This window comes from Pedobacter ginsenosidimutans, assembly GCF_001442625.1.
Lineage (GTDB): Bacteria > Bacteroidota > Bacteroidia > Sphingobacteriales > Sphingobacteriaceae > Pedobacter > Pedobacter ginsenosidimutans.
The window spans coordinates 57,672-115,342 of sequence record NZ_LMZQ01000012.1 but is presented as its reverse complement, the minus strand read 5'-3'; the positions used below and the strand labels follow the sequence as shown (position 1 = coordinate 115,342).

Genomic DNA, 57,671 nt, shown 5'->3' with positions numbered 1-57,671 from the left:
GTTAAACCGCTTGTATTGAAGTGGTTATGGTATTTATCTATAAATTTTAGCGCCAAATTTATGGGTAACCCATCTAGGCAGCCCTGGGCTGAACAGGGCTACAATCGAACCCTAGCCCCTCTTTTATTGTTTATCAATGACCAAAATTCATCCAAAACAACTGATAATGATTCAATTGAAAAAACAAAGCATACAGACTTCGAAAAAGGATTACAAAAACATCTGATAAAAAAGAAAAAAAGTGGAGGGCCAAAATTGTAGTTTCATATCTGAATAAATAGTGTACGGGATATTATCGGACACCTATTATTTATAAAATGACAGGCTAATTCAAAAGTGCTCGAAGCAGGGACCTTCGTACTTCATTCAAATTACCCAAAAATAGAATGTGACACCTAGCATTGAAGTATCCTGAGGCAATGCCTAAATAATTTTGGTCTTTTAGCCGACTTAAGTATATTGCACATAACTAATAATTATTTCCTTACAATGTCCTATTTTGAAGCGTTTTTCGATTACATTCAAAAAATATCAGGCAAACAGCTATCGGAAGATGATAAGCATTTGTTGACGGCACACTTCAAACCCAGAAAACTTCGAAAACGACAATACTTTTTACAGGAAGGAGACGTGTGCAAATATATCGGGTACATTGTAAAAGGATCTGCCAAGACTTTTACGGTTGATGAAAAAGGACATGAATATATACTGAAATTGTCTGTTGAAAATTGGTGGCTGACAGATTTCGAAAGCTTTTATCGATTAACGCCTAGCCGGTTTAACATTGAAGCGCTGGAGGAACTAGAGGTCCTGCAAACAACCAATGCGGAAATTGAAGAATTTCTGAAGCATATCCCTGCCTTTTCAGCGATGTCAAACGTGATCAGTCAAAACAACACCATTGCTGCCCAAAAAAGAATGCAGGCTATTAACTATTCAGCTGAAGAGCGCTATGAAGAATTGGTCAGCAATTATCCTCATTTTCTACAGCGGTTTCCACAAAATATGATTGCTTCTTATCTAGGTCTATCTTCTGAAACTTTGAGCCGAATAAAGAAAAACATTTTAAAATGATCCCTTGGCTATTTCAGGTTTCACTATCACTACAAATGGGCCTGTTAAACGAATCGCTGGGATTTTCTTTCCCCTAACATAAAAACATACTGTTGACCAAAGTCCGGATTTGCAAAGGCAATATTACTTATACCGGCTACCCGAATTTGGTTTATGCCAGCTTTTTTATTTTCTCCCCAGATGAAAAAAGTGTTTTACCGTGGGATTTATGCTCATTTGGTCTTCTAGCATCTTGCATTTTAGATTTTACAATAGGTGGCTATTTTTAAATAGTTACTGTATTTTTTTGATTTAACTCATCACTTTGAACTGACATTTATCGTGTGTATTTAATGATTCATGTCAGCATGCAGTTCGTAACGATGCAGGATCTTTGCATGTATTTCAGAACGAAAAAACTGAAGGACCTAAATGTAATTAAAAATAGAAATCATGAGTAAATTAGAAAACAAGGTAGCGGTAGTTACCGGAGCTTCAAAAGGAATAGGTGCAGCTATTGCCAAACATTTTGCGGCAGCAGGCGCAAAAGTTGTTGTAAATTATGCTTCCAGCAAAGAAGGGGCTGACAAAGTGGTTAAAATCATAACCGATAATGGTGGTACAGCCATTGCGATCCAGGCCGATGTATCGAAAGAAGCCGATGTGACCAGGTTGTTTAAAGAAGCGGAGAGTGCTTTCGGAACACTAGACATTTTGGTAAATAACGCAGTGTCTCAAGGATATGCTCCGATCGAACTCATTTCTGCAGAAGATTTCCACCAAAGTTTCAATGTCAACGTTTTAGGGCCAATCTTGACAATACAGGCAGCACTTAAACTTTTCGGCGAAAAGGGCGGGAACATCATCAATATCAGTTCTGGAGCAAGTAAATACCCACTTCCGAATGCCTCCTTATACTCATCAACCAAGGCTGCATTAGATGCCTTCACCATTGCTTTATCGAAAGAACTGGGTGCAAAAAACGTTCGCATCAATTCTATTTTGCCGGGCGCAACGGAAACAGAGGGTGCAGCCAGTGCGGGTGTTACTGCAGGTAGTGAGTATGAGAAGATGTTTATCGAAAAAACACCACTTGGACGCAGAGGACAGCCTGCAGATATTGCGAAAGCTGCAGTGTTTCTAGCATCTGATGATGCAGCCTGGATCACAGGAGAGCAACTTTCTGTATCGGGTGGTATGTATGGTTTTTAAATCATAATATCCAAAAAAAACAAAGTTCAATGAAACGGACTATTTCCAGAGTCCGTTTTATTAAACCATTTAATAAATTTCAATTAAGGTATTAAAGTATGAAATTAATAGAGTAAAAAGTTGAGCAAAATTTCTCTGAAAGATAGTAGACGGGGTTCGAAACCAGACAGAAAGCACAATAATTGATTTTTAGCAGAATACGGAACATCTATTTTTCTGACCGCAAAAAAGCCTACAATTTAAAAATTACAACCATCTAAAAATCAAATTTTTAACTGGTTATTTTTATGCTTCTGCGGACTGAGTGTTTACAATCTTTAAGTGAAGCTGGAGATAAATTACCTGTCATAAAACTAGTAATATTCCTTTTTACTACAATCTCGCGACTTTTGGATACATCTCATAGTTTCCATTGGCTGAACTTTGCATCAACAATAATGAGAAAAACATGGATTTAAAGAACAGCACCATCCTGATTACTGGAGGAACCAGCGGTATAGGGCTTGAACTTGTTAAACAACTTACCCAGCAGGGGTCAACCATTATCGTTACAGGTCGTAAACAGGAAGCCTTAAATGATACCAAATGGCGCTTCCCCAAAATACACATCTTTCAGAGCGATGTAAGTGATCCGCACGATATTGAGCGCCTCTATGAAGAGGTGACACAACAATTCCCAGATCTGAATATGATCGTCAACAATGCAGGTGAAATGCGCTTACTTGACGTTCAGGACGCCAGCAAGGACCTGGAAAACATGACCCGTGAAATTGATATTAATCTTACGGGAACGATCCGTATGGTTCATCAGTTTTTGCCGCACCTGATCAAAAAGCGTTCGGCGGCCATTGTAAACGTTTCCTCTGCCATTGCTTTTATACCTTACTCCACAGCTCCGGTTTATAGTGCTTCAAAAGCAGGCGTTCATGCTTATACCCAGGCCCTGCGCCTGCAATTGAATAAAACCAGTGTGAAGGTGTTCGAACTGGTACCTCCGGGTGTGAATACCAATCTTCAGCATGATTGGGTGCTGCCACCGAATCCGAGCCAAATGATGGATGTGGATAAACTGGTCAGTGTAGCCATCAAGGGCCTTCTGAATGACACGCCTGAGATCAGGCCATTCCTGGTAAGTGTAATCAAATTTTTAAGCAGACTGATACCTAACCAATTGATGAAGTTAGGGCACAAAGAATTCGAGAAATTTAAAAAATTAAATAATCAACAATAAACAATCAGATATGAAAAAATCAATTTTAGCAGTATTTACGCTGCTGTTATCACTAGCGTCTTTCGCTCAGAAATTACCTGCAGATCAGATCATAGGAATCTGGAAATGTGACGATTACAATATCGAAGTATTCAAAGCAGGCAACAAGTATTCCGCCAAACTCTTGTGGTCGAAAGAGATGTTCGAAGCAGATGGAAAAACGGCTAAGAAGGATGCTAAAAATCCTAATGAAAAACTCCGGAGCAGGTCTTTGCAGGGCCTTACCCATATCACCGATCTTATCTACAAGGACGGCGAATACGTGGACGGTAAGTTGTATAGCGTACAGGATGGAAATACCTATAGCCTGAAAGGGAAACTGACAGGTCCCAATGACCTTGAAACCCGGGGCTACAAAGGTATACCATTGGTGGGAAAATCATTTAAATGGAAAAGAGTTCAGTAGTTAATCATAAAATCAATTCTCATGAAAGATAATAAAGATCAACTGTCGAGGTTTTGGTTCGTAGTATCCAATGCCCTTCCCCCTGTAGGGCTCTTCCTTTATTTCAGGCACAGGAAGGCATATCCAAATAAGGCCAAAAGGGCTTTAAAAAGCGCAATAGTCGGCGTGCCGATCGCTATACTCGGAGCTTGCATCATGAACACTTTTGTCCTTAACTAAACATGATAAAAAACATTGTTTCCGCAGCACTGCTGCTCATTTCGGTAACGCTCAGCTTCAAACATGCCTGGGATTCCGTATATTACCACAACAATCCGGGATCTGTAAAGATGATGGAAAGTTTAGGGATTAGCGAAACGTTTACTCCATATCTGGCAGCTGTAGCCATAGCGGTCGGCGTACTTTTGCTCATCCCTAACACCTTTTTCCTGGGCAATATGCTAAATGCGTTCCTGGTCGTTATGATCATGGGGCTGGCACTGCGGGCAGGAAATTACCGCATTGCGTTGATTGAGATCCCGTTTTTAGTGATGCCACTAGTGATGATATGGCTGAAGTACCCGTTTAAAATTAAATAAATGCAACATGGCTAGCAGTAAACTTTACCGGATCAGTTCCATAACGGAAATACACCGTTTGATGGGCCTTCCTAAACCCCATCACCCGCTGATCAGCATCGTTGACCTGAAAGGCCTGAGAAATGACACTGGTATAGATGCGGTCGTTTTCGACCTGTATGTGATTTCCATGAAAAGAGGCTGTGATGGTTTACATTACGGGCAACAGAAATACGACTTTGATGAAGGGCTGATGGCTTTTATGTCTCCCGGGCAGATCCTGCGTGGCGAAGACAATGGTGTACCTCCCGACCTGGATGGCTGGATGCTTTTCGTACACCCAGACTTTCTCTGGAATACAACGCTTGCTACCAAGATCAGGCGATATGAATACTTCAGCTATGCGACCAGTGAAGCGCTATTTCTCTCGGATAAGGAAGAAATAGTGATCAATGACCTGGTCAAGAATATTAAAACTGAATATTATGCCAATATGGATAAGTTCAGCCAGGACATTATTATCTCACACCTGGAAACCCTGCTCAATTATGCGGAACGTTTTTACCAGCGTCAGTTCATCACCCGAAAGATCACCAACCATCAGGTCTTAAACCAGGTGGAAGGGCTCTTAACGACGTACTTGAACAATGAAGCGCTGCTTTCTGAAGGATTGCCAACCGTACAATACTTTGCCGATGCCCTGAACATCTCCACTAAGTATTTAAGCAGTTTGTTGAAACAACTGACCGGCCAGACGATGCAACAGATTATCCATGAGAAGCTGATCGAGAAGGCCAAAGAAAAATTATCTACAACGCGGATGTCCGTGAGCGAGATTGCTTACCAACTTGGTTTTGAGCATCCACAGTCGTTCAATAAACTGTTTAAGAGCAAGACGAAACAAAGCCCTTTGGATTTCCGGCAGGCCTTCAACTAAATGCTCAATGCAACCTTCAAAAAAGACGGTATGCAAGCGAACATCATCGTTCGGTAGATACATGGCAATTTGATCAAAACACCATTAACAAAGCGTTTGGGTCAGCTCCATCCTCGCTTAAAATAGATAATAGAAGCTAATTGGTAACTTTGCTTCATGATAATCGCTAGTAGTTATGCCTATTAACACTTTTCCTAAAAATCTAAGTCAAAACAAAGGGCTCTCTATACGTATCGTTTCTCCGGAGTTCGGGCATGTATCGCCCGAGTCTGCTGCACACTACGGTCCTGCCCAACGGTTGCCTTATTATTTCCTTCTTTTCGTGCTACACGGGAATAGTCAGGAGGTTATCGATGGGGAAACTATCGAAGTTGGCAAACATGAACTTTTTTTTGCATTACCCCACCAGCTTAGGCAACTGGCTACAACCCGTCATAGCGCAAATTATTATAAACTGGGGTTCGACAACGAGTGCCTTTCGCGATTGCCGGGAAAGTTCCCATTCCTGCTCAATCCCCTGAACCAGCAGAAAATAAGCTTTCCGCCCGATGCTTCATTTAGACTTTGTACTACATTTAAAACCTTAAATAACCTGCTGCTTACTACCGATACCAATCCGGAACTGATCCTGGCTTACCTGAACAGCCTGCTTACAGAAATAAACGCTGCTTATTTTGTAATGCATAAAAAGCATACGGCAGGAAATCTTGATAAGTTTTTAGGGTTTAAACTATTTGTAGAAGATCATCTTACTGATCAACCGGCCATAACGGAGATCGCAGAAAAGCTGGCCTTAAGCACAGATGGTTTGTATAGGATTGTAAAACAGCACTCCGGCGTTTCGCCAAAGGAATTCATCACAGACCGTTTGATCATCGAGGCAAAGCGTAGAATATATCATGACCAAAATACATCAATAAAGGAACTGGCATTTGAGCTCGGCTTCAACGACCCAGGGTATTTTTCGCGTTTGTTCAAAAAAGTAACCGGTAAAACGATAGCCGGCTTTTACCAGGATTTGTCCTTATAAAAGCGGTTTTTGTCCGTACCTGACTACTACATTACCCCCACCTTTGTCTAAAATAATTTAATTATGGACAGACAATTTGGTAAAATATTGGTAACCGGTGCTACCGGCTTAGTAGGTTCAAGGCTTTTGCCCCGCCTTGTTGAAGCAGGATATGATTGTTTCGCACTGGTACGAGGAAAAGAAGTTGCGGCCGGAGTAACGGCTATAGATGGGGACTTGTTTGATCCCGCAACGCTGGATAAAGCAGTAAAAAATACAAAAGCCATCATTCACCTGGCAGCCGTGTTTCGGTCACCTGATACGGACCTGATCTGGAAAAGTAACCTGGAGGGCACGCAAAACCTCATTGATGCCGTAAAACGCAACTCCCCTGATGCCCGCTTCATTTTTGCAAGTACTAGCCACGTTTACGACATGAACAATCCGCACCCCGGTCGGGAGGACGATGTGCTTAACCCGCAACATGCCTATCCGGCCAGCAAAGTGGCTGCGGAAAAGAAGTTACGTGAAAGCGGATTGAATTGGTCTGTTCTTCGCTTCCCATTTGTTTATGGGGATGGTGACGGTCACCTGGAAGATTTGCCAAAACATGTGGTTGCTGCTAAATTTCATCCGGCTATGCGGATGAGTACCATCCACCATCGCGATATATATACGGCTATCATGATGGCTTTGCAAGGGATCATGGACGGACGGGTGGTCAATATCGCAGATGAGGCACCAACAACATTATACGAATTATTGCAGCTCGTTGGCGAAACGTTGGCTTCATCCGCAGAACCACTGATCAACCCCTGGTATCTGCATGCCGATGTCTCACAGGCGCGCAGCTTAGGCTTTCAGGCGTCGGTGAGAACTGTTTATCAGGCGTTGCAGGAAAACCTGCTCTGACAACTTACTGGAGTTGTCCGGCTCGCCTCATTTTTTACCATATGGTAAATGTCTGCTTTACGATGTATACTATCTTTACGTGATGGAAGCGATGATAAATCTTATCCTGCAATTTGGTGACCTGAATAAACAGCAGATCGACTTTTTACTGAGCAAGGTTGAAATGCTCGAATTTAAAAAAGATGATTACCTCTCGGAAGCCGGGAAGGTGCCCCGGTACGTGGCGTTTGTGCTGGAAGGCGTATTCCGCTTTTGTTATTATAATAACAAGGGCGAAGAGGTCACCAATTATTTTGTAGAAGAAGGTAATTTTGTAGTCGATAATGAAAAATTTGAATCACAGATTGCGGCTTCTGAATATGTTCAGGCCGTTACCGACTGCAAGGTACTGGTATTTAACAAAAAAGACTGGGACGAAATATCCAACACCATTGTGGGCTGGGAAATGATGAAGGCCAATATGGTAAAAAAGTGCCTTACCCTGGCCATGGAGCGGCGCAGTCCGCTGGTTTCGGAAGATGCCACCACGCGTTACCTGTCATTTATTGAAGCGTTCCCCAAACTGATCAACCGCATCCCGCTATCATACGTGGCCTCGTACTTGGGCATCACCCAGCAATCGCTCAGCCGGATACGCCGTAATATCCGTTAATGATGCTTTTTACCAAATGGTAAATGTTTTTCTGTAGCGATTTTCAACATTTGCTTATTCATTTAAAAAATAAAAAAGATGAGCAAAAAAATCGTATTGATAACCGGAACAAACAGTGGTTTTGGCTGGCTGGCCGCCCACAGCGTGGCTGCCTTAGGACATCAGGTGTACGCCACCATGCGTGATACACAGGGCCGTAACGCCGATAAAGCCCAAGCGCTCGCAGCCGTAGATAATGTGACCGTTTTGGAGGTTACCCTGACCGACGATGAAAGCGTGAAACAGGCCGTTGAAACTGTTTTGGCCAAAGAGGGCATTATTGATGTGCTGGTGAACAACGCCGGTTACGCCATGACCGGGGTGGCCGAGAGCTTTACCATGGCAGATGTGCACACTACTTTCGACATCAACGTTTATGCACCCTGGCGACTGATCAAAGAGGTACTGCCCGCTATGCGCAAGCAGGCCGACGGGCTGATCATCAATGTGACCAGCGGCTTCGGGCGGGTATCGTTCCCGTTCGCTACCATTTATGCGGCCTCCAAATTTGCGCTGGAAGGCATAAGCGAGGGCCTGCATTACGAGGTAAAACGCTTAGGTATTGATGTGGCTATTGTGGAGCCAGGCGCCTTTCCTACCGAAATGCAGCAAAAGAACAACCCCGCATCTGATCAGACAGTATTTGAGGGGTATGGTGCGATTGCCAGTATACCTAACAAAATGGTAGCCGCATTGGGCGGGGAGATGCAAGCCAATAATCCTAACCCGCAGGATGTTGCCAATGCCATTGTAAAATTAATCGGTGCCCCGAAAGGCACCCGGCCATTACGCACTGTAGTTGACCCCATAACGGGCCAGTATATTGAAGCCGCCAACCAGGCCGTAGCCGAACAATTTGCCAAGGGATTGGCGGTATTTGGGATGGGTGAATTATTGTAAGCGGAACAGAATTAATGGGAATGGCAGTGGCGTGGGCTACTGCCGTTTTTGTTTGTGGCTATTTCTAAAGCATAATCGGATCTGAGGCTACACATTAGTGCCAATTATATTGCTGCTACATGATCATTTCAACGTAGCTCGATATTCTGATGGCGTAAAGTTGGTTTTTAATTTAAAAAGCCTGCTGAATGACTGCGAGTGCTCAAACCCGATTAAAAACGCAATTTCGCTGAGGGATAATACTGTTCCAGATACCTTTTCCTTTGCGGCTTCTATAACCTTATCCTGCAGATGCTGCTGGGCGGAACGGCCGGTACTCACCGAGAAGTTACTGGCAAAAGGGGACTGCGTCGTGGCTACTATACGTAAAGCCGATGCCCTGAATTAATCATACTTTCAACCTGGCCAACCCATGTATTTTCCTCATAAAATCGGGAAATTTTCTCATCACCCTGGCTATCCAGCCAATATTCGCGCAAGCAGCCTTTTAAAGTGAACGACCAATATTTAGGAACTTTACCAGCTATGTAATGGAACTCACCCTTTTTTAAATAAACCGGTTTAAAAAGGTTAAAAAAGAGTTCAAACTCATCTCTGGATATTTGAACATAAGCGCAGATCTGAGTATAAAGTATATCGCCGTTCATTTTAATTAAGATTTGTAAAATACTTCATTGATCATGCTAAGAGGCGAAGTTCTTTATACTTTTGCATTAAATCATTATACATATTCCTGTTTCTCTTACCAAATTTTCTGTTCATTAGCGCTTCTGCAGGGATAATTGAAATACTTAAGCTATTTTCACTTTAAAATAACCGAAGTCATGGGAAATCCCCTTAGAATTGAAAGTGTGGCTCAGATCAATAACGAGCGGGGGCAGAAAACCCTGCATCCTTTGGTCAGTGTTCTTGATCAGTCGCTATCGAAGCCCGTAAAAGAGACACGTTATATTTCGGATGTGTACATGATCTTTTTAAAAGACGAGAAGTGCGGGGAGATGAAATATGGTCGCAATCACTATGATTACGAAGAAGGAACGCTTCTTTTTATTGCGCCCGGACAGGTATTTGGTTTTGAGGAAAGCGAAAACATGATACAGCCGACCGGCTGGGGATTATTCTTTCATCCCGATCTGATCCGTGGAACCCATCTTGGCAAATGCATCAACGAATACAGCTTTTTCTCTTATGATGTTAATGAAGCACTTCACGTATCTGATGCAGAAAGAGAAATAGTGCTGGAGTGTTTTAATAAGATCCGGTATGAATTGGCTCATGCCATTGATAAGCACAGCAGGACGTTGATCGTTAGCAACATTGAAATGTTTCTGAATTATTCTGTTCGGTTTTACGACCGGCAGTTTCTCACCAGAGAACATATCCATAAGGATGTATTAACTGGATTTGAGGGATTACTGAACGATTACTTCCAGTCGGAAAAGCTGCAAACGCAGGGATTGCCTTCTGTTTCGTATTGTGCAGCACAACTCAACCTGTCTCCCAAATATTTCGGAGACCTTGTAAAAAAAGAAACAGGAAAATCTGCGCTAGAGTATATACACTTAAAACTGATTGATGCGGCGAAAGAACAGATACTTGATCTCAGTAAATCGGTAAGTGAGGTTGCTTATATGCTTGGCTTTAAATATCCCTCACATTTTACCCGTTTCTTTAAACAACAGGTTGGGTATTCGCCCAATGAGTACCGGAATTCAATGAATTGATTGAAGCCGGGAAATACGCATAATTTCTTGCCAGGCTGCAACTTATCACAATTGTATCCCATTGATGACATGGATTCGTTGATAATTAGCCCTAATGTTTTCAAAAACCTGATCCCTTTTCATCCCTGATATATCTTAATTTAGTTTACTAAAAACCTCCAGCATTGTTTCATTATCCAGGCTGTTCATATCTACCAGTTTTAATGTTTTTACCATTTTTAGGGTAGTTGTTTTGTAGTGCTGGAAGTGTGGTGTTTGCAAATGAGACTGATATGCTGCTTTACTGGCGTATATTTCTATGATCCTAACTTCAGTGGGGATTTTCTGTTGAAACATAGGGAAAATGGCAATTACACCAGGCTCGATCTTTACAGAAGCCGCGGCCTCCTGCCGCAAAATGGATTTATAATCTTCGAGGTATTCGGGTAAAATTTCGATTTCAGAAATACGCACCATCATATCCTTCTCAATTACAGGAACCAATGGTTTTCCGATTATTTTCCTGATGGTATTTCCCTGTGTTTTATTAACGTTTGTTTCAACCAGCATTGCTAATTGTTCCAATTGATTTTCGGTTATGCCTGTATTCTTTCCTATGTTGATATGAGCCTGCAGTTGGCCATCTACACCTGGTATTGAGGCCAGAGCTGCAATTGTTACCAATTCTCTTTGCTTATAGCTCAACACGTCACTAACAAAAATGTCGGCAAATAAATGTTCTTTTAAAAAAGCATCAATACGTGGTGCAAATTCCCCGAAGCCAGGGGCAGGTTTTGATTGCGGCGTCTTGGTCAGTTCTTCCAACACTTTTCTGCCCTGTTCATATTTATTTTTAGGGTTATTTGCTACAACAATTGTTTTCCCTACTTTATCATTGATTCCTTTTTCTTCTCTCTCCTTTACTACAGTCATAAAAACGTTAATGGCATTAAGGCTTCTTGGAAAGCCACAATACGCATAAAGCTGAACGAGCGCTTCTTTAATTTCGTTAATAGTAAGTCCCGAATCCAACCCTTTATTCAATTCCACGTTTAGCAGTTGCAGGTTTCCCGTTGCAGTAAGTGCCGAAATTTTTACCAAGCTTTGCTGTTGCGCAGACAAATCCATATTAGCTGTTTTGTTCTGTTGTGCATTCATTTTGATCATACTTATGGTGAGCACGAAAAATAGTATCCCCTTTATAAATTTGCTTTTGCCCATCATTTTGATTGTTTAATTTTTATTGGCTGCGTTGAACTCCTCATCAGTTACAGGGTTTAACCAAACTGCGTTGTTTTCGCCTTCATAATTGGTAATGGCAATGTGTACCATTTTTGTTCTGGTAGTAGCTCCGTGCCAGTGTTGCACATTTTCTGGTATGTTGATGACATCACCTTTTTTAATAACCTGGGCTGTTTTTCCTTTTTCCTGGTAAAGGCCCTCGCCTTCGGTTACAATCAGCACCTGCCCTTTAGGATGCGTATGCCAGTTGGTTCTTGCCCCTGGTTCAAAAGTTACACTACCCAATACAAAATCGTTGTTCTTATCTTTTGACAGAAGTGTTTGCAGATAAGCATCTCCCGTAAAATATCCATTGGTTAATTTTTCTCCTTTAGGGAAAAGAGCCGTGGTGTTTTCTGTTGTCATTTTTTCTTGCTTTTTATTGTTATTGCAGGCTATTATAGAAAAGGAACTTACTATTATAAAAGCTAATACCGTTATCCTGAAAATTGTTTTCATTGCAATGAAGTTTATTGTATTGTACTAATTCAAGGTTGTTTTTAGTTCCAGATCACATTTCTACCAATAGCACCACAAAGTTCGTCACTAAAGCTTGCAATGGGCTTATACAGAATACTGTTTTATTTACCAGTTTTACGGTTTTTGAGCTGAATAGGGTCAGGCTGTTGTCTTGTTTATTAAGTTTGCATAGTACTTATTCACCAAATTATTTTGGGTACCTCATTAAAAAGAAGAAACGGGTATTATAGCATTGGAATGATATTGGGACTGAAAAAATGAATGCTTTGGTGTTTTCAGCAAACGAAAAAGCCTGTAAACATTTAATTTACAGGCTTTTAGTTGAATTTAAAACTATTTTCGCGGGCTGAACGGGGCTACAATCGAACCCCTCGCTCCTCTTTTATTGTTATTAAACGATTTTGAAAAATATCAAATAACTGATAATGAGCCAAATGGTAATATATTTCAGCTTGTCGATTCAGACCGAAAGCCAACCGACCCCATCAAAAAAGTAAAAAAGCGAGGACCAAAAATCTAATTTGCGACTCGGAAAAATAGTGAGCGGGTTGTTGTCGAACTCTTTTATTATTTAATTAATGTAGGATTTTGCTGAGAGAGTTATCAGCTTCGAACATATTTAAATGAAATGGCATTCAATTTTTCCCCTTTCTGTTGATATAATTGAGTAGTTTCTAGCGCCCTGGTTTGATTAATAAAGAGGGGGATTTATAGCTACTACGAAAATCTCCGCTACAGTCCATTAATATAACGATATAATTGTCCCGATGGCGTTTTAGCGTTTTGCGATAATATTTCTTTACATCCGAATAAGATAAAAGCATCTTTGGCTCTCGACACAGCAACATTTAGCATATTGACTCCACGATCATAAAAATAGCTTTTTCCCATATCATTTGTGCCATAAGTAGCAGAGAATAGAATCACGGGACGTTCCGCTCCCTGCAGAACATGTACGGTACCAATAGTGAGTCCCGAAAGATTTATACCAACTCGGCGCAAAGCCAGGGTCAGTTCATATTTCTGTCCAGTAAAGGGGGTAATAACACCTATAATATCTGCTATGCTAAGCTTTTTTTCTGGTCTTTTTTCGTTTGCAGCCGATGCCTTTTCTCCACGTTGATAATGATCCAGTAATTGCTGCTGGTTGGCCAGTATCCACTGAGCAATGGCAAATGCTTCGTCCGGATTTGCCCTGCTTGAGCCTCCCCTTACAGTAGATATTCCATCGACTGGCTGAAACTGCATGGCAGCAAATGGAATCCCCTTCGCCGATCCTTTTTTAGGTTCCAAAAAACCATGATATGCAAGGCGGTTACAATATTCAATAATTTCATCAAAACAACGCCTGTGTTCGGTGAGCATCATGCCCCGTTCCATTTCCGGGTATAACTGATAAGGAGTAGTTTTCTGAGCCAATTGCATGATACTGTTGGCACTACTCAGGAAACCTTTGGTCTGTAAATCGGCTATCGATGTCTGATTGGGTATTTCGGCAAAAGTGTACGCGCGTTTCGCATTTAAGCTGACACGCCGTTTCGCACCAAACTGACAGGCTGTTTCGGGCCAAGCTGTACGCACTGATCGTTAGGTCAGGATTTCTTCGCTCAACAAATCCTTTTAATTTTTTAAGTTCGGGCCAAATAAAGAGCTCAGCCTATTATATACTGCTTGAGGTGATCTGTGCTCTGTCAAATGGTGTTTAAACGTTTCAGGGCTGCTTTTGAGGTGATATTGAGCTTGATCCAGGAGATCATGCTCTGCTGATCCTTTGAAAAGCGCTGGCTGCAGATCTTAAGTTTAATGAACGGAAGTATTTCCGGGGGGGAAGGAAATTTGAAGTCGAGGTCTGTTTTTGTTCAGAGGGAAAGGGACAATTTAGGCAGTCGCCCGGCAATCAAATTCGCGTACAGTTTGGCCCGAAACAGACTGTACAGTTTTAGTGAAATACGCACTTCGATTATAAAATAATATAATTATGTTCTTCTATGGAGGCAACTAGCAACTTCCTTTTCAATGCATGTTGAATTCAACAATCACATTGAATTGTCTGGTGGATTTTTTGTAGTGGACTTCGACATCTCCAGCAGCATCGTTTAGGAATGATTGCGTGTATGTTCACAATATCCGGAATAACTTATTCAGGTGTAGCGGATGGCTTTGCTCATACGTTTTTAAATATTCAAGAGTGTCCAGAATAATTTTATAAAACGTCAGTGAAAAAACACAGGGCTAAAAGGAAGAATAAGGCGGAAAGCCGGGAATCTTCCCTCACTGGTGAAGAACAGCAACTAATCGAGTTGATTGCCCGGATAATAGTGGATATAACCTTTAGGCAGGTTGAGGAACAAAATAAAAAAGACTTATCAAAGTAAATTTAAATAATGAACGGGACTCGAAACCCTACCCCTCTGTAAGTAGTTGATTTTAAGAAAATTACAAAATGATCTTTTGAATAGAAAGTGATAAGCTCACGATTTTTTAAAAAAACAACCATCTGAATATCAAGTATTTAAATGGTTGTTTTTGTGTTAGAGCGGAATGGACGGGACTCGAACCCGCGACCTCCTGCGTGACAGGCAGGCATTCTAACCAGCTGAACTACCACTCCTTTTGTCCGCTTTAAAGTTCGAACCTCTTTCCCCTTGCGGGAGTGCAAATATAGACACTATATTCAGTTTATCACTATAGTAATCGACTTTTTAATCAATAATTATGTAACACGCTGAACCTCATTCTAAATATTTTGATCAAAAAGATTATTATTAAACAAAAAAGCCTCAACTTTTTCAAGTTAAGGCTTTTGTTGCGGAATGGACGGGACTCGAACCGACCTCTTATATCTTTGAAAATAAGCACTATAAATTACGCTAAAGAAACCTGATCACTATATGCTCACCATTTTTTGCACCTGTTTGACTGTACTAAAAGTAAGTATTATCACTCATTAATACAAGTTGTGTTAATCATTTGACCAGGAATTCACCTAAATTTCTTGTTATGCAATGGTATATTCAAACCAGATTATCTGCCATTTCACACTACTACAAATGACGCGAGTATAATTTAAAATTTGGTGGTGCAATTTAATAAAAACAATAGTCTCTAATCATCATGTAAATTAATTAACTTGAATTTTAAATATCTCATAGCACAATGAAAACAGTGATGATTACAGTTTTGGTATTTTTATCAGTTAAAAGCTATTGCCAACATAATTTATATACTTTTAACAATGGCTCTCTTATAGAGGGGACTAAACTAAAACTTCAATTCAATGCATCAAAAAAAGCCTTACCCCCTACTCATGAACTGACCGCTGTCATTTATAATAAAGTTATAAAAAATGATACTGTGATTAATTATGTCAATTTTTCCGTATCAAAAAAATCGACAGTTAGGGATTCTCAAGATCTTAAGTTTATATACAGACAAGATTCTACATTCTTATTACTAAATCAAAGGCTTCCTGCCTTCAAACTAAAGGACATGCTAGGTAACGAAATATCATCTGCAAAATTTTTAGGCAAACCCATACTCATTAACTTTTGGGCAACTTATTGCGGGCCATGCATTGAAGAAATGCCCCAGCTAAGCAGACTTAAAAAGAAGTATGAGGGCAAAATGAATTTTATAGCCATCACCGAGAATAACACCGACAACGATCACTTACTTGAATTTTTAAAGAATAAAGATTTTAATTTTCAGGTACTAACAGATGGCAAAATCTATGAAAAAGAGCTTAAAATTAAAGCACTTCCTAAAAATTTGTTTGTTGACAGTTTTGGAATACTGAGATACATCCAAGACGGTTATCCAATAAATACAAGCGGCGAGCCATCGGTCCATGATGACAATGACTTCACCAAAATTATTGACAAACTTATCGGAAATTCAAATCAACAATAATTCATCTTATCCAACAGCATCAAAGCTATCTAGCTTCTGGTTATCCATAGGCAGATTGAAATCAAAAAAGAGATTTAAATGAATCAACTACTTAAAACTAACAACTATTCATAAGGTAATACTTCCCAAGCTATACGCAAAAATTTTTGATTCCAGTTGTACTTAAACTTTAACTAAGGTTGTACGCCTAAAATTATTTTTTTCGCTAAAAAGTTAGAGCTATTAATCATGAAAGACAACATTACAATACTTGCTCTCTGATTTGACTAATAAAGGACGTATACTCTTCTCGAAAATCTCAATCAGATCATCATCTAAATATAATATTTCATTGCCACTACAGACATAATTTTCTAAAGTAAATTCCTGCGCTATTAAGTTATTCACCCTCTGTATTCTCCTTCTAAAATGAAACCAACATGGCATGTTAAGATAATTTAATGTTGATGTGTCTTGTAAGTACTGGGGCATCTCGTAAAATGGAGACTGATAATACTCTAATATATTACCAGATAAAATGTAATGGTCTCCTGCACCATTTATTTTCTCATCCCCAAGAACCATTAAAATGTTATTATGGACAAAACTATTAATTCCCCATTATTTAAAGCCAACCTGATCAGTGGTTGTTTTTGTGCTCAAGGCAGCTTCTTCGGGTGTACAGTTTGGAACGGAATCCCCTGTCTACTATTGCCGAAATTATTTCCACTGTATAAAAGCTGCTGTATGATCGTGCGCGGTCTTGTATCGCATCAACATTAAAGGGTAAAACAAATGTCGAAATGCAGCGTCTTTAAAACAAGATGTTCAATAACAGAACATGTTGCTAATCAGATTATTATAAAGATTTCAGCGCGTCTTTTTTTCAAAATAAAGACGTCATAAATGACGCGCTTAGATAATGAATAATTCGGTTTGCTTTGGAAGGGCTTAAAAACCAAAAAGCCTCTAAATCATATGATTTAAAGGCTTTTGAACATTTTTAAAATGCTTTTGGCGGAATGGACGGGACTCGAACCCGCGACCTCCTGCGTGACAGGCAGGCATTCTAACCAGCTGAACTACCACTCCTTTTGTTCTTCTTTAAAGTTCGAACCTCTTGTCTCTTTCGAGGTTGCAAATATAGAGACTATATCTTAATTCGCAAACTTTTTTTTAAAAAATACTTAACCCCTTATCCTACAGCACCTTCCTGCATCTTTTCTGCATTTTCTGCGAACTGAAGTGCATCAATAATCTCCTGAATATCGCCATCCATAATGCTTGGCAAGTTGTACATCGTTAATCCAATACGGTGTTCGGTAACACGACCTTGTGGATAATTGTAAGTCCTGATCTTGGCTGAACGATCGCCGGTTGATACCATTGTTTTACGTTTAGCGGCAATATCACCATTCTTTTTCTGCAATTCGATATCGTAAAGTTTGCTACGCAACATCTCCATCGCAATAACACGGTTACCCAATTGCGAACGTTCTTGCTGGCAAACCACCACAATACCCGATGGCTTGTGCGTTAACTGCACTTTAGTTTCTACCTTATTTACGTTCTGTCCACCTGCACCACCTGAGCGCGAAGTTTGCAGTTCGATATCTGCAGGGTTAATGTAAAGATCGATTTCTTCTGCTTCAGGCAAAACAGCTACAGATGCAGCTGAAGTATGCACGCGGCCCTGTGTTTCAGTATCAGGCACACGTTGCACACGGTGTACGCCACTTTCGTACTTTAACTGACCATATACATCATCGCCACTCACTTTTAAGATCACCTCTTTATAACCGCCCGCTGTACCTTCCGTTACATCAACCGTTTCCACTTTCCAGCCCTTAGTTTCGAAATAACGGGTATACATGCGGTATAAATCGCCGGCAAATAAAGCCGCCTCATCGCCACCAGTACCACCACGGATCTCGAATACCGCATTCTTAGCATCTTCAGGATCTTTAGGAATCAACATCAAACGGATATTGCTTTCCATTTCTTCCTGTTGTTTTAACAAAAGATCGAGTTCTTCTTTTGCCATCTCACGCATTTCAGCATCTTTCTCAGTAGCTAAAATTTCTTTGTTGGCATCAATATTACTCATCACATTTTTGTAGATTTTATATTCATCTACAATCTTGCCTAAGTCTTTATATTCTTTATTTAAAGCCGCAAAACGTTTCATATCCTGAATTACATCCGGATTGCTCAACGATTCTTCCACATCTTCCCAACGCAGCTTTATAGCTTCTAATTTATCTAACATATTTATTCTTGTTGAAATTTCCTGACGATCCTATAGACCCAAAAATTCAGGAAATGCAAAAATAAGGAAAAAAGCTGAATTAGTTTGTTTGGATGGAGGGGTTAATTGCTTAACCGTTTGAACTGGTTAATCGCTTAGGCATAAATTGAAATCATTATAGGTCAATTTGAAAATGAAAGGTTCTGAGCCAGTAGCGGCCGATAGCCCCGCTATCACTTCAAGTCCTCGCTACGCTGTGGGCTTTCCGTTTTATCGGGTTTAGGAGCAAAGAACGGTGCATTATAGGCCCTATGCAAACCCAAATAGCAGCAGAAACTGATGTATCTAAACGGAGTCCGATAGCCATCGGATGTAGTGGCAGCTCCCGACGAATATTAAAAAAAGCTATAGACACTGCTTCCCAAAAAACAAAAATATTACGGCTTTGGGTTATAGTATTCCAACTTCAAATCCATACCATCGAATACCCCATAAGTATTATAGTTGAGCCATTCGCCAATATTAACATACCGGCTTCCATTACCCAATTCTATATCGAGCGGCAAGTGCCTGTGCCCGAAAATAAAATAATCGAAATGTGCTTTCTGCAACTGTTCCTTGGCATAAATGGCCAGCCATTCTTTATCTTCGCCTAAAAAAACTTCTTTTTCGGTTTGTGCAGCCCTACTACCCTGGCTCCAACCATTTGCAATACCGATACCCAGATTTGGATGCAAACGGGCAAATAACCATTGGCAAAACTTGCTTCTAAAAATCTTTCTTAAGAATTTATATTTGTTATCGCCCGGCCCTAAGCCATCGCCGTGATGCAGGTAGAATTTTTTACCACCTCTTTCAATGATCAGTTCATCGCTGATGATTTCCATGCCAATTTCCTGCGTGAAATAATCGCGCACCCACATATCATGGTTACCTTTAAAAAAATAGATTTTTATACCCGTATCGGCCATGGCAGCCAATTTCCCCTGTAAACGTATAAATCCTTTCGGAATCACCTTCGAATACTCGAACCAAAAATCGAAAATATCGCCCATTAAAAATAGCTCACTGCAATTCGGTTCTATAAAGTTTAACCAGCTTACAATACGCGTTTCACGGGCACGGCTTTCAGCATAATTTGGAGTGCCTAAATGAAAATCAGAAGCGAAGTAAATATTCTTAACCATGTACAAATTCAAAGGTAAGGCAAAAAGCTGAAAGACTATAATCTGTGCAATCTCAAAATCTGCGTAATCATCCCGTAAGGAAAAAAGCTGAAAGACTAAAGTAGAAAGACCGGAGACTAAAATAAGGAGCCAAACTCTGTGTAAATCTATGTCTCCGTGGCAAAAAACTTAATTTCCTTAATTTCTCAATGATGAAAACCCCGCAGGCGAAAAGCTTAAAGACTAAAGTAAAAAGACCAGAGACTAAACAAGGAGCCAAACTCCGTGTAAATCTGTGTTTCCGTGGCAAAAAACTTAATTTCCTTAATTTCTCAATGGTGAAAACCCCGCAGGCGAAAAGCTTAAAGACTAAAGTAAAAAGACCAGAGACTAAACAAGGAGCCAAACTCCGTGTAAATCTGTGTTTCCGTGGCAAAAAACTTAATTTCCTTAATTTCTCAATGGTGAAAACCCCGAAAGCTAAAAGACTAAAGCTTAAAACACCTTAATCTGTGCAATCAACCCAAAGGAAAAACCTCTAAAATCTGTGCAATCAACCCAAAGGAAAAAAAGACATATATTAGTAAACAAATCTTATTAAAGATGAAAAAACAAATTGTATTGAGCTTATTTGCATTAAGTCTGTTTGCCTGCAACCAAGGCAAAAAACCTGCAGAAAAAATAACATTGATGAAATACCCTGAAACAAAAAAAGACAGCACAAAAGATAATTATTTCGGAACAACCATTTCAGATCCTTACAGATGGCTAGAGAATGATACCTCAGCAGAGACAAAAGCCTGGGTTATAGCCGAGAATAAGGTAACAGAAAACTATCTCGAGCAGATCCCTTACCGTGCTGACATTAAAAAGCGTTTAACAGCACTATGGAACTACCCTAAAGAAAGCGCACCATTTAAGGTTGGCGAATATTATTTCTTCACCAAAAATGACGGGCTTCAAAACCAAAGCATCTGGTTTATGAAAAAAGGGTTAGATGGCAAAGAAGAAGTTTTTCTCGATCCAAATAAACTTACAAAAGACGGAACGGCAGCCGTTTCGCTTTTGGGCTTCTCTCACGACAAAAAATACCTGGCCTATTCGGTTGCGCAAGCAGGATCAGACTGGAGCAATATTTACGTAATGGAAATAGCCAGCAAAACCAAATTGGCCGATGAACTGAAATGGACCAAATTCTCTGGCGCAGCCTGGAAAGGCGATGGTTTTTATTATAGTAAATTTGATGAACCTATTAAAGGAACTGATCTTTCTGCAGCCAACAAATACCAAAAAGTGTATTTCCACAAATTGGGCGATCAGCAGCGAAATGATCAGTTAATTTTTGAAGACAAAACCAATCCAAATCTATATTTCGGTGCCAATGTTACCGAAGATGAACGCTTTCTGGTGGTTTACGCCAGCGCCGGCACTTCGGGCAATGCATTGTACTATCAAGATCTGAACGCACCAAACAGTAAAATCGCCTTGTTGGTTAAGGGTTTTGAAAACAACCACAGCGTTATTGATAACGTTGGCGACAAACTATTGGTAAACACTGATCTGGGTGCCGAAAATAAACAAGTGGTTTTGGTTGATCCAAAAAATGCAGATCCTAAAAACTGGCAGAAAATTATTCCTGAATCGAAATTGGCTTTAGAAGGTATTGGAACTGGTGGCGGATTTCTTTGGGCATCCTACTTAAAAGATGCAAGCACCAATATTGTTCAGTTTGATTTAAGCGGAAAGAAAATTGGCGATGTAAAACTGCCAGCCATTGGAACCATTGGGGGTTTTGGTGGATACAAAGAAGACAAAGAATTCTTTTACACCTTTTCTAATTTTACCACTCCCGGTACGATTTACCGTTACGACATTAATAGAAGCGAATCAATAGTATATAAAAAATCAGACCTCCAATTTAATACCGATAACTACGAAACCAAACAGGTGTTTTACCCATCAAAAGATGGCACAAAAGTACCGATGTTTATCGTACACAAAAAAGGCATCAAACTGGATGGTAACAATCCTGTTTATCTGTATGCCTACGGTGGTTTTCAGGTTAGTTTAACACCTGGGTTCAGCCTATCTAGAATGTTGTTTTTAGAGCGTGGCGGGATTTACGTACAGCCAAGTTTACGTGGTGGAAGTGAGTATGGCGAGGCCTGGCATAAAGGCGGTATGTTAGCAAAAAAACAGAACGTTTTCGACGATTTTATTGCCGCAGCCGAATACCTGGTTAAAGAGAAGTACACCAATCCCACCAAAATTGCCATATCTGGTGGTTCTAATGGCGGACTGTTGGTAGGTGCCTGTATGACCCAAAGACCTGATCTGTTTAAAGTGGCTTTACCAGCTGTTGGTGTTTTAGATATGCTGCGCTACCATAAATTTACAGTTGGCTGGGGCTGGGCGGTGGAGTACGGAAGCAGCGACAAAAAGGAAGATTTTGATTACCTGATTAAATATTCGCCGCTCCATAACCTAAAAAGCGGGGTTAATTATCCGGCAACATTAATAACAACAGCAGATCACGATGATCGCGTAGTACCTGCGCATTCATTTAAATTTGCAGCAACCTTACAGGATAAATACACAGGCGAAAATCCGGTTTTAATCAGAATAGAAACGAAAGCGGGCCATGGCGCAGGCAAGCCAACTACAAAGTTGATTGAAGAAGCCAGCGATGTGTGGAGCTTTGTGTTTCAGAATTTAGGGATGAGTTGGTAGAACAGTAAATTATGATGAAAATTCATAAAGAAATTAAAAACAATGAGCTGTATCTATATCAAAATGGGGTGCTTATTTACAAAAAATGGTTAGCAACAGGTGAATCAAAAATTTTTGATTTAATGGCGTATGACAAATACACATTAGTAAGTTTTAATGAAATCGAGTATGAAAACTCGAACCCACTCGTTTTAGTAAAGGCGGAACTGGAACTAAAACCAACAAGTGAAGGTGGAAGGAAGACTGGGATTATATCAGGCTTCAGACCTAATCATGTATTTGAATATAAACAGGACCAAATATTGCAAACTTACATTGGTGATCTTAATTTCAGCGAATGGCCAACGATCGAGCCTGGGGAGAAAAAGATTGTAAAAGTTAGATTTCTTGATTTCCCATCGCTCCATCAATATTTACATGTTGGGCAGGTATGGCATATTCACGAAGGGGAACGGGTTATTGGCAAAGCTAAAATATTATCTTTTTATGATATGGCAGAGTAAGCAGATTAAATTTCCCACTAAACCTATAGACCAATTATAATTTGCTTTAATCCCCTAAAAACCCTTAACTTTTGTTTTTACCCAATACAAAGCATATAAAATATTGAATACAACAGTATTACAAAATTATCTAGAATATTTCTAAATAACAGGATTGATAATACTTTATTTTGTAACTTTGCGTCAAATTTTTTTTAATGATCACTACTGATATAGCCGTAATAGGCGCTGGTCCGGTTGGCTTATTCGCCATTTTTGAAGCCGGTTTATTAAAAATGCGTTGCCATTTAATTGACTACCTGCCTCAGGTTGGTGGTCAGCTGTCTGAAATTTACCCTAAAAAACCGATATACGATATCCCAGGTTATCCTTCTGTGTTGGCTCAGGAACTTATCGATAACTTAATGGAGCAGGCAAAACCTTTCCATCCAACGTTTACTTTAGGCGAACGTATTGAAGGTTTAGAAAAGCGTGGCGAAGCAGATTTCGTTTTAACGACCAATATGGGTACGGTTATCGAAGCTAAAGTTGTGGTAATTGCTGGTGGTTTAGGCTGTTTTGAGCCGCGTAAACCAGCTGTAGAAAACTTAGAGAACTTTGAGAACGGTAAAGGTGTAAACTACATGATCCTTGACCCTGAAAAATACCGCGATCAGAAAATGGTGATTGCCGGTGGCGGCGACTCTGCTTTAGACTGGACCATTTACTTAGCAGAAGTTTGTTCTGAACTAACTTTGGTGCACAGAAGCGAGAGTTTCCGTGGTGCTCCAGATTCGGTTGCTAAAGTAATGGCCTTGGCAGAAAGCGGAAAAATCAATTTGATTTTAAACAGCAACCTTCAGGCAGTACAGGGAACAGACAAATTAGAACAAGTTGAAATTGTACAGAACCGTACCATGGAAAAAACGGTGGTAGAAGCTGATCACTTAATTCCTTTGTTTGGTTTGAGTCCTAAATTAGGCCCGATTGAAGATTGGAACTTAAATATCAACAAAAGTGCAATTGAGGTTAATGTTGATGATTATTCGACAAACATCCCTGGAATTTATGCTATTGGCGATATAAACACTTACACCAATAAACTAAAATTGATTCTTTGTGGTTTCCACGAGGCTGCATTAATGAGCCATAGCGCTTATTCTTACATGAACCCGGGGGTGAAATATACCATGAAATATACAACTGTAAACGGAGTTTCAGAATTTTAAGCTTTCTCCTATATTTGTCGCTACAAATCATAAGAGAACTAAAAAATGGAAAACAACATTAACATATATATGCAAGAGCCGGATGGCTCGGTTACAGAACACGTTGCACCAACTGACATGGGTTTAAGCCTGATGGAGTTTTTAAAAGCATCAGAGTACGATATTCTAGCTACTTGTGGCGGAATGGCCTTATGTGCTACCTGCTGCGTTGATGTGTTAGAAGGCGAAGAAAAACTTAACGAAATGACAGACGATGAGTATGCCATGTTAGATACTTTGCCTGATCTGTTACCAAATTCGCGTTTAGCCTGCCAACTGCAGTTAAACAACAATATGGATGGGTTAAAAGTAAAATTACATGGTGTAAGCTAAGGCTGTAAAACATATTAAATGAAAAAAGGCGATGCGTAAAGTGTCGCCTTTTTTGTTGGCATCGTCATTGCTGAAGTAAGAAGCGATCTTAAAGCGTTGGGCCAAAACTAGCCGATGTTTTTTTGGAAATGTGGGGTTCTGTTTTAATGGCCAGAGTAGTCCTGCTATCGCTTCAAGTCCTCACTCGTTCCTCGTTGTGGGCTATCCGCTTTATCAGGTTTAGAAACGAAGGGCTTGTTATTAGAAGCAGTAAAGACCTATCAGGTTTCGAAACGGCGCAGCTCTCAATGAGGTCATTGAAAACAATATAAGTTACGAATTAAACCTGATAGGTCTTGTAAGCTATTGAATACTCACCTTTTGCTTTTCTACATTCCAGCCATATACCTCTACAGCTAAATTACTTTGTTTCCCTGTATATTCTACAATTACCGTTTTACTTTCGCCAGGCAAAATACTTACGTAGTTATCATCATAAAAAGCAGGGAGTACACGTTCGCCAGTATTGCCATTTATTAAAGCAACCCGGTTAAAAAATGCTACAGGGCTTCCATTTGCATTGCTTAAAGTAACTGCTACCTTACCGTTTTTCTGATCAACTGCTGCAACTTTTAAGGGCGCTTGTTTAATGCTTTTTAAGCCCGAATATTCACCATCCTTACCTGGAAGCCAATAAATATTCTCGCTTAAAATATTTTGCTTTTGATCTAAAATCCTTAAAGAAACAAATACACCTTCTTTTTTATCCAGCTTGGTTAAGAACTCATTCATAGGAAAAAGTCTTCTCACTGAAGATGGACCAACCGAATTGAAGGCCTGAGAGTAGAAATAATCTTTTCCGCCCATATCATAAGCTTTCGCCTGTACCATCAGGTTGTTTTTAGTGCTAAACCCATTGTTTACAATGGTTACCATGCTATCCAAAGGATTCATCATTACATGCAAAGGTTCACTTCCTTTCCTTAAGCCATATAAACAGGCGTTAGGATCAAGGTAATAATCGTACATCTGTCCACGCATGGCTGTCCAGGGGTTTTGAGTTTTCCAGATGATGGATCCGGTATACCAGTCCCACATTTTGTTCGAGAAACCCTCCATTAATGCCCTGTATTGATCGTAATTGGCCAATTGAGCCTTCATTGCAAAATCTTCTGCACTTTTTGGCTTACCGTATGGATTAAGGTATTGCTCGTATGAGATATACTTATGGTAATCCCATACCGAATCGGGCCTGGCTTTGTATTGCGGCGCAATCAGGTTCTCTTTTGGGATAAAACGGAGCAAAGAGGCGTAGTCACCTACCCCTACCGAACCTACTTCCGAATTGTAAGGAAATGTTCTGGTACCCCAGAAAGTTTTAATATCCTGTATGCCGTACGGGCCATCACCGTTTCCACCAATGGAATTGAAAGACATTTCGTCGCTATTGGAGAAATCAAAAAGTTTTCTTGTTCCATCTAAGCGCGGCAGAATATCGTTCTTTAAAGGTTCCAAAATATCTTCTGGTGGTGTAATCTCATTTCCACCGCACCAAAAAGCAAGTGAAGCATGGTTTCTGATCATCTTGATCTGATCTTCAATAGCTGTTAAGGTTAAATGATGATCATCTGGATAATTTCTGCGTGTCCATTGGTCTTCCTTCTTCATTGGATCTACCCAACGGCCATTGCAATCGCCACTGAACCAGAAATCCTGAAAAACCAGCAAACCGTATTTATCGCAGGCGTTATAAAATTCAGGTCTTTCTAAAATTGCTCCTCCCCAAATCCTGATCAGGTTGAGGTTCATATCTTTATGGTAACGCACTTCAGCATCGTAACGGGCATCGCTAAAACGGAGCATCGCATCAGAAATAATCCAGTTACCACCCTTAATAAAAATCTTTTGTCCGTTTACAAAAGCGCCCATACTCCTGGTGTGCTCGTTCCAGATATTATCTATCTGGCGAACACCTACTTTAAGCTGCTCCTGATCTAATACCTGGTTGGCCGCGATAAATTCGATCTTCACATCATACAGGTTCTGTGGCCCATATCCGCTTGGCCACCATAATTTAGGATTTTCGAGCTGTAAATCTGGAAGTTTGACTATAGTTGTTTTATTTGCCGCGACAGTTGTTGCCTGTTTAACCAATTTTCCGGCAATTTGATATTGCAAAGTACCCGAAATAGCCTGACCTGTTGGGTTTTCAACTTCAACCGAAACTTTAACGGTAGCCGGATTTTGTTTCCCTTCTGGTAAGCGCTTGCCTGGAACCAATGTAATTACCTGTGGATTCTGGATATTGATGTTTTTTGTTTTCTCGATGGTCACTTTATCCCAAATGCCTGTGTTGCGATCGCGGGTGGGCTGAATCCAATCCCAGCCAGCTGTGTATTGTGTGGTTAAACCTTTGGCTATGGTGCCATCACCACCCTGGCCACCGTTCGGGTTACCAGGAAAATCTGGTGGATAAACGATAACAGCAAGTCTGTTTTTCCCATTCGGAGATAAAAGTTTAGTGATGTTGTACTGTGCCCTAAGATGCATACCCACCTGGGTTTTTGGATTAACCTTTTTTCCGTTCAAATAAATTTCGGCTTTGTAATTTATTCCCCTAAACTGTAACCAAACCTGTTCGTTACCTATGGCACGTTCTTCAAAATCTTTTACAAACCAATAGGTGTAATAATCGTTACCGGTTTTATACACATCAGGAATTTTCTCGTTGTTCATGCCATAAAATGGATCAGGAACTTTTTTATTGTTTAGCAAAGTGGTTAATACTGTTCCAGGTACAGTTGCAGGCATCCAATTGTTAACCGAAAAACCTGTTTTCGAAATTTCTGAACCAGTAGATTTAGCATCTTTGATATTGGTACATACCCAACCCGAATTTAGTTCAAAGCGCTGTTGTGCATTTACGGTTAAAACCGAACAGAGTAAGAGAAGTAAAAATAGTTTCTTCATTTATTTAAGATATTTTAGTTGATACTGGTTATGGTTAATTTTCATGAGGATGTATTATAATTATAAATATAGAATTGTCATCCTGTCCAAAGGACTCCCTACGGAGAGCTTGTCGAAGGACCTTCCAAAACACCATGATGGGCGTTTCGACAGGCTCAACGTGACAAAATCTAGATAAACCAGACTTACAATATAACCTCCTTTTCATCTAGAATTATTTTCCGGATGTTGGTCTATCCCCAGGGTTTACACCCCAGGTTGCCGATGGTTTATTGCCCATATAAATTTGCATATTTCCACCAGCGTTTATGGTTTTGTGCAGGATAAATGATTTAGTATAAGCTTTGCCATTAAGCACAATTTTCTGAATGTATTTGTTCTCCGCACTGTTACCCACAACCCTTATATTGAATTTCTTATTCCCAGGCAGCGAAATGATCGCATCATTAACCAATGGTGTCCCGAAAACATAAGCTCCGTTTGACGGATTTACAGGGTAGAAACCCATTGCAGAAAAAACATACCAGGCACTCATTTGGCCTACATCTTCATTACCACACAAACCATCCGGTTTTGAAGAATAGAAATCTTTGTCGATTTTACGGATCAGATCGGCAGTTTTCCATGGCTGGCCTGCATAAGTATATAAATAAGGAATGTGATGGTTGGGTTCATTCCCCTGGGCATAATTACCGATCAATCCGCTAATATCAGGCGAGCCGTTGGTTCCCAAATCCAAGGGTAAGGTAAATAGCGAATCGAGTTTATTGATAAAAGCTTTATCCCCACCAAAAAGATCAATCAGTCCTTCTACATCTTGCGGCACCAGCCAGGTATATTGCCAGGCATTACCTTCTACATAATCATCTTCACGGTGTTTGGATGAAAAGGGATCGAACGGGCTTCTCCAGTTTCCATCAGTAAGTTTACCCCGCATAAACTGAACGCTCGGATCGAAGTATAAACTATACAGTTTCGATCTTTTACTAAAGTAAGTGTAATCTGCTGTTTTATTCAGTGCTTTAGCCATTTGTGCAATGCAATAATCGTCAATAGCATACTCCAAAGCTTTACCCACTGATTCGTTTACCTTATCAGCAGGAATATATTTTAATTGCTGGATATAATCAATGCCATCTGTTTTCTGCATGGCCGATTGTTTTATTGCTTCGTATGCCAGATTTACGTCAAAGTCACGGTATCCTTTTAAATAGGCATCAACAATAACCGGAACGGCATGGTAGCCCACCATGGTATTGGTTTCACTGCCCATTAAATGCCAAACGGGCAGTTTACCCTGTTGTTTATAGATGGCTAACATGGTATTTACCACATCGTTTACCTTATCCTGGTGCAGGATGGTGTACAATGGATTAGCTGCACGGTAAGTATCCCACAGTGAAAAGGTAGTGAGGTTATTGAAATTTGCCTTTTTGTAGACCTTTTTATCTGTACCGAGGTAATCTTTGTTTACATCGTTAAAAAGAGATGGGGCCACCATAGTATGGTACAAAGCGGTATAAAATATCTTTTTGGTCGTATTTGAAGCCTCAATTTTCACCTTAGCCAGTTCTTTTTCCCACTTCGCATCGCTGTTTTTAGCTGTAGCGGCAAAGTCCCAGCCCGGCAATTCTGTTTTTAGGTTTAAAATGGCATTTTCGATGCTTACCGGAGATAGAGCAACTTTAATCTGTAGTTTATCATGATTAATGGCATTAAAGTTTACCGCTGCTTTTAGTTTTTTGCCAGATAATGACACACCACTTTTAACTGCTGTGCTATCATATAACGCAATACTTTTAATCGGTTGTGAAAGTTTAATTACAAAATATAAACGTTGATCGTTTGCCCAACCTTTCGAATTACGATGCCCCACGATAGTGGTCGCATCGAGCTGTTTAAATGATGCCGATACGGGTGCATCCCAGCCTATACCTTCAATTAAATCGATAATGATATGTGGATTTTCTGCACCTTTTTTAAAAGTATATTGGTGAAAACCTACCCTTTCGGTGGCTGTTAGTTCAGCTTTAATTTGGTATTTATCAAGTAATACACTATAATAACCAGCTTTGGCTATTTCATTTTGATGAGAAAATTTAGAAAGGTATCCGTTCTGGTCTTCGGCTGTTTTACCTTTCTCGAGCAATAATTTACCAGTTGCAGGCATGATTGAAATATCGCCCAGGTCGCCGATTCCGGTACCACTTAAATGCGTATGTGCAAAACCGGTAATCGTATTACTAACATAGTTATATCCACTGCACCAGTCCCAGCCTTCAAAAATGTTGTTCGGTCCGAGCTGAACTGCACCAAAAGGAACATTTGCACCTACAAAAACGTGACCGTGTTTTGCTGATCCGATTAATGGATCTACATACCGGGTAAGTTTGGAGTTCTGCTGCGCAGTTGCATTTAGGGAGAATAGAGAGGCCGTTAGAAATAGAATAGACGAGGTTTTCTTGAACTGCATGTGTGCTTATAATTTCTTACATTAGAATTTAAAGCCTAAAAGTAAAACGTTTTACGTTTATTTTCTCATAAAGGGGGAAGAATTGTGCTAAAATTAAGAAAAAGATAGAAATACACTATTTTCAGGTATATAACGGGGTGCATTGCATATTTCAAGGCCACCCACCTACTGCTGAAATCGTTTTACAAGTAGAGGTAGTATTTTCATTTGTCTTGTAGCTACTTCGTAGTCAGCATCTTTATGCCTGGAAAGATCCTGAAATAAATTACCAATGACAGATTGTAAAAATCAGTCGTCATTTCGATCCGATAGCTATCGGATGACACGCAGTGAAATGTTCCAAAGGAACTCCTTCGGAGGAGAAATCTGTTTCGATAGATTTCTCGACTGCGTTGCTCTCCGCTCGAAATGACGACCATTCGTGCAAGCCCTGTTACCCAATCTCCAAAACAATTACCTGATCGGGTTCTGCACTATTTAAAGTTGTAGTAATACTTAATTTTGATTTTTTAAAAGTATAGTTTACCGGACTTTTATCTTTCAATAAATATGCCTTTTTGATTTTCTTTACCGGAACATTTTCCAAATTAAGCGTTGCCGTTTTTCCATCAACAAGGTGGATATAAACTTTGTTGTCGATTTGCGTAATGCTTCCCCAGGCCTGTGGCTTAATAAATCCTGCTTTAGTACCATAAATGCTTTCGCCATATACTTTAAGCCAATCGCCTAAACCGGCTAATCGGTCTTGAAACTCGGGTTGAATTTTACCGCTCGGCATCGGGCCGATGTTCAATAAAAGATTGGAACCTAAACTTGCTGCTTTAACCAACATATGCACCAGTTCTTTATTCGATTTATAATAGGTATCGCTCAAATTATACCCCCATGAATTTGAAATGGTTTCGCAGGTTTCGAGCGGTAGTTTATCTGATGCCTTTTGAAAACTTAAACCTGATTTATTCTCGCCCGGAAGATCGCGTTCGAACATTTGAAAATCTTCTCCGGCAAAGGGCGTAAGGTGATGGTTATTACCGATCATACACTGCGGTTGAAGTTTGTGGATTAAGCCATAAATTTCGTTGTATTTCCAATCAATCCGCGATGTTCTGTCTTTTGATCCTTCTGGTGCAGTCTGATCCCAATGCCCGTCAAACCAGATCCCGCCTATTTCACCATAATTGGTCAACAGCTCTGTTAATTGGTTTTTCATGAACTGCAAATAGCTTGCATAATCACCTTTACCTGTTCTACCAGAGTTCTGCCCGGTACGGCCAGTTTCGTGCGGATAGTCTTCTCTGCGCCAATCTAACAGCGAATAATACAGGTATAGTTTTATGCCTTGTTTGTGGCACTCATCGGCCATCATTTTTACGATATCCTTTTTATAGGGTGTATTCATGATATTGAAATCAGAATATTTGGTATCCCACATGCTAAAACCATCATGGTGCCTGGTAATCAGCGTAATGTATTTCATTCCGGCATTCTTCGCCATGCTTACCCATTGTTCGGCATTAAATTCAACCGGGTTAAAAAAATCTTTAAGGTTGGTGTAATTATGAACATTCAACTTTCGTTCGTTCATTACCCATTCGCCACTCCCAGGTATACTAAAAGGCCCCCAGTGGATAAATAAGCCAAATCGGGCATCGTTAAACCATGCTCGTTGTTTTAAATTAGAGGCTGTAGGAGTATAATCCTGGGCTTTTAACTGCAAGGCGATCAATAGCACAAGGCATATTAGGGGTAATTTTTTCATAAGGATAGCGGTATCGTTTGGTTAGGTTTTTAGTCTATTGATGCGGTGGCTCTAGTTGGTTTTCCAATCACCTTATAATTTCCATCTCCTTTTAAAATGGCCAGAATCTGCGATTGGTTGGTAAAAAGGTTTTTTGCTGCAGCCAGTTCTTTATCGTACTGGAAGCTCTGCTCAATTCTTCCTTTTTCGTAAAAATACCGGCTTACAATCTGTGTTTCTAAAACTCTTTTTATTTCTGCTTTATGGCTAATCAGATCGGTTTTTTTAGAAGAGGTAAGTTTATATTTAAGATTCTCCAGATCGGTTTTTACTTCGGCAGATTTATTTTCCTTTTCGGCTTCTAACCTTAAATCGGAAAGCAACCTTTCGGTACGGCTTAGGTAGGTTAAATCTTTATCGGCCAAACTGCCAGAAAATGCCGTATAATCTGCATCAGATAACTGGAAAGTTTTGGCTGATGCCAAACTTGGTTTTTCTTTCCTGTATTGATTTGCGTAGTTAAAGAAAAGGTTTTTATTAAGCATTGAAATGGTAATCGGGCTGAGTTTCACGGCATCTACCACGATATCGGGATAAACACCATTACCACTGTACACGTTCCTTCCTGCTTTGGTCTGGTACATTACCATGGTCGAATCGGCAAAACGTTCGGCAACACCATCTGCATTTTTGTGTGCATAATCCAATTTTTGGATGCACCTGCCTGATGGTGTATAATATTTCGCCACAGTTACTTTAACCAAGCTGTTATAAGGCAGGTTGAAGGTTTGCTGAACCAAGCCTTTGCCGTAACTACGTTGACCAATTACAATGGCACGATCTAAATCCTGTAAAGAACCCGCAACAATCTCTGAGGCTGAGGCCGAATTTCCATTTACAAGCACTACCAATGGAACCGAAGTAGAAACCGGGGTTAAAAGTGTTTTATAGGCAATGGTTTTCTCTACATTTTTGCCTTTTTGGGTTACAATAAGCTGATCTTTATTCACAAAGAGGTTCACAATTTTAACCGCTTCCTGCAAAATACCTCCGCCGTTGTTTCTCAAATCTAAAACCACACCTTTTGGATTTTCCTTTTGGATGGACAAAAGCGCGTCTTTAACCTCCTGTCCGGAATTTTCAAGGAATTTATCGAGTTTGATGTAACCGATGCCATCGCCAACCATTCCTGAGTAAGAAACATTAGGTTGTTTTATTTCCTCGCGCATAAGTTTTTTAGTGATTTCTTTTCCATCTCTAATCACCAACAAATCAACGGCTGTGCCTTTCGGCCCGCGTAACAACTGACTAATTTCTTGACGGTCTTTACCTTTTATGGCAATCCCATTGATGCTCACCACCTGATCGCCAGCTTTAATATCACTTTTATTTGCAGGATAACCTTCGCTTACTTCATTGATAAACAGTTTGCCATCAATAAAAACAGTACCTGCACCAATACCACCATATTGAGTGCTCACATATTTCAGTTTGTAATCTTCAATCTCCGATTCTGGAACATATTCGGTATAGGGATCTAAACTATCCAACATGGCATCAATCCCTGTTTTCATCAATTGAGGGGCATTGGTGTCATCAACATAATTGATATTGATTTCTTTATAGAGTGAAGCAAAAATATCGAGGTTTTTAGATACGAGGAATAAATCTTCTTTAAATGAAAAAGACAAAACAGCCACGCCAAAACCAGCTGCTAAAAGACCATATTTTAGTTTCTTCATTCCCTTATATGTTTTAATTCCGAAGGGCGAGTTAAATGAAATACTGCTCTTTCTGGAAGATTATTATTGATTAAGTACAAACGTAAATGTACAAAAACCGATAAATATTAAAAACAGCTTATTTGGGCTAAGCGTAAATTAAGCGTTACGCTAAAAAGAAGGGCATGAAAACAAAGGAAAGATTTACTAAAGCCTGTTGCCCTTGGTATCGGCAAGTGCTTTTTGAATGGTAAATTCGATGTAGGTACGGTCGCGTTTCACCAAACGCATTAAATCTTCAATCAGTTGATCTTCTTTGCCTGGCGTAAAATCTAAAGGCTCGTTCGCCAGATCGCGATATTTCCTTAAGAACTTGGTTTTTACTTTAAATGCAGTTTCTGAAGTAAGTTGAAAATTAGCCATGGCATATTTTATTTGATGCAAAAGTAAAAAATATTTGCTCAGGTTAATACCTTTTTATGTGATGTGACAAAAAAAGTGGAGATTCGCCGATTCTTTTTGCACGATAATTGTGTTAAAAGCGCGTTATAAAACCTAATCGGTATAAAAACCGCTTAACACAAATTTTAAAAATGAAACCATTGCATGTATCACTGATCGTTTATGGTTTTATAACCTTTAAAAAAAACAAATTAAACAACATGAAAAAAATCATCTTCTCTATTGTTTTCCTAACCCTGGGTTGGGCAACATCTAAGGCACAAACATTTAACCTAGGAGTTAAAGCAGGTGTAAACTTAGCCAAGTTAAATGCAGATTTCGCAAGCGAAGAAAACCGTTTAGGTTATCAGATCGGTGCCTGGGCACGAATTGGTGGCGCTAGTTTTTATGTGCAACCAGAGGCTTACATTGGTAGTAAAGGCAACAAATTTATCAGCATTACGCAAGATAATGGGAATGAAATTGCAGCTGAAGGAAAAGTAAAATTTACCACTTTAGATGTTCCTGTTTTATTGGGAACAAAATTTGGTGCTAAAAATTTAAACTTCCGCTTAATGGCTGGTCCGGTTATTTCATTTATTCTGGACGAAAATTCGTCTTTTAGTTCTGCTTATCAACAAGCTACCGATTTCGACAACTACAAAAACCAGGCACTGGGCCTACAGGCAGGTGCTGGTGTAGACGTGGGTAACATTTCGGTTGATTTACGCTATGAAGCTGGTTTATCCAACATCAGTAAAAGTGAGAAATACAGCCAAAAACCTAACTTGTTTCAATTGAGTTTAGGGTTTAAAATTTTATAATTTTTTACAACAGAACGAGTAAGAGGCGGCCAATGGCCGCCTTTTTTGCTTAATCCCTTTTTATGAACAGAAAAAGCTATTTCTTAACCTCTTGCAGTACATTTATTAACATGTAAAATTGGTATTACAGCTCCGCTTTAACCCTAAAAAATACCGATTTTTATTTAAACAATTTAACGAAAAACAAATGAAATATCCCATTCTTTTACTGTTTGCTATTCTGTTCTCGCTCTCTGTAAAAGCCCAAAGTTTTAAATATGCTTTTGTAACTGATACCCACGTTGGGTCATCAACAGGCGAAGAAGATCTTAACAGAACTGTTGCTGATTTAAATACAATAAATGACATCGATTTTGTGATCATTACTGGCGACATCACCGAAATGGGTACCAATAATGAGCTTAAACTGGCTAAAGACATCCTATCGAAATTAAATAAACCATACCACATTATCCCCGGAAACCACGATACAGGATGGTCAGAATCAGGTGGTGTAAATTTTATTAAAGAGTTTGGTGGCGATAAATTTATTTTCGATCATAATGGCTACCGTTTTATAGCATGTGCATCTGGCCCTTACGTAAGGATGAGCGATGGGCACATTCCAAGAGATGCGACCGTTTGGCTTGACAGTGTGCTTAAAGCAACACCTAAGAATATGCCCATTATTTTTGCCAACCATTACCCGCTGGATAACAGTTTGGATAATTGGTACGAAGCAACGGATGAGTTAAAGAAATATAATATCCAATATGCCATTTGCGGCCATGGGCACAATAATCATCCTTATAATTTTGAAGGTATTGAAGCTACAATGGGGCGCTCTAACCTAAGGGCAAAGGATAGTATTGGAGGGTACAACATTGTAACGATGAACAGGGATAGTGCTTTTTTCCAGGTTAAAAAACCAACCCAGGATATTCTTCCGGTGTGGCGAAAAATTGCACTAAAAACTTTTCAGGCTGATTCAAAAAAATATAATCGCCCCGATTTTGCAATCAACAATAAATATCCGGGTACGAAAGAAGTTTGGACTTATCATTCTAACGCCAACGTAGTGAATACACCAACCTACGCTTCGAACAATGTTATTTTTGGCAATAGCTTAGGTTTGGTTGAAGCCTTAAATAAAAATACAGGAAAAAAAGTATGGACATTTAAAACCAAAGGCGCGATCTATTCATCACCAGTTGCCGTTAACAATATGGTTATCTTCGGTTCAGGAGATGGCACTATTTACGCATTAAATGCAAAAACAGGAAAAGAAATCTGGCACAAAGAAACAACTAACTCGGTATTGGGTTCGCCGGTAGTTAGCGGCCAACAGGTGTACATAGGTGGCAGCGATAATACCTTTAGGGCATTGGATGTTAAAACAGGGAATGAAATATGGGCATTTAAAGAAGTAGAAGGTACGATTGTGGGCAAGCCACTTATTTATCAGGGCAAGATTATTTTTGGCTCATGGGGCAGACATTTATATGCACTTGATATTAACAGCGGAAACTTGTTGTGGAAATGGAATAATGGCCAGGGCAACAGAATGTTTTCGCCAGCTATGGTAACGCCTGTAGCTTATAACGGGATAATTTATATTGCAGCTCCAGACCGTTATTTAACCGCGATTGATGCAAAAAACGGAAGTACACTTTGGCGGAACAAAGAAGCTACGGTTCGCGAATCGATCGGACAATCTGCAGACAGTACCATCATTTATGGCAAAACCATGCAGGACGAAATTGTAGCTTATAAAGCGCAGGCACAAGATCCGGGTATACTTTGGCGATATAATGCAGGCTTTGGATATGAACACGTACCATCCATGTTGATAGAGAAAGACGGGAAGGTATTTTTTGGAACAAAAAACGGTGTTATCTATGCCATCGACCCCAAACAACAGAGCACGGTTTGGGCACATAAAATAGATAATTCGATGATTAATACCGTGAATGTGATCGACAGTAAAAATATACTAGCGAGTACAATGGATGGTAAAGTAGTGTGGCTAAGCACGAAATAATAAGCATAAAAAAACCTCCTCAATCTTATTAAGTTTGAGGAGGTTATATTAAATTCAAAAAACATCTAAAACACTACCAGCCTGTAGTCTGCGTAAGCTTATAGCCCTTTTCCTGATATTGAATAATCTGTGCCTGCCCTACTGGGGCTAAATATGCCCTATCTGTAAATGCATTTCTATTTGTCGCATTGGTAACCATCCAATAACCTACCATGGCCGCAGCATTTGTGCCGTCATAGGTAACAATGGTACCATCAGCCTTTTTAACCTTAACATTTCGGGCAGTTGCATTAGCAGGAGTTAAGTAACTTGCAGCCTCGGTTTGTACATTAACCCATGGACCCAAGAAATAGTCAGGATTGGCACTGAAGTCCATATTGTTTAATTTTTTCCAGCGTTTTAAATCCAACAAACGGGTATGCTCAAACACAAACTCCATACGACGCTCCCTGCGGATTTCCCAGATCAGATCAGGAACATCGGCATCTTTAGCCGGATCAACAGGAAGTGCACCTAACGTTAATGGAGCTGTTTTTAATACCCCCTTTGCAGTTGCCGCAGCATCTAAGGGCCGGTTTCTGATTGCATTTACTGATTTGTTTAAATCAGCCTGCGTTACTGCCGTACCACCAAAATACTGAGCCAATACTGCTTTGGCTTCTATCCAGTTTAACACGACTTCTGCCAAACGCATTACGGGCGCATCACTTGTATTGGTGTTACTGCCCCAAGCGGCAGGGTAAGTTTTTCCAATATAAGTTAAAGCCTCTCTTGAAGCAAATTTAAACCCATAAAGTAAAGTTGCAGAAGGAACCAGGGCTTTATCATAAAACGATGCTTCAAAACGTGGATCTCTCGTTTTTACCAGATCGGCAATTGTAAATGAGTTGGCTCCGGTAACAGCAGAGTTTTGCCATACTTTGCCATCATTTAGCAGGAAAGATTTGATCAAAACTAAATTTGCATCAACTCCTACAACCTCTGTTCCATTTTGGTAAGAACCAATACTGTGTGTAACCGTTAAAGCAGCATCGTAAGTTCTATAAAGCAATACTTCCGGATGCCCTGCCAGGTTATCGCTCGAGAACAATGATTTAAAATCGCGGGTGAAATTATATTTGTTGCTATTGATCACATAATCGCCTGCCTCAACAGCAAATTCTAAATATTTTTTTGCTCTTGCCGCATCTAAACCATGATAATGTTCATAAGTTCCTTCAAATAACATAAATCTTGAAATAAAAGCGGCAGCAATGTATTTATTTAAAAACTGAGCCCCATCATTTTCGCGCATGTTGGCCATTACGAACTTAAAATCATCGTATACTTTATCCATAACCACTCCCCTGGCATCTCTATCTTTATATAAAGCAGCCAGATCGGTATCCGAAAGTTCTTTATCAAAATAAGGCACATCGCCAAAAACACTGACTAAACGGCTATATTCAAAACCCCTAAAAAAACGGGCAACTGCTGTCCAGTGGTTATAGGCTTCAGTACTAATTTTAGGCTTAGCTACGTCGTTTAAACGGGCAAGCATTACATTCGATTTTCTGATCCAGGCAAAATCCCAAGTTGGACCAGCATAGGTACCCAACCAATCAGCTGCTTCAGAAACAGAACCTCTTGTAGTAGGCACACTACTTTCAAAGTTAATCTGAACATTTTTACCTGTTAAGTCATCAGAGAAAGTATAACCCCTAACAGGTGTATAATCAACTCCAAAGCCAGTGCTATAACCGTTAAAATAGTTCGGATAGTAGCTGTTGGCGTACATGCGGATATCATCTTCACCACGCCAATATTGCCCATCAACATAAGATGTTAGGGGCGGACGGTCTAAAACATCCTTATTACAAGACACCAGAAGTAGGCAGGCCATAACCGGCAAACCATATATGTATTTAAAATATTTCATCTTCTTAATTTTTAAAAATTCAACTGAACACCAAAAGAAATACTCTTAAAGGCTGGGATTCCGGTTCCTGTACGACCGCTGTTATAATTTGACTGATCCCAGATCGAATAGCCGCTAACGCTCTCCGGATCGATAGGCAAATCGCCCAAATGATCCCAGGTAAAGAAATTCTCTAACGCCGTATATACCCTAAGTGAGCTGATACCTACTTTTTTGGTCAACATCTGCGGAAAAGTATAACCAACGGTTAAATTTTTCAATCTTAAATAAGCCATGTTTAACAGATAGCGATCTTGAACCTGCATGTTATTGGTGGTTCCACTTGCTGCATTGTTATAAGCAGCAGGGTAAAAAGCATCTGGTGTTTGTGGCGTCCAATAGTTCCCTGCAATAGCTTCGGGCATTGCACCATCGGAAGAGTTAAAGCCTGGGATAGCTAAAAATCCAGCACCCCAAATTTTACGGCTACCCACACCCTGGAAAAATGCACTGATATCAACGCCTTTAAAGTCGGCGCCCAACCTAAAACCATACTCGTAACTCGGATTAGAATTTCCGATTACCTCTAAATCGCCATGGTTGGCCAATGTGCCATCGCCATTACTGATTTCCCCATCACCATTAATATCTTTAAACTTAACATCACCAGGGCCAAAACGGAAATTAGATGAATTTTGTAAAAATGGTTGGTAAACTGGTTTTTCACCATTTGGTCCGGCTTTTAGTTTATAAGTTTGTTTACCTGCGTTTAACTTACTTTCCGCACTAGTTAACGTAATTAGGATTGGTTTACCCGAGCCATCTAACTCGAAATCGCTTGTTTGATATAACCTATCGGTACGGTAGCCCCAAATTTCGCCAATATCTTTTCCGTTATAATTATTAAGCACCTGTGTTCCGGAACCATACTCGGTTAGCCTTGTTTTGGCATCAGAAATATTTCCTTTAAAATTAATCCCTAAACCATTTTTAAACCTGTGGTTAAAATCTAGGGTCAACTCCCATCCTCTCGTTTGTAGGGCACCAAAATTTCCCTGTGGCGCCCCGGCACCAAAAGTAAAAGGAATGCCTTCCTGTGGCACAATCATATTATTGGTGTTTCTTTGAAAAACATCAAAAGAAAGATTTACCTTATTATTTAAAAGGGTTGCGTCTAGCCCTATATTGGTAGTTACAATATCCTGCCATTGAATTGCTTCTTTAATTGCATCAGGCGTACCTACATAATTTACTTTGGCACCATTTGCACCAATCCAACTCGATTGTCCGCTTGGCATAGTGGCTATATATAAATTGTTTGGTACGGTCTGATCGCCGATTGAACCCCAGGAACCCCTGAATTTTAATTGGTTCAGGAGTGGTTTGGTCCAGGCCATAAAACTTTCTTCACTGGCTACCCAACCTGCCGAAAATGATGGAAACCATCTCCACTGCAAATCGGTTGGGAATTTAGAAGAACCATCGTAACGCAAATTACCTTCAATAAGGTATTTGTTTTTAAAAGCATAGTTTACACGACCAAAATATCCCAATTGCGCTTCCCATCTTTTATCTGATCCCGGAATGTTAATCCCACCTGGGATAATGCCCATTACTGCGCTAGATGGGAGTACGGTTTGAAGTCCGGTACCGAATCTAAACTGTGGGTTAATGATATCACTCAAATTGGTGATTTGACCAAACTGGGATTCAGCAGTAGAAGTAACCCGGTTTAAACCCAAAATAAATTTAAAATCGTGGTTTTCCTTAAGGTTTAAACTATAAGTAGTAAAAGCATTAATGGTATGGCTAAAATAGCTTGTGGCAGATCTGGCAAAATGATCGGGGCTTGACCCAGGTGTGGTATACATATCCATAGATAGATCATAAGCTGCAATTGCGCCAGCCGTGGTACTCGATACCACTTGGCCCTGATCGTTTACATAAACAGGTGCACCACTTGCATCTAAACGCGCTTTAGGAGCCACCCACGAGTTTCTTGCGGTAAATCTTGTGCCTGGTCTTTTCCAATCCTCGTTCTGATTGGTAAAAGTATAATCAAAATCTACTTTCCAGTTTTTTAGGATATTAACGGTAGATCCCAGATTTACATTGGCATAATTTAACAATATATTAGCGGTATTTGCTGAAGCCACTTCACTTTCAGGACTGCGGATGGCATCTCCATTCTCATCCTTGCCCAATGGGTACAAGGAACTCCAACGATATAAATACAACCATGGATCGGCTGTTGTGGAGCTTGTGGTATAGGCATACTGTTTATTTCTCCGTGAATATAATGCACCCCCACGTATGGTAAGGTATTTGTTGATTTCACTTGAAATTTTAAATGAAGCATTGTAGCGTGTAAAACGATCTTCTTTTGCCGGCTTTAACATTCCACTCTGATCAAGCAATGCAAGTCCGATATTATAAGATGTTTTCCCGGTTGTACCACCAACTGATAGGTTGTGTTGTTGGGTAGGTGCCCACTCTTTGATCATATAATCATAAGGGTTGTAGGTTCTAACCCCCATTTTCAGACCAGCTCCCTGAACATACCAATCTCTCCCAAACACCGTGGGGTCGTCAGGGCCAATTGTGCTCCCATACTTCTCTTTCCATGCAACCGCTTTTTCGTAACTTGCCCTATCTACATAATAAAATGCGCCAACCGGAGTAGTTACACCAATCCTTTCAGAGGCATCAACAGTGTACTTTAAACCGTTTACATCAGCCATTTTTAAATCTTTCCAAACATTTTGGAAAGAAAAATTATTTGAGTAATTGATCGACGGTTTATCAGATCCCGAGCCTTGTTTAGTAGTGATCAATACCACACCAAAAGCAGCCTTAGCACCATAAATAGAAGCTGCAGCTGCATCTTTCAAAATGGTAATAGAGGCAATATCATTTGGATTAACCAATTGGATGCTTGGAATCTCAACGTTATCCAATAAAATCAAAGGAGAACTTCCACCTGCAAATGACGCCAATTGCCCTCTGATTTTGATCACTGGGTCAGAACCAATCTCTCCACTTGGAACGGTTACACTTAAACCAGATGCGGCACCTTGTAGTGCCCTGCCAACGTCGGCGATTGGTCTGCCCTCCAGCGTCTTTTTCACATCAATGGTAGAAACTGCTCCGGTAAGGTTGCCTTTGCGCTGAGTTCCATAACCCACCACAACTACATCATCTAGCCCCTGAGCATCTGTTTTCAGACTAACATTGATTATTTTACCTGCTCCAATGGTTCTTTCTGTAGTTACATAACCGATGTAAGAAAACACCAATATGTCGCCATTGGAGGCTTTGATAGAATAAGTTCCATCGGCGGTAGACTGTGCAACAATAGTGCTTCCTTTTACCCGGATAGAAACGCCGGGTACAGGACCATCTTCTGATGTAACCTTACCCGTAATGGTAATTTGTTGCGCGATGGCATGAGCCAGCAACAAAAACGTACCAAGAAAAATTAATAGTAGTTTTTTTTTCATAAACGTAAGTTTAGAATTGTTTTGTAGTTTAGTCTTAATACCGCATAAAACAGCAATATTTAAGTAAATATCACTAATTATTTGATTAAAAAAAACAAATTTAGTTTTGCAACATCTATATTACCGCATAAACACGCAAAAAAGCGCATTACCTGATTATTAAGCAGTTATTGCTTTATCACTATTCCTTTCTGTGCTGCTAAAAAAATCCGGGAAATAAAAAAGCCAACCGCTATGGGTTGGCTTTTATATCTTTAATTTAATCTATCTGATTAAAAAGAACGATACGTAAGGTCTACGTGGTGCCGTTGTGATGCCACTATAGCCACTAGCAAAAATAGTATAAACCCTTTTGTTTAAAAAAGTACTTGCACTGGTATAATTAGCCAGAACCGTTGCAGTTGTTATCGCTGCTCCCGCCGGCCTGATTTTCCAGGTTTTTGATTGCGCAGACCTTAATGTAATCTCGTTAGTAATGTTTAAATAATTTACATTGCCTGCAATGAGCGAGTCTTTTGCATTATCGGTTGCACTGGTTCCGTAATATAGATCTACAGATGGTACATTTGGCATTAAGTTGATAAACCGGTATTTGCAATAAGCTGTATCCGGCCTGGTAAAACTTTCCTGAGTTAAAACATTCTTGGTGTTTGCAGCAGTATCGGTAATATGCGCAACATAATTTTTACCTGCTTCTATCTGGAAGGTTGTACTGTATAACACAACTGAATCAGTTCCATCATCTTTCTTTTTGGGAAGAATAATCGATAGTTTTAGATTCCCAGGACTTACAGCAAGAAAATCAGCCGTAGAACTGCCTCCTGTGTTGTACCCGCCACCAGGAAAAGGAGTACGTGCGGTAATTACACTGCTCACTCTTTTATCGTTAATTTTAATTGCTATTGCCCTATTGTTATAATAGTAAGAGGCATAGTTCACCTTTAATAAAGCCTGGTCGCTGGTCAATTTTTCGGTTTCACCATAATCGAGTACATTTTTGGTGCAACCAGCTAAAGCCATTGCAATAAACAGACTGGCAAATAAGTTAGAAAATATTTTCATCTTGATATTTTTTAAATTAAAAAATTATGGCTGGCTAAACCAGGTTTCTTTGGTCATGTAGTCAACGTCTAGCCCGCCCCACTTGCGTAACTCCTCGCTATTCCAAACATATTCAGAATTGTAACGTGGCCTAAAACGATAAGCATATTTCCCGCCTAAAAGAAGGTCGGCTGTAGGAATTTGATAGAACTGCCTGAAGACCGTTGCACTGTAATGATGCTTCCTGATATCAGACCATTGCTCTAAACCGGCCCAGCCCCATTGGGCAATGTATTTTTGCCCCATGATGTCGGCCAGTGTTAGTGTTGCGGCATTTTGAGCAACTTCATTAGAGGCCAAATAAGTATTGATTTCGGCATCGGTTATCAAAGGATCAGGAGTTTTAGAAGCCCTGCCATAAGTGTTGCAAAAAACCATGTGGCCAGATATACCAGCCCTGTATGCAGTAAAAGCATCTGCTGTTTTTCCCTGTAAAAACAATGCTTCTGCTTTTGTAAACTGTAATTGCGAATAGGTCATGATCGGATATCTCGCTGCATCGGCAAAAATATATTTCCCATTATAGGTAGTAGCGCCAGCGGGAATGCTTCCAAAAACAATAGGAAGACCAGATGTACTGCTTCCCTGAGTTGGAACGCCAGCAATATACCTACCCAAAGTAGCTGTAGCCGTACTTGCCGGCAACATCCTGCTCAACCGTGGATCGAGTGAACTTGTTGGATTTGTGGTAGGCACTCCCCTCACTCCGCCTGCAAGATAGTTTAAGATCGTGGTCGAAATCCGTCCATAATAGGTAGCTGTCGGTCCTGAAGGATTGATATAGCCCAATGTGGGTCCGAATGGATTGGTATCATCGGTACTTGCTGCAGAGAAATAAACCGTTGCTGATTCTGCTTCATTGGCAAAAGATAAATCAGTGTATTTAACTACACTATCGGCATACATGGTTTTAAACTCGGGTTTATTTACCAGATGACTGTACTGCAAAGCGTAAATTGCATACACAAATTTTCTCCATTTGGCCATATCGCCTTTATAAATCCCATCTCCTGTAATACTTGCCAATTGTGTAGCGTAGTTGAGCGGGCTTTTCATTGTAGAATACTTAAGCGACTGTTCGCAGTAGTAACGCACTTTTGCATATACCTCTGGCTGATCATGGTAAGGAAACCTTAACATTCCTGGCGTAAAAGCCTCATCCAAGATAATCGGGCCATAGAGATCCGTTGTTTGTTGATAGGCCCAGGCCTTAATTGCATAACCAATTGCAGCATACTCATATTTTTGATTGGCAACTGCATCATTAATTAAATTTTCAAGGTTCAAACCTAAATCAACATAGGTCATTCTCCAGATTACGCCTCCATTATCGCTCGAACGTACGAAAGTGTGCTTCTCAAAAGCAATAGATCCATCATCAGTTGATGCACCGATAAGATTTTGCGTAATTTTCCAGATAAAACGATAATCCTGTGAGGTTCCGTTTGTCATCTGAAATAGAATTGGCGGCAGCAACAGTTCTGCCTTACTGGTTTGTGGCACAGCAGGATTTGTATTGATATCAAGGTATTTTTTACATCCTCCGGCCATTAATAATACTGCCGCAGCAATATATAGTTTATATAATCTTTTCATGTTGTTCACTATAATTTAACCCTAAATCCTACATTAAAACCTATCGGTTTACCAACATTACCATAATCGATACCGAAACCACCAATCCCCCCAACACCTGGCGAATTTGCATTACTCTCTGGGTCGCCACCTGAATAATTGGTAATCAATATCGAATCGGTTAAAGTAAAAAAGGCCCCGAAGCTTTGGATAAATCCGATGCGTTTAACCAGCGATGGTGGAAAATCATATGCCAGCGTAACATCCCTTAAACGCAGCGTTTTGATGTTCCGCTCTACAAACATCTCTGGCGAAACGTTCAGAGAATAGTAGTTAGAAGCATAAAAGGGGGTTACTGCAATCGTATTAACCGTAGGGTTGGCCGTATTTTGCAATCCATCGGCTAAAACCCCTTTAATTACGCGCGGCAGCTCTCTATCGAGGGTTTTCAAACTAATCCCTTTAATGTAAGATGCGTACTCGGTGCCGTTAACTACATCGCCGCCATATCTTAAATCCCATAAGAAAGAAAGATTAAAGCCTTTGTAGCTAAATCTGTTTACAAAACCTAGCGTAAATTTTGGATTCCTGTCTCCAATGGGATAATATTGTGTATCAGAGCTTGTTGGCAAACCAGAAGACGTATTAATCAAGATATCTCCTCTATTATTTCTATCAAACCTGGTTCCGCTAATCGCACCTGTACTGTAGCCAGGATGAACTGCGCTCCTGATTTCACCAATTACCCAGGTATCAGATTCGTAAAGTTCCGGAAGCTCATTTGCCAGCGATAATACCACGCCACGATTGCGGGTAAAGTTAAAAGTGGTGTTCCAGTTAAAATCTTTTCCTTTTATCGGGCTACCTGTTAACTGTACTTCGATGCCACGGTTACGTACCGTACCCCCATTCATCATCTCTAAAACGAAACCTGTACCATAGCTTAAGCGTGGGTTAATAATCTGATCTCTACTTAAAAGATTATAATAGTTAAAATCAAGCCCGATCCGGTTTTTCAGGAATTGCATTTCAGTACCGATTTCGAAATTTTCAGATACCTCCGGCTTTAAGTCTGGATTACCACCATAGTACGAATAGGCATAGCCACCACCTGTAAATCTTTTAGCTTCATAGTTTGTGCCAGTAGAATATTCTCTCCAGGGCTCCTTACCTGTTAATGCATATGAGGCTCTTAACTTACCGTTATCCAACCATGGCAAAGCTGTTTTAATACCGGTAAGATCAGTAAAGTTAAAGGCCAAACTTGCTGATGGATAGGCAAAATACGGATTGTTGGGCATCAGCCGCGAAGCACCATCAACCCTACCCGATAAGGTTAAATACAATAAGGTTTTATATCCCATAATGGCCTGCGCAAAAGCACCAACTGTACGGTAGCGGTTTACATAGGTTAATGTACGCTGTGTTGTTGGCAGCGTATTGTTTATACTGTAAAAATTAGGATCGTACATGTTCGTACCACGCTGAGAATCGGTAGTAGAATTATAATCGTTAAAAGTAGCGCCAATAACATAGGTATTGTTAAAATCACCAAGTTTATGCTTGGCACTGGCCGTTAACGATCCATTAAATACCTTGGTCAATTGATCATAGGTCATTACCGTTCCGCCTGTTGGGGCTGCTGCAGAACCCGAACCACGGTAAGACTGAGCATGATATACCGACAATCCTTTGGTATTGGCTATGTCGGCTCCGATAATCCCATTAATCCTTAACCATTTTGTAGGCTTTAGCTCCACATTCGTATTTGCAATTAACCTGTTAACTTTATCGTTATTCACATTTTTAACAACATCCCAAAGTGGGTTATCGAATTCCGAATAGATGCTTGCCAGATGCAAAATCCTGTTTCCGCTGATATCTTGATAATTCTGAACATCAAAGGCAGAACTAAACCGCATCAACTGAAGCAAAGATCCGTTAGCACCTTTATTTGCCTTATCGTTATTAGAATTGATGTAGTTGAAAGTACTTGTTAATTTCAGTATTGGTGAGATGGTACCAACAGCAGTTATCCTCGATGAGATTCGCCTGTAACTTGTAGTAGGGATTGTTCCTTTACTATCAGTGTACTCGTTAGACCAGCGATAAGAGAACTGTTCAGTCCCTCCCTCAAAAGACAAATTGTGTTTTTGTGTAAAACCAGTTTCGAAAAAGTTATGGATATTATCGTAAAGGGGTGTACTTGGTAAAAATGCTGGTCCAAAAAAGTTAGAACTTCCACCATCGTAAACTCCATTAGAAAGCCCCGAGTTGTACTTAGTCTGTATTTCTGGAAATTTATTTAACTGCTCTACTCTGAACGAATTATTGTAATTAATACTTCCGCGACCGGCCTTACCTTTTTTTGTGGTAATCAAAATTGCGCCACTGGCGCCAGCACTTCCATATAACGCTGTAGCCTCAGGTCCTTTCATTATTACATAACTTTCGATATCATTTGGGTTGATATCCATCCCCCTGTTAGAATAATCCTGGTCTCTGTTTGCAGCTCCCGAAACAAGTTCGCGGGTTTGGTTTAATGTACTGTTGTTAATAGGTACACCATCTACAACAATCAGCGCATTATTATCGCCACTGATCGATACAAATCCACGCAAAACAATCTGCGCAGAGGCTCCTGGGTTTCCGTTGGTACTATTAATCGATAAACCTGGAACACGGCCCTGCAAACCTCCAAAGAAATCGTTTCTCTGCGTTTCAGCAACTTCGGATCCGGAAACTTTTGGCGTTGAATAGCCTAACGATTTAGCATCCCGATCAATCCCATAGGCAGTAACCACAACCTCATTAAGATTGCTGGCATCAGCAGAAAGGGTTACATTAATTGTGCTATTTGCACCAACAGCTCTTTCAACACTTTTGTATCCAACATAAGAAAATGTTAATACATCAGTTTTTAATGCCTTTATCGAATAATTCCCATTGCCATTGGATTGTGACACCACGGTACTCCCCTTCACCCGGATAGAAACGCCGGGAATGGGGCCATCAGCGGAGCTGACCTTACCGGTAATCGTTATCTGTTGCGCGAAAACTTGCGCACACAGCATAATCATACCGATAAAACTAAAGAATAGTTTTTTCTTCATAATTTGTTAGTAAGAAAGTGGTTATTAGAAGTTGTTGTTTGTATTCCGGTTTATCAAACGCGCAAATTACCGCAGTTTTGATGTTAGTTAAGTAAATATGATGAATGTTTTTGATAAAAAAAACAAATAGAAAAGATTTATTGTACTAACAAACAAAATTTTATCGCATAAAAACGCATAAAGACGCAAACAATATAATTTTAAAATCTTTTTATACATTCGTAGAAAATCAAATGATTTATGCTGAAAAAAGAACGCCACGACTTCATCATGCGACAGATTAACTTACACAACCGTGTATTAACCTCTGATCTGGTTCAACTGCTTAATGTTTCGGAAGATACCATCAGACGGGATTTGCAAGAGCTTGTTGATGAAAACCTGCTTTACAAGGTTCATGGAGGTGCTTTATCGAAATCTTATCACAGTTCTTTTGACGATAGTACGGTTTATGCCAGAGATAGTAAGATTGCAATTGGCAAAAAAGCCGTTCAGCTGATAAAAGATGGCATGGTAGTTTTAACCGGAGGAGGAACAACAATTTTAGAATTTGTGAAAAGACTTCCACAGGGCCTATCTGCTACATTTTTCACCATTAGTCCGTTGGTGGCAGTAGAACTGGCCAAATACAACAATATCGAAGTGATTTTGATCGGAGGCTTGTTTTCAAAAAATTCGCAAGTTACCTACGGCGGGCAAGTAATTACACAGTTATCAGAAATTAAGGCCGATTTATGCCTGATGGGAACCAGCGCCATCCACCCAGATGAAGGCCTGACGGACACTTATTGGGAAATTAACCAACTTAAAAAGGCCATGTTGGCCTGCGCAAAAAAAACAGCCGTGCTTTGCATCTCCGAGAAACTGGATATTGCTTTAAGATTAAGGGTTTGCCCAATAGAAAGTATTAGTTATCTGATAACAGAGTTAGAAGTAGGACATGAATCTTTAGCCGGTTACCGTGCTAAAGAACTGAATATTTTATAAAAAAGCCCCGATCTTTGTCGGGACTTTTTTATATCTCCTAGAAAGTAGGATCTGCAGGCGTATTGGTATTATTATCTCTTTCTGAGAAAGGATAAGGGAAAAAATTCCGCTTGCGGTCAGCTAAAGGCTGAGCAAACCTTCTCATATCTTCGAGTTTTAATCCCGACATAAAAAGCTCAATACAACGGTGTTTGTAAATCAGATCTAAAAGCTGTTGTTGTGTATAAGGACCAGTTAGTGCCGGCAATGCCGCTCCAACCCCAAAAGGATCAGTTGCTGCAGTTTTGGTTACGATCTTGTTTAGCTCAGTAAGCGACGAAGCCAAATCAGGCGTAGCCTGACGGGCATAAGCCTCTGCTTTAATTAAGGTTATTTCGCCATGCAGATAAATGGGAAACTGGGTGAAAGTACCTGCACCAAAACCATTAATACGTACTGTTGTATTAATTACAGTATAAAATGGAATCCTGGCATCACCTGCATCTGGAATATTGGCGCCAGTCTGTCCTAAATTTATATTCTTAGGTTGAATTACATTATTGGTAGAGGTAGCAATCTCAAAAATGGGATTCAAATTTATTGCATCGTATGTAAACGTGGATTTTTTAGTTAGATCAACTGCATTTGCAGCAGTTAATGCTAACGTATAGTTTCCGGCAAATAATGCATAGCGGGCTTTGAGTGCATTTAAAGTACTGGGAATATCTACTCCTGATGGAATGTTCCCCAAAAACGATGTACTTATCGAGTTTGCTGCAACTACGGCCAATGCATTGTCGATGGTCGCAATTGCTTTATTATAACCATCAACACGACTAATGAAGGAAACGTTTTGACCTGTCCCAGCTGGAACCTTTTCCCAATACTCTGATAAATTACCTACAGCCAAGGCTTTAAAAATACTTGCATAAGCAATTAAGCCCGCTGCATAGTTTTTATCCGGAAGATTAGCGGCATTATTAATCACGTTATCTGCATCATAAATAATTTTATTTGCACCAGCCCAAACATTTAGTAATACTGAATTTGTACCATCTACCTGTACACCTCCTGCCACTAACCTTTCTTCATTGGTATTACCGGTATTAATGGATATTAACTCGTTTGTGGTTAAGCCATTTAAAGTAATAGTCGCATACAGGATTCCAGCCCGAGTTGTTGAATAGTTTTTCTGTAAACCCACCGTAACGCCTGTTAAACCTTTTGCCGAGGTTAATACATCATCGGCCGTAGCCGCATTAGGATTTAAGTACTCCTTTTTACAAGCGCTTGAAAAAGCCACAACAGTAAGCAGAAATGCATAACCTATATATCTTGATTTTAAATTTTTCATAACAACAGTTTTAAATTAGAATCTTGCTTGTAAACCCAAAGAGAAAGTACGGGGAATTGGTACTGAACCGAAATCGATATTTCTCAGGATTGTCGATTGACCACCAGAATTCAACTCAGGATCATAGCCTTTGTAATTATCCCACGAAATGAGGTTCCTTCCACTAAGATTAACGGCTAAACTCTTAATAAATTTAACCTGACCAATATTATAGCTCAATGAAATCTCTCTCAACTTTACAAAAGATCCGTCATCAATACGCCATTCTTCTACATTGTATGCACCAGCCACGTAACCTCTAGGCAATTGGCCCATCTGCTCCGCTTCGGCAACTTTTCCGTTTCCTACACCTTGACGTGTTCTCCAATCTGCGTTCCAAACATCTCCCCCTTGAACAGCATCCAATTGAATATGTAAGCTTAATTTTTTGTAAGTAAAATCATTAACGAAAGACCCTGTATAATCCGGGTTAGGATCGCCAATTACTTTAAGCAAAATGTTACCAGCGGCTTGACCGGCAGTTAAAGGAATGCCAGCAGCGTTTGTTGCAATATCTCCAGTTGATGTCCGTTCAAAATATGTTCCATAAAAAACACCTACTGGATAACCGTCAGTAATAGAAACTGGTGCACCTGCATTGGTTGCAATTAATCTCCGTGCACCCGAACCCACTATTTTATTTCTATTTCTGTTGTAAATTAGCGTAGATGTCCATGTAAAGTCATCGGTTTTAACTGGTACCCCCGTAAGCATTAATTCGACACCTTTATTTTTTAAAGTACCACTAATATTGTCTAATAGGCTAGAAAACCCAGTTGTCGGTGCAATCACAACAGGCAATAATAAATCCGTTACATTTTTATTATAATAACTAAAAGTTAAACCTAAACGATTATTAAAAAAGGACATATCTGTACCAATTTCGAGCTCTTTTTGGCGCTCTGGTTTTACACTCGTATTAGCCAATGTCGTTAACGATGTTAGTGATGTTTTGCTGTTTAGGGCATTTGGCGAATAAACATTGAAACGATCATATGCTCCAATCCCTGTTAAATTTCCAGACTGGCCATAAGCTGCTCTTAATTTGAAAGCATTCCACCACGATGATACGCCAAAATCTTTCCAATAATCGGCAGATGACAATACATAACTTACATTTGCTTTAGGATAAAACTGCGTTCTATTGTCTTCTCCAAATACTGTAGATTGATCTACTCTTATGGCACCGGTTATAAATAAATGATCTTTATATTTAAAATTTTGTTGTAAATAAGCCCCGCTAATTGAGAATTCTGAACGATTATCAACATTAGGTAAAGCAGTACTTGCTCCATTCACTACCTGAACAAAAGGAGCTAAACCACGCCCGTTTAGTAAGCTGTACAGGTCTTTTTGATATTGATAAGACCCACCAAGTTGAGTAGTTGAAGTAAATAATTCAGAAATTTTAGTATCATAAGTGAAGTTTAACTCATTATTAAATAGTGTGGTTGTTGCATTTGCCGCGCTTGCATAACCATTTAAAGAGGGATCTAAAAGTGGCCCACCACCATAAAAACCTGTGCTTACATTATACGCAAAGGGCGGAATAAATGTTGTCCCATTTTGGATTGAATTATCAACCCCCATAGTATAATCAATAGTTAAGTTTTTAACAGGCGTGAGTTTTAATCCTGCATTTGCAATAATACGATTGGTAAACTGGCGCTGCTTGATATCTTCAATAACAGAAACTGGATTAACACGTCCGCGTTCTCCGATGGCTTTTAAATTGCCTAATGCATCTCTGGTAAACAAATCATGAAAATTGCCAATAATGGTTACCGAATTCATTGGTGAGAAAAAAGAGTTCCCATCTGGCTTTTCGTTAGCATCGCTATGAACATAATTAAATCCTGCAGTCATTTTTGCCCATTTATTAATGGTTTGATCAAGATTTGCCCTGAAATTCATTCTGGTGAAATCAGTGTTTTTAATGATCCCCTGGTTTGAAAAATAACTAGCAGAGGTATAAAACTTAGTGTTGTCATTACCTCCAGAGACTGAAACTGAATTATCTGTCCCAATGCCTGTTCTGAAAATATAATCCTGGTAATTATACCTGGTTACCGGAGTTTTTGTAATTAACGCAGGGGATAATACATCCTGAGTTTGCGCAGTTGGCCCATCTGTTGGTCCTCCAAATTTTGTTGGCGATTGATTGACATCAATTTGCTTGCGCAACTCACTAATGGTTAAACTGGTGCTGAAACTCACTTGGGGCTCGCCAGTTTTACCTCTCTTGGTAAAAATCTGGATTACCCCTGCATTTGCTCTCGACCCATAAATGGCCGCTGCTGCTGCACCATTTAGAACCTCAATGTGATCAATATCAGATGGACTAATATCTACCATTCTATTTTGACCAATACTTCCCACTTGAATTCCGTTGTTGGCATTATCATAATTCCCTGAAGTATTGGTTACTCTGGTTGTAGAATTATTTACAATTACGCCATCAATGATGTATAGTGGTTCTGATGATGAGTTAACCGAGCTAACCCCTCTTAAACGAACAGAAATTCCGCCTGCCGGATCTCCGGAATTCTGGCTGATTTGTGCACCAGGCGTTTTACCCTGCAATGAAGCCAGTGCATTTCCACTGGGTGCTTTATTTAAATCATCGCCTTTTACCGTACTCACATAACTACCGAGCTGTTTACGAGTAGTCCCCTGAGAGGTACCTGTAACAATTACTTCATCTAGTCCCACTGCATCGCCACTCAAAGTGCTATTTGCCTGAACCGTGGTATTATCGCCAAGGGTTACGGATTCTATATTCGATTTAAAGCCGATAAAAGAAATCTGGATCTGGTATTTACCAGGTGCTAAATCAACCGAAAAGCTATATGTTCCGCCCGAACTTGTGCTTGTTACGAGATTTGTATTGATAATTTTTACAACAGCGCCGGGAACAGGGCTGTTATTTGCGGCATCAGTCACTTTACCGCTAATGGTATAGCGTTTATTCTGTGCCTGCGCCATTTCTGTAAATAGGAGCAGCAGAAATGGGATCAACAAAATTGCGAAGAATCCTGGTGACCATTTTAGGTAACTTTTTTCCATAAAATTTGGTTTTGTTAGAAGATTAGTGTTAAAACAAATTTAACAAAATACCGCACAAACCAAATTTTTAACCTGTACAAACTGATTTACAAAATTGTGCTTACCTAGGCTGGTAAACTGATTTTACCCATGCAAACCGAAGGTACACCTTGCCTATCGCCAAAGTCTATTGGTTTGCCACAGAGTGTTTCGTTGGCCAAAACAGCAAACAAAACAGCCTCTTTTGCATCGGGATCAATATTTAAGTCTTCAGTGGTTAGGAATTTGCAAAAAGGAAGCTTGCTTTTAAGAAGCTGTACAAGCAAGGGGTTATGCATCCCTCCTCCACTCATAAAAACCTGTGCGTTAGCATCTTCGCCAAAGCAACGCTTAATCGCATTAGTAATGGTTTCTGCAGAAAAATGACATAAGGTAGCCATTACATCTGCTGCGCTTAGACCAGTTGTTGAAGACTGTTCTTGTGCGCGGATTAAATACTCCAGATTAAACAATTCCGGCCCTGTGGTTTTAGGAAAATCCAGATCAAAAAAGCTGCAATTTAATAACGCAGACAATAGGCTGGGATTAGATTCGCCTGCCAAGGCAACAGCTGCATTTTTATCATAAAATTGATTAAAATGTTTTTGCATATACTGGTCCATCAAAGTATTTCCCGGGCCAACATCCGTCGAAAAAATTTCACTGGCATCGGTACTTCCTGGCAAATAAGTGAAATTTGCTATGCCACCTATATTTAACATTACCCGATCTTCGCCAGCTTTCGAAAATATTAAATAGTCGCCATAAACCGCTAAGGGGGCACCTTCGCCACCAGCGGCCAAGTGTTTTTGTCTAAAGTCAGAAAGTGTGATAATCCCAGTCTTTAGCGCAATATGATCACCATCGCCTATTTGTAGTGTACCATTTGGATAATCGGCCAGTTGATGGAGAGACTTCGGCGCATGAAAAATCGTTTGGCCGTGACTGGCAATAAAATCGATAGCCTCATTTTCATAGCCCCACTCTTTTAGTGCTTCGTTTATTAGCCCTGCATGGGTATTTGCAATATATTCGTTCATCAGACACACCAACTGTAAATCGACTTCTTTTTTAGAAAAAATCGCTTTTATTTTCGCCCTAAAATCATCGGTATAATCGCCTGTTTTAAATTTTAAAATCCGGACATCCGTCTCAGCACCGTTTCCCTTTACCAAACAAAGTGCAATGTCCAGTCCATCCATCGATGTACCACTCATCAATCCTATAATTAAACGTTCCGATTTCCCTGCTTTCGAATACAACTTTTCAATCTGTGTGTTCATATTGGTTTTTTATCTTAAAAAGATCAAACGTTTGTCTGCCCCTTTAATCGAATTTTATATAAATACTTGCAATAAATGTAAATAACCTTTGTTAGAAATTGGGCATAACTCTCTATATTTACTGCTCCGTACATTAAAATCCATATAAAAAAAATGGCTAGATTAAATCTACTGGAGGAGACACGTTTCGAGAAATTACCGGTAAGCGTGTTCGAAAATCCAAAAATTGCTTCAATTAATGTTGCACATCGCATTGCCGAGCTCATTAAATCTAAACAAGCAAGCAACACACCTGCAGTACTGGGCTTAGCAACAGGTGTTACCCCAATTGCAGTTTATGCCGAACTGGTTAGACTGCACAAAGAAGAGGGCTTGAGTTTTAAAAACGTAATTACTTTCAACCTGGATGAATATTATCCAATGGCGCCAACTGCGGCACAAAGTTATGTTACGTTTATGAACGAAAACCTTTTCAATCATATCGATATTGACAAGAAGAATGTTCACATCCCTGATGGTACACTTGCACTGGAAGACATTCCTGCATTCTGCTTAGAATATGAAAAGAAAATAGGTGATCTTGGTGGTCTTGATATCCAGATTTTAGGTATCGGCCGTACTGGTCACATCGGATTTAACGAGCCGGGGTCTGCACCAAATTCCGGTACCCGTTTAGTTACTTTAGATGACCTTACCCGCCGTGATGCCGCACGCGATTTCGGTGGAAAAACCTTCGTACCAACTAAGGCCATTACCATGGGTATCGGCACAATTTTCAAAGCAAGGGAAATTATACTAATGGCCTGGAGCCGTAAAAAGGCTTCGATTATTAAAAAAGCAGTTGAAGGCGAAATTTCGGGCGATGTTCCGGCAACCTACCTACAGCTTTCTGATCATGTAGAGTTTATCCTTGATGCTCCTGCTGCTTCAGAACTGACCCGTTTTGATACCCCATGGTTGGTTAAAGATTGCGTTTGGACAGATGCATTGATCCGTAAAGCGGTGATCTGGCTAGCCAATACCTTGAAAAAACCGATCTTAAAGTTAACCGAAGACGATTACAACAATAATGGTATGGCACAACTGGCCACTGAAAAAGGACCAGTATACAATATCAACATCCATATCTTTAATAAATTACAGCACACCATTACAGGTTGGCCAGGAGGTAAACCGAATGCTGATGATTCTCAGCGTCCGGAAAGAGCCGAACCTGCTAAAAAGAGAATAATTATTTTCTCACCGCACCCTGATGATGATGTGATCTCGATGGGCGGTACTTTTCTACGTTTGGTTGACCAAGGGCATGATGTACACGTAGCTTACCAAACCTCTGGTAATACCGCGGTTTGGGATGATGATGCGCTTCGCTTTGTTGAGTTCAATGTAGATTTTACAGAGAAAATGGGTATGGACAATACACATTTGAAGGATCTCTACAACAAAATGAGAACCTTTATTGAGCAGAAACAACCAAACCAGATAGATACGCCAGAAATCCAAACGGTTAAAGGATTGATCAGAAAAGGCGAGGCTATTGCCGGCGCAAGATATTGCGGCCTTGAAGATGACCATATCCATTTTCAGGCGCTTCCTTTCTACGAAAGCGGCAAGGTTCAGAAAAACCCGGTAACGGATGCTGATATCGAACTTACAATAGCGCTATTGCAAAAAGTTAAGCCTCAGCAGGTTTATGCAGCAGGTGATTTTGAAGATCCGCATGGAACGCATATTGTTTGTTTTAATATTATTTTAGAAGCATTAAAGCGTTTACGCAAAACTGAAGCCTGGGCACAAGATTGCTGGTTGTGGATGTACCGCGGTGCATGGCATGAGTTTGAAACATATGAAATCGAAATGGCGGTTCCAATTTCTCCGCAGGAGCTTGAGCGTAAAAAATATGCGATTTTCAAACACCAGAGTCAAAAAGACAGAGCTGTTTTCCCTGGTGATGATTCAAGGGAGTTCTGGCAACGTGCAGAAGACCGTAACCGTGATACGGCAAAAGCTTACGACGAACTTGGACTTGCAGAATATGAAGCAATGGAAGCTTTTGTACGCTGGAAATTTGAGGATTAACTCGTGTTAAAATAAATATTGATCCTGCCTTGTTAACTCAAGGCAGGATTTTTTTTACCCAACCAGAGAAGTCTCAAAAGGACAAGAGCGCAGAAAGACTTCGGGAAGTAAACCGATTTATTTCTCATTCTAAAAACAATACTCTAAATTAGTTTGCTGAACCCAAACAAGCTAATGATGACCGAACCTAAACCACGATTGTTATCTCTTGATTTTTTCAGGGGATTAACCGTAGCCGCAATGATCTTAGTGAACAATCCGGGCAGCTGGGGCCATATTTACGCGCCTTTAGAGCATGCGGAATGGAATGGATGTACGCCCACCGATTTAATTTTCCCATTCTTCTTATGGATTGTTGGTGTATCCATTGCATTTGCCATGAGCAGCAGTAAAACAGATCCGCTTACACATCAAAAAACAATTATAAAAGCCATTAAACGTGGTATTATACTTTATTTACTCGGTTTCTTTTTGGCCATTTTCGGGAAAATTATCAGTGCCATAACAGACGGCAGATCGATCTGGGAGGCTTTTCAAACGGTTAGGCTTTTAGGCGTTTTACAAAGAATAGGCATTGTTTTTATCATTAGCAGTATCATTTTCATCAAAGCATCGAACAAAACCATATTCAAAATCTTAATTGTAATCCTTGCCCTTTATTGGGCCTTAATGACATTTATTCCCGTACCGGGAGTAGGTTACCCCAACATGGAAAAAGAAACCAATTTAGCCGCCTGGATCGACCGCGGGATTTTAACCGAAGCGCATACCTGGGCCTCATCTAAAACCTGGGATCCGGAAGGGATTTTGAGCACATTACCAGCAGTGGGAACCTGCTTATTTGGTATTCTGGTTGGCGTTTGGATGCGCAGAAAAGATGTAGACAATCCAACTAAGGTGGCCTGGTTATTTACTGCCGGTATAACCTCGGTTATTTTAGGTTTACTTTGGGATTTACAATTCCCGATCAACAAAGCCCTTTGGACAA

42 protein-coding genes and 2 tRNA genes (1 of these 44 only partly in view) are annotated in these 57,671 nt (G+C 40.0%); 22 read left to right on the top strand and 22 right to left on the bottom strand.

The window, feature by feature from the left end; genetic code table 11:
- Nucleotides 1-489: 489 nt before the first annotated feature.
- From ASU31_RS15945 to ASU31_RS15895, 10 genes are all read left to right on the top strand, one after another.
- Nucleotides 490-1,074, top strand: coding sequence for a Crp/Fnr family transcriptional regulator (locus ASU31_RS15945; protein ID WP_057933272.1), 585 nt, complete (start codon nt 490-492; stop codon nt 1,072-1,074).
- A 432-nt stretch (nt 1,075-1,506) separates the two neighbouring features.
- Nucleotides 1,507-2,265 carry an SDR family NAD(P)-dependent oxidoreductase gene (locus tag ASU31_RS15940; RefSeq protein WP_057933271.1) on the top strand — a complete coding sequence of 253 codons (759 nt, stop codon included), beginning with the start codon at nt 1,507-1,509 and terminating at the stop codon, nt 2,263-2,265.
- Between the two features lie 448 nt (nt 2,266-2,713).
- Nucleotides 2,714-3,496 (top strand): SDR family oxidoreductase, encoded by a 783-nt coding sequence (locus ASU31_RS15935; protein ID WP_057933270.1) that lies wholly within the window; start codon nt 2,714-2,716, stop codon nt 3,494-3,496.
- Between the two features lie 10 nt (nt 3,497-3,506).
- Nucleotides 3,507-3,941 carry a DUF2147 domain-containing protein gene (locus tag ASU31_RS15930; RefSeq protein ID WP_057933269.1) on the top strand — a complete coding sequence of 145 codons (435 nt, stop codon included), beginning with the start codon at nt 3,507-3,509 and terminating at the stop codon, nt 3,939-3,941.
- A gap of 221 nt (nt 3,942-4,162) precedes the next feature.
- The gene (locus ASU31_RS15920; RefSeq protein WP_057933267.1) at nt 4,163-4,519 is read left to right on the top strand and encodes a hypothetical protein; all 357 of its coding nucleotides are present in this window, start codon (nt 4,163-4,165) and stop codon (nt 4,517-4,519) included.
- A 7-nt stretch (nt 4,520-4,526) separates the two neighbouring features.
- Nucleotides 4,527-5,435, top strand: a complete 909-nt coding sequence (locus ASU31_RS15915; protein WP_057933266.1) for a helix-turn-helix domain-containing protein — start codon at nt 4,527-4,529, stop codon at nt 5,433-5,435.
- Nucleotides 5,436-5,610: 175 nt separating this feature from the next.
- On the top strand, nt 5,611-6,465 hold the full coding sequence (locus ASU31_RS15910) for an AraC family transcriptional regulator (RefSeq protein ID WP_057933265.1): 855 nt from the start codon (nt 5,611-5,613) through the stop codon (nt 6,463-6,465).
- Nucleotides 6,466-6,528: 63 nt separating this feature from the next.
- Nucleotides 6,529-7,356 (top strand): NAD-dependent epimerase/dehydratase family protein, encoded by an 828-nt coding sequence (locus ASU31_RS15905; protein WP_057933264.1) that lies wholly within the window; start codon nt 6,529-6,531, stop codon nt 7,354-7,356.
- 82 nt (nt 7,357-7,438) lie between these two features.
- Nucleotides 7,439-8,008, top strand: coding sequence for a Crp/Fnr family transcriptional regulator (locus tag ASU31_RS15900; protein WP_057933263.1), 570 nt, complete (start codon nt 7,439-7,441; stop codon nt 8,006-8,008).
- A 78-nt stretch (nt 8,009-8,086) separates the two neighbouring features.
- Nucleotides 8,087-8,947, top strand: coding sequence for an SDR family oxidoreductase (locus ASU31_RS15895; protein ID WP_057933262.1), 861 nt, complete (start codon nt 8,087-8,089; stop codon nt 8,945-8,947).
- Nucleotides 8,948-9,070: 123 nt separating this feature from the next.
- Here the strand turns inward: ASU31_RS15895 and ASU31_RS15890 are convergent, their stop codons facing one another.
- Together ASU31_RS15890 and ASU31_RS15885 are read right to left on the bottom strand one after the other, a co-directional pair.
- Nucleotides 9,071-9,310 (bottom strand): helix-turn-helix domain-containing protein, encoded by a 240-nt coding sequence (locus tag ASU31_RS15890; RefSeq protein WP_083505391.1) that lies wholly within the window; start codon nt 9,308-9,310, stop codon nt 9,071-9,073.
- Nucleotides 9,307-9,594: a cyclic nucleotide-binding domain-containing protein gene (locus ASU31_RS15885; RefSeq protein ID WP_057933260.1), complete on the bottom strand. Its 288-nt coding sequence runs from the start codon at nt 9,592-9,594 to the stop codon at nt 9,307-9,309. The genes ASU31_RS15890 and ASU31_RS15885 overlap by 4 nt, the downstream gene beginning before the upstream one ends.
- A gap of 177 nt (nt 9,595-9,771) precedes the next feature.
- Here ASU31_RS15885 and ASU31_RS15880 point away from each other — a divergent pair, with 177 nt between their 5' ends.
- Complete coding sequence (locus ASU31_RS15880; protein WP_057933259.1) at nt 9,772-10,671, top strand: helix-turn-helix domain-containing protein; 900 nt, start codon at nt 9,772-9,774, stop codon at nt 10,669-10,671.
- Nucleotides 10,672-10,806: 135 nt separating this feature from the next.
- Here ASU31_RS15880 and ASU31_RS27730 read toward each other — a convergent pair whose 3' ends face one another.
- The 4 genes from ASU31_RS27730 to ASU31_RS15860 form a co-directional block, all read right to left on the bottom strand.
- Nucleotides 10,807-11,874: a carboxymuconolactone decarboxylase family protein gene (locus tag ASU31_RS27730; RefSeq protein ID WP_209435008.1), complete on the bottom strand. Its 1,068-nt coding sequence runs from the start codon at nt 11,872-11,874 to the stop codon at nt 10,807-10,809.
- Between the two features lie 9 nt (nt 11,875-11,883).
- Nucleotides 11,884-12,390 carry a (R)-mandelonitrile lyase gene (locus ASU31_RS15870; RefSeq protein ID WP_209435007.1) on the bottom strand — a complete coding sequence of 169 codons (507 nt, stop codon included), beginning with the start codon at nt 12,388-12,390 and terminating at the stop codon, nt 11,884-11,886.
- 753 nt (nt 12,391-13,143) lie between these two features.
- The gene (locus tag ASU31_RS15865; protein WP_057933257.1) at nt 13,144-13,992 is read right to left on the bottom strand and encodes a DEAD/DEAH box helicase; all 849 of its coding nucleotides are present in this window, start codon (nt 13,990-13,992) and stop codon (nt 13,144-13,146) included.
- Between the two features lie 956 nt (nt 13,993-14,948).
- Nucleotides 14,949-15,022 (bottom strand) — tRNA-Asp (locus ASU31_RS15860).
- A 545-nt stretch (nt 15,023-15,567) separates the two neighbouring features.
- Here ASU31_RS15860 and ASU31_RS15855 point away from each other — a divergent pair.
- Complete coding sequence (locus tag ASU31_RS15855; RefSeq protein WP_057933256.1) at nt 15,568-16,320, top strand: TlpA family protein disulfide reductase; 753 nt, start codon at nt 15,568-15,570, stop codon at nt 16,318-16,320.
- A 994-nt stretch (nt 16,321-17,314) separates the two neighbouring features.
- Here the strand turns inward: ASU31_RS15855 and ASU31_RS15845 are convergent.
- The 3 genes from ASU31_RS15845 to ASU31_RS15835 all read right to left on the bottom strand — a co-directional run bounded on the left by ASU31_RS15845 (nt 17,315) and on the right by ASU31_RS15835 (nt 19,734).
- A tRNA-Asp gene (locus ASU31_RS15845) sits at nt 17,315-17,391 on the bottom strand.
- A gap of 103 nt (nt 17,392-17,494) precedes the next feature.
- Nucleotides 17,495-18,568 carry a peptide chain release factor 1 gene (gene prfA / locus ASU31_RS15840; RefSeq protein WP_057933254.1) on the bottom strand — a complete coding sequence of 358 codons (1,074 nt, stop codon included), beginning with the start codon at nt 18,566-18,568 and terminating at the stop codon, nt 17,495-17,497.
- A gap of 416 nt (nt 18,569-18,984) precedes the next feature.
- Complete coding sequence (locus ASU31_RS15835) at nt 18,985-19,734, bottom strand: UDP-2,3-diacylglucosamine diphosphatase (protein WP_057933253.1); 750 nt, start codon at nt 19,732-19,734, stop codon at nt 18,985-18,987.
- A 188-nt stretch (nt 19,735-19,922) separates the two neighbouring features.
- Here ASU31_RS15835 and ASU31_RS15830 point away from each other — a divergent pair, with 188 nt between their 5' ends.
- From ASU31_RS15830 to ASU31_RS15810, 5 genes are all read left to right on the top strand, one after another.
- Nucleotides 19,923-20,222, top strand: coding sequence for a hypothetical protein (locus ASU31_RS15830; RefSeq protein WP_157258043.1), 300 nt, complete (start codon nt 19,923-19,925; stop codon nt 20,220-20,222).
- 94 nt (nt 20,223-20,316) lie between these two features.
- Complete coding sequence (locus ASU31_RS15825; protein WP_057933251.1) at nt 20,317-22,443, top strand: prolyl oligopeptidase family serine peptidase; 2,127 nt, start codon at nt 20,317-20,319, stop codon at nt 22,441-22,443.
- Nucleotides 22,444-22,454: 11 nt separating this feature from the next.
- Nucleotides 22,455-22,946 (top strand): hypothetical protein, encoded by a 492-nt coding sequence (locus ASU31_RS15820; protein WP_209435006.1) that lies wholly within the window; start codon nt 22,455-22,457, stop codon nt 22,944-22,946.
- 197 nt (nt 22,947-23,143) lie between these two features.
- Nucleotides 23,144-24,154: an NAD(P)/FAD-dependent oxidoreductase gene (locus tag ASU31_RS15815; RefSeq protein ID WP_029274634.1), complete on the top strand. Its 1,011-nt coding sequence runs from the start codon at nt 23,144-23,146 to the stop codon at nt 24,152-24,154.
- Between the two features lie 45 nt (nt 24,155-24,199).
- Nucleotides 24,200-24,526, top strand: coding sequence for a 2Fe-2S iron-sulfur cluster-binding protein (locus ASU31_RS15810; RefSeq protein WP_025141835.1), 327 nt, complete (start codon nt 24,200-24,202; stop codon nt 24,524-24,526).
- Between the two features lie 342 nt (nt 24,527-24,868).
- Here ASU31_RS15810 and ASU31_RS15805 read toward each other — a convergent pair whose 3' ends face one another.
- From ASU31_RS15805 to ASU31_RS15785, 5 genes are all read right to left on the bottom strand, one after another.
- Nucleotides 24,869-27,475, bottom strand: coding sequence for a glycoside hydrolase family 2 protein (locus ASU31_RS15805; protein ID WP_057933249.1), 2,607 nt, complete (start codon nt 27,473-27,475; stop codon nt 24,869-24,871).
- Nucleotides 27,476-27,689: 214 nt separating this feature from the next.
- The gene (locus ASU31_RS15800; RefSeq protein ID WP_057933248.1) at nt 27,690-29,948 is read right to left on the bottom strand and encodes a GH92 family glycosyl hydrolase; all 2,259 of its coding nucleotides are present in this window, start codon (nt 29,946-29,948) and stop codon (nt 27,690-27,692) included.
- Between the two features lie 433 nt (nt 29,949-30,381).
- Complete coding sequence (locus ASU31_RS15795) at nt 30,382-31,707, bottom strand: alpha-L-fucosidase (RefSeq protein ID WP_057933247.1); 1,326 nt, start codon at nt 31,705-31,707, stop codon at nt 30,382-30,384.
- A gap of 29 nt (nt 31,708-31,736) precedes the next feature.
- Nucleotides 31,737-33,428, bottom strand: a complete 1,692-nt coding sequence (locus ASU31_RS15790) for a S41 family peptidase (RefSeq protein ID WP_057933246.1) — start codon at nt 33,426-33,428, stop codon at nt 31,737-31,739.
- 186 nt (nt 33,429-33,614) lie between these two features.
- On the bottom strand, nt 33,615-33,830 hold the full coding sequence (locus tag ASU31_RS15785; protein WP_029280579.1) for a hypothetical protein: 216 nt from the start codon (nt 33,828-33,830) through the stop codon (nt 33,615-33,617).
- Between the two features lie 239 nt (nt 33,831-34,069).
- On the opposite strand from ASU31_RS15785, the gene ASU31_RS15780 reads away from it, so the two are divergent.
- Nucleotides 34,070-34,672 carry a porin family protein gene (locus ASU31_RS15780; RefSeq protein WP_057933305.1) on the top strand — a complete coding sequence of 201 codons (603 nt, stop codon included), beginning with the start codon at nt 34,070-34,072 and terminating at the stop codon, nt 34,670-34,672.
- Nucleotides 34,673-34,859: 187 nt separating this feature from the next.
- Nucleotides 34,860-36,692: an outer membrane protein assembly factor BamB family protein gene (locus tag ASU31_RS15775; RefSeq protein WP_057933304.1), complete on the top strand. Its 1,833-nt coding sequence runs from the start codon at nt 34,860-34,862 to the stop codon at nt 36,690-36,692.
- Between the two features lie 73 nt (nt 36,693-36,765).
- On the opposite strand, the gene ASU31_RS15770 is transcribed toward ASU31_RS15775, so the two are convergent.
- From ASU31_RS15770 to ASU31_RS15750, 5 genes are all read right to left on the bottom strand, one after another.
- Nucleotides 36,766-38,610 (bottom strand): RagB/SusD family nutrient uptake outer membrane protein, encoded by a 1,845-nt coding sequence (locus ASU31_RS15770; RefSeq protein WP_057933245.1) that lies wholly within the window; start codon nt 38,608-38,610, stop codon nt 36,766-36,768.
- Between the two features lie 11 nt (nt 38,611-38,621).
- Nucleotides 38,622-42,089 carry a SusC/RagA family TonB-linked outer membrane protein gene (locus ASU31_RS15765; protein ID WP_057933244.1) on the bottom strand — a complete coding sequence of 1,156 codons (3,468 nt, stop codon included), beginning with the start codon at nt 42,087-42,089 and terminating at the stop codon, nt 38,622-38,624.
- Between the two features lie 264 nt (nt 42,090-42,353).
- The gene (locus ASU31_RS15760) at nt 42,354-43,151 is read right to left on the bottom strand and encodes a DUF4397 domain-containing protein (protein WP_057933243.1); all 798 of its coding nucleotides are present in this window, start codon (nt 43,149-43,151) and stop codon (nt 42,354-42,356) included.
- 24 nt (nt 43,152-43,175) lie between these two features.
- Nucleotides 43,176-44,786 carry a SusD/RagB family nutrient-binding outer membrane lipoprotein gene (locus tag ASU31_RS15755; protein WP_057933242.1) on the bottom strand — a complete coding sequence of 537 codons (1,611 nt, stop codon included), beginning with the start codon at nt 44,784-44,786 and terminating at the stop codon, nt 43,176-43,178.
- Nucleotides 44,787-44,794: 8 nt separating this feature from the next.
- The gene (locus ASU31_RS15750; protein WP_057933241.1) at nt 44,795-47,878 is read right to left on the bottom strand and encodes a SusC/RagA family TonB-linked outer membrane protein; all 3,084 of its coding nucleotides are present in this window, start codon (nt 47,876-47,878) and stop codon (nt 44,795-44,797) included.
- A 240-nt stretch (nt 47,879-48,118) separates the two neighbouring features.
- Between ASU31_RS15750 and ASU31_RS15745 the strand changes: the two genes are divergently transcribed.
- On the top strand, nt 48,119-48,865 hold the full coding sequence (locus tag ASU31_RS15745; protein ID WP_057933240.1) for a DeoR/GlpR family DNA-binding transcription regulator: 747 nt from the start codon (nt 48,119-48,121) through the stop codon (nt 48,863-48,865).
- 37 nt (nt 48,866-48,902) lie between these two features.
- Here ASU31_RS15745 and ASU31_RS15740 read toward each other — a convergent pair whose 3' ends face one another.
- The 3 genes from ASU31_RS15740 to ASU31_RS15730 all read right to left on the bottom strand — a co-directional run bounded on the left by ASU31_RS15740 (nt 48,903) and on the right by ASU31_RS15730 (nt 54,604).
- Nucleotides 48,903-50,198 (bottom strand): RagB/SusD family nutrient uptake outer membrane protein, encoded by a 1,296-nt coding sequence (locus ASU31_RS15740; protein WP_057933239.1) that lies wholly within the window; start codon nt 50,196-50,198, stop codon nt 48,903-48,905.
- 15 nt (nt 50,199-50,213) lie between these two features.
- Entirely contained in the window at nt 50,214-53,303 is a 3,090-nt protein-coding gene (locus ASU31_RS15735) for a SusC/RagA family TonB-linked outer membrane protein (protein ID WP_057933238.1), read from the bottom strand.
- Between the two features lie 104 nt (nt 53,304-53,407).
- Complete coding sequence (locus tag ASU31_RS15730; RefSeq protein ID WP_057933237.1) at nt 53,408-54,604, bottom strand: anhydro-N-acetylmuramic acid kinase; 1,197 nt, start codon at nt 54,602-54,604, stop codon at nt 53,408-53,410.
- 153 nt (nt 54,605-54,757) lie between these two features.
- On the opposite strand from ASU31_RS15730, the gene nagB reads away from it, so the two are divergent.
- Both nagB and ASU31_RS15720 read left to right on the top strand, forming a co-directional pair.
- Nucleotides 54,758-56,683: a glucosamine-6-phosphate deaminase gene (gene nagB / locus ASU31_RS15725; RefSeq protein ID WP_057933236.1), complete on the top strand. Its 1,926-nt coding sequence runs from the start codon at nt 54,758-54,760 to the stop codon at nt 56,681-56,683.
- 177 nt (nt 56,684-56,860) lie between these two features.
- Nucleotides 56,861-57,671 carry the 5' portion of an acyltransferase family protein gene (locus ASU31_RS15720; RefSeq protein ID WP_057933235.1) on the top strand. Its footprint extends 350 nt past the window's final position, so the window shows 811 of its 1,161 coding nt (coding positions 1-811); the start codon lies at nt 56,861-56,863; its stop codon lies beyond the right edge, outside the window.

Bases quoted from the DNA above. Each gene is read 5' to 3' on its own strand.
- ASU31_RS15905 (WP_057933264.1), top strand. From the start codon at position 6,529: ATGGACAGACAATTTGGTAAAATATTGGTAACCGGTGCTACCGGCTTA.
- ASU31_RS15775 (WP_057933304.1), top strand. From the start codon at position 34,860: ATGAAATATCCCATTCTTTTACTGTTTGCTATTCTGTTCTCGCTCTCT.
- ASU31_RS15855 (WP_057933256.1), top strand. From the start codon at position 15,568: ATGAAAACAGTGATGATTACAGTTTTGGTATTTTTATCAGTTAAAAGC.
- ASU31_RS15900 (WP_057933263.1), top strand. From the start codon at position 7,439: ATGGAAGCGATGATAAATCTTATCCTGCAATTTGGTGACCTGAATAAA.
- ASU31_RS15930 (WP_057933269.1), top strand. From the start codon at position 3,507: ATGAAAAAATCAATTTTAGCAGTATTTACGCTGCTGTTATCACTAGCG.
- ASU31_RS15740 (WP_057933239.1), bottom strand. From the start codon at position 50,198: ATGAAAAATTTAAAATCAAGATATATAGGTTATGCATTTCTGCTTACT.
- ASU31_RS15780 (WP_057933305.1), top strand. From the start codon at position 34,070: ATGAAAAAAATCATCTTCTCTATTGTTTTCCTAACCCTGGGTTGGGCA.
- ASU31_RS15870 (WP_209435007.1), bottom strand. From the start codon at position 12,390: ATGAAAACAATTTTCAGGATAACGGTATTAGCTTTTATAATAGTAAGT.
- ASU31_RS15755 (WP_057933242.1), bottom strand. From the start codon at position 44,786: ATGAAAAGATTATATAAACTATATATTGCTGCGGCAGTATTATTAATG.
- ASU31_RS15760 (WP_057933243.1), bottom strand. From the start codon at position 43,151: ATGAAAATATTTTCTAACTTATTTGCCAGTCTGTTTATTGCAATGGCT.
- ASU31_RS15765 (WP_057933244.1), bottom strand. From the start codon at position 42,089: ATGAAAAAAAAACTACTATTAATTTTTCTTGGTACGTTTTTGTTGCTG.
- ASU31_RS15745 (WP_057933240.1), top strand. From the start codon at position 48,119: ATGCTGAAAAAAGAACGCCACGACTTCATCATGCGACAGATTAACTTA.
- nagB (WP_057933236.1), top strand. From the start codon at position 54,758: ATGGCTAGATTAAATCTACTGGAGGAGACACGTTTCGAGAAATTACCG.
- ASU31_RS15795 (WP_057933247.1), bottom strand. From the start codon at position 31,707: ATGAAAAAATTACCCCTAATATGCCTTGTGCTATTGATCGCCTTGCAG.
- ASU31_RS15785 (WP_029280579.1), bottom strand. From the start codon at position 33,830: ATGGCTAATTTTCAACTTACTTCAGAAACTGCATTTAAAGTAAAAACC.
- ASU31_RS15830 (WP_157258043.1), top strand. From the start codon at position 19,923: ATGATGAAAACCCCGCAGGCGAAAAGCTTAAAGACTAAAGTAAAAAGA.
- ASU31_RS15730 (WP_057933237.1), bottom strand. From the start codon at position 54,604: ATGAACACACAGATTGAAAAGTTGTATTCGAAAGCAGGGAAATCGGAA.
- ASU31_RS15945 (WP_057933272.1), top strand. From the start codon at position 490: ATGTCCTATTTTGAAGCGTTTTTCGATTACATTCAAAAAATATCAGGC.
- ASU31_RS15815 (WP_029274634.1), top strand. From the start codon at position 23,144: ATGATCACTACTGATATAGCCGTAATAGGCGCTGGTCCGGTTGGCTTA.
- ASU31_RS15880 (WP_057933259.1), top strand. From the start codon at position 9,772: ATGGGAAATCCCCTTAGAATTGAAAGTGTGGCTCAGATCAATAACGAG.
- ASU31_RS15800 (WP_057933248.1), bottom strand. From the start codon at position 29,948: ATGCAGTTCAAGAAAACCTCGTCTATTCTATTTCTAACGGCCTCTCTA.
- ASU31_RS15770 (WP_057933245.1), bottom strand. From the start codon at position 38,610: ATGAAATATTTTAAATACATATATGGTTTGCCGGTTATGGCCTGCCTA.
- ASU31_RS15805 (WP_057933249.1), bottom strand. From the start codon at position 27,475: ATGAAGAAACTATTTTTACTTCTCTTACTCTGTTCGGTTTTAACCGTA.
- ASU31_RS15825 (WP_057933251.1), top strand. From the start codon at position 20,317: ATGAAAAAACAAATTGTATTGAGCTTATTTGCATTAAGTCTGTTTGCC.
- ASU31_RS15940 (WP_057933271.1), top strand. From the start codon at position 1,507: ATGAGTAAATTAGAAAACAAGGTAGCGGTAGTTACCGGAGCTTCAAAA.
- ASU31_RS15920 (WP_057933267.1), top strand. From the start codon at position 4,163: ATGATAAAAAACATTGTTTCCGCAGCACTGCTGCTCATTTCGGTAACG.
- ASU31_RS15820 (WP_209435006.1), top strand. From the start codon at position 22,455: ATGATGAAAATTCATAAAGAAATTAAAAACAATGAGCTGTATCTATAT.
- prfA (WP_057933254.1), bottom strand. From the start codon at position 18,568: ATGTTAGATAAATTAGAAGCTATAAAGCTGCGTTGGGAAGATGTGGAA.
- ASU31_RS15895 (WP_057933262.1), top strand. From the start codon at position 8,087: ATGAGCAAAAAAATCGTATTGATAACCGGAACAAACAGTGGTTTTGGC.
- ASU31_RS15735 (WP_057933238.1), bottom strand. From the start codon at position 53,303: ATGGAAAAAAGTTACCTAAAATGGTCACCAGGATTCTTCGCAATTTTG.
- ASU31_RS15810 (WP_025141835.1), top strand. From the start codon at position 24,200: ATGGAAAACAACATTAACATATATATGCAAGAGCCGGATGGCTCGGTT.
- ASU31_RS15910 (WP_057933265.1), top strand. From the start codon at position 5,611: ATGCCTATTAACACTTTTCCTAAAAATCTAAGTCAAAACAAAGGGCTC.
- ASU31_RS15835 (WP_057933253.1), bottom strand. From the start codon at position 19,734: ATGGTTAAGAATATTTACTTCGCTTCTGATTTTCATTTAGGCACTCCA.
- ASU31_RS15790 (WP_057933246.1), bottom strand. From the start codon at position 33,428: ATGAAGAAACTAAAATATGGTCTTTTAGCAGCTGGTTTTGGCGTGGCT.
- ASU31_RS27730 (WP_209435008.1), bottom strand. From the start codon at position 11,874: ATGATGGGCAAAAGCAAATTTATAAAGGGGATACTATTTTTCGTGCTC.
- ASU31_RS15885 (WP_057933260.1), bottom strand. From the start codon at position 9,594: ATGAACGGCGATATACTTTATACTCAGATCTGCGCTTATGTTCAAATA.
- ASU31_RS15915 (WP_057933266.1), top strand. From the start codon at position 4,527: ATGGCTAGCAGTAAACTTTACCGGATCAGTTCCATAACGGAAATACAC.
- ASU31_RS15935 (WP_057933270.1), top strand. From the start codon at position 2,714: ATGGATTTAAAGAACAGCACCATCCTGATTACTGGAGGAACCAGCGGT.
- ASU31_RS15750 (WP_057933241.1), bottom strand. From the start codon at position 47,878: ATGAAGAAAAAACTATTCTTTAGTTTTATCGGTATGATTATGCTGTGT.